Raw genomic sequence first — 57,671 nt, 5'->3', positions numbered from 1 at the left:
GAAGGCGGCATACTCGTAGCAAGAGTGACGGATAACGCCAGCCAGATGAAAGCTGTCTGCGGTATTTTAAAACAGGAGATCGAATCATTTTCGACCCGGGGCGCCTGAGTCCTTTTTTTTGCAGCAATTTTAGACCGATCGGTCTATTTTATATATTCATCATTAAATTGAAAACAATGAACACCACATCCAATACCATCCTTATCACCGGCGGCAGTGCCGGCATCGGGTTCGCACTTGCCCAATCATTACTGGCCGCAGGCAATACCGTGATCATTACCGGACGCGACTCCGGCAGGCTAAAAGCCGCAGCAGCCGCGTTGCCGGGGGTGCAAACCTTCCGGGGGGACGTTGCCATTCCCGAAGACGTTGACGCGCTGGTACAACATCTCCACAAAAACTACCCTACCCTCAATATCCTGATCAACAATGCCGGATACGCGCAGCTCAACAACCTGCTGGAAGACATGGATACTTTCGAAAAAGCCGGTAAGGAAATGCTGACCAACTACCTCTCCGTCATACGGCTCAACGAAAAGTTGCTGCCCCTGCTGCGTAAACAGCCACAGGCCGCGATCGTAAACGTTTCCTCCATTGTGGCCTTTGCGCCCGGTAGTCGCCTCGCTACCTACGCCGCCACCAAAGCGGCCCTGCACTCCTACTCCCTCTCCCTGCGCGTAGCCCTGAAACCCGCCGGCATCAAGGTATTTGAACTCATGCCGCCACTGGTAAACACGGAGTTCTCCGCGGAAATCGGCGGCCAAAACGGTATCCCTGCCGCGCAGGTAGCCAGCGAGTTCCTGGAAGCCCTGGCAGCGGACAACTACGAGATCCGCGTGGCCAATACTGAATCGCTCTACCAGCTGTATTTAAGCTCGCCGCAGCAGGCGCTGGAAGTCATGAACCCCGCAGCGGCGGATATATTGGTGCCCTAACGCATTAACTTGCCCGTAAAAGGATGCCCCTTCCGCCATTTGTGCGGAGGGGCATGCCTGTTATAACTGTCACGCGCCGCTGCGCTGCCTCAAAATTCCCCCTTGCAAATATGAAACGTATTCTGTACATTTATAAAGAACAGTGAAGCCCTGATCATGCGTTATTAGCCATACCAAAATCTGTCAAAACAAACCACGTCTTGTTTAACCACTAAATACGAGCAATGAAAAAAATCAATTGCAAATCAATGATTGCAGGAGCACTCCTTTGCGCCACTGTACTGTTTGGCGCCTGTAAGCGCAGTATTACGGAAGGGTTGCAGCCTTTGCCCGCCGGCAAAAGCGCCATGATCAACCTCACGCCCAGCGCCTACAAGGTAAACATCATCTACTTTGTGCCTACCGATGCCGATACCATCACCGGCTACCGGGAACGGCTAAACGGTATTCTGCTCCAGGGGCAGCAGTTTTACGGCAAATGGATGAGTTATTATGGCTATGGCGACCGCTCCTTCGGGCTTCCTATGGACTCCTCCGGCAAAGTAAAAATTACCGTGATCCGCGGCGCGCAGCCTAAGAGCGCCTACCCTTACGATGGCGGCGGCAACGTGGTGATCGGGGAACTCAACACCTGGTTTGCCAACAACCCCACCCAAAAACTCAGCGAACACACCCTCGTAATCATGCCGGCCAGCACCTATGCGGCAGATGGCGACCCGGGCGGCGTTCCGTTTTATGGACTGGGCCGCTGGTGCTTTGCGCTCGACTACGCAGAAATGGATACCAGCTACCTGGGGCAGAACACCACACTCGGCAACCGCGCTACCAAATGGATCGGTGGCCTGATGCACGAACTCGGCCACGGGCTCAACCTCCCGCACAACAAGGAAAAAGTTTCCGAAGCGGCGGATCCTGCCAAAGGCACGGCTTTAATGGGCAGCGGTAACTACACCTACGGCAAAAGCGCTACCTTCCTCACCGCCGCCAGCGCGGCCATCCTGAATAATTCCCAGGTGTTCAGGACCAGTACTGCCACCGGCATTTACGGCGGCGGCTCTACCACCGTTAACGTTATAAAAGCCAGCTACGCCAGCGGTAACATCTCCCTGAAAGTAAAATATACGGCTACCCAAACGGTGAACAACGTGGTAGTTTATAACGATCCGGAAGGAGGCAACGATTATGACGCCGTGGCATGGGTGGCCGCTCCTGCGGGCGACAGCATTACCCTCACGATGCCCATTGCAGACCTGCAAAAGAAAACAGGCAACTACGCCATGCGTATCCGCTTCCTGTATGCCAACGGCTCTTCCACGGAAGTTTCCTATCCTTACAGCTTCGTCAACAACGAACCAGTGCTGAACTTCAGCACCAAGGATGAACTGAGCAAAACCGGATGGAGCATCGCGTATGTGGACAGCCAGGAGAACGACGGGCAAGCCGTGAACCTGCTGGACAACAACCAGAGCACCGTATGGCATACCCAATGGAAATCCACCCAGCCTACGCACCCGCACACGGTGGTGGTAAACATGGGCGCGCAGCGCACCATCGCCGGCGTGTCGTTCCTGCAACGCTCCAACCTGAACGGCTCCCTGAAAGACATTACGCTGTACACCAGCACGGATAATGTAAACTGGACCACCGTGGGCAGCTATACGCTCGCCAACGTGAACACCAAACAATACATTACCTTCAGCAGTCCGCAAACCGTACAATACATCAAAGTAGTAACGGCCTCCAATTACCTGGGCACTTACTACGCCGTACTGGCGGAACTGGGCGCTTTCTAAAAAAATTGGCTGACTGATGATAAAAGGTTCACCGCTCCACCGCGGTGGACCTTTTTTTTACCCGCACCGCGCGCCGTGTTTATTGAACTAATCGCATCACAAAATTGTAATGCAAACTATGAAGCGCCCATTACTACCCCTCCTGCTGCTGCCCCTACTCGCGCACGGCCAGCAGCAAAAAGAGATCAACACCCAGTCCCAATCCTGGTTCAGCATCAACAGCACTTTCCGGTTCAATGATCACTGGGGCGCCGTGGGCGACCTGCACATCCGGCGCAATAACTTCCTGGCCGATAACAGCTTCTATTTCATCCGCGGCGGCGCCGGATACTGGCTAAACGACCAGCTCTCGTTCATCACCGGCTACGCGCATCTCTGGCTGGCCCCCACCACGCCGGGTTATAAAACCTTCGCGGACGAAAACCGCTGGTACGAGCAAATCGCCTACGCCAGCAAAATCGGGAAGGTATCCCTGCTGAACCGCTTCCGCAGCGAACAGCGCTGGCGGGAAACCTTGCAGAACGACCAGTCTACCGGCGATTACTACTTCTCCAACCGCTTCCGCTACCTGATCAGCGTAGGCATCCCCCTGAGTCAAAATAAGCGGGTACCGCAAATTTCGCTGGCCAACGAAGTGGCCGTGCAATTTGGCAAAGCCATCGTCAATAACACCTTCGACCAGTTCCGCGCTTTTGCAGGCATACGCCAGGAATTAGGCCAGGGATGGTCCTTTGATATGGGCTATATGTTTGTGAGCCAGCAGAAGGCCAGCGGCTACCAGTACGATTATAACCATACTTTCCGCTGGTTCATTTATTACAGCTGGAGCAATAAAAAAGGCAGCCGGCAGGAACTGCCTGCCTTGCAGTACGAAGATGAGTAACAGTTACTCCAACCCGAAAAAACGTTTAGCTTTGGCCGTTACCCCTGGCGTGGCTTCCAGGAAAGGGCGTTCCAGGTACTTGTAGGACAGCGTGCAAACCGTCACCAGTACCAGGCTGCAGCCGGCGGTCGCCATCCAGTGCCACAGCGGCGTTTGAACGCGGGCATGGGGCATCCCCAGCAGAAACATAAAAGCGAGGAACAAAATAAGGCCGTGCAGGATGTACAGGGAAAATGCAATCTGCCCCAGCAGGCAGGAAGGCCGCCAGGTTAGGATACCAAACAGGGTATTGCCACAGGCGATTGCCACGAAAATAAACGTCGTACAGACGTAGGTAAAAAAGGAATAAATATAGGGAGAATATAAGGCCGCAATGACCAGCGCCGCGATCATGAGCAGGGAAGTTATCCAGTGCGCCGCCAGCCGGCGTACCTGCGGATGCGCGGCGAAAAACGCAGGTATCATGCCCCCGGTAAATGCCAGCGCTTTGTTCCAGGCATTGGCCGGGTACCAGTAATAAATAATAGCGATAAACAAAGCGAGGAAGAACGCCGCCAGTACATAAATATAAAACGGCGAACGTACTCCCAGGAACAGCCCCAGGAACGGCAGCGCCGCATAATACAACCATTCAAACGCCAGGCTCCATACCACCCCTGCAATTATCAACCTGGTGCCGGTAATATGATTTACATCCGCCGCAATGGAAACCATCCACTGCCCCATGTGCAGCAGTAATGCGGGCAGGGGCTCCCGGATCCGCCAATGCGTCAGGATGCCCACTACCAACAGGAGCGCACACACGACGAGGGTGTACACCGGGTAGATGCGCAGTATCCGCGAAATATACAATCTCACCCAATCCACCTTACGCTCCTTCGCATGCACCAGCTTGGAAAAAAAGAGAAAAGCCGTGATCATAAAAAACAGGGAAATGCAGATAGCCCCGAGGTTCGCATGGATGAGGGAAGGCGGCGGGGAAGTCCATTTATTCGTCCGCAGGAAAAAATACCAGATGATAGCATGGTACAGGAATACGTACACCGCCAGGTATCCCCGCAGTCCATCGATGGATTTATACCGGCCCTCCTGGGGCTTTACCTGCAGCCAGCGGCTCACCACCGATATCCATAACAGGATCAGCAGCAGGATCAGTAACATCGGCAGTAAACTGACGGGGGACATAGGCATTTATATTCGCAAAGGCACTAATATCCACCGAAACACTGCGGCGGCACTGACAGGCTCCGCTGATAATTTCCTGATCAGAAAACGAAAAAATTTATTAATTTGATGAGTCCATTATTCCCCGATAACCTGTAATTCCATAACCCCCGCCACCCCCGGTAATGAATAAGTTTTATTTACTATCCGTCATAGGTGTAATCTTTTTTGTTGCGTTAATGCATGATTTACACAAGGATAATACCCTGGCAGCCTCTGGCTTTCAAACAAAAGATGATCATTATTTGTATAATAAGGAAAGCTTATTATCTTTATCAGACAGTCTGGAACTCTCCGACAGCACCGGCACTACACAGTATTTCAACCTGAAGGGCAAACGCTTCGTTGAAAAGAATGGCAAAAGCGAATACTATATTGTCTTTACCGAAAAAGATAATATTCAGGAAACAGTACGAAAAGGCTATTACCTCCTCAACCCCGGCATTGCATTACTGGACCACATCACGAGCGCCTACCATCTATCCGATTCCCTTGGTTTGGAACACTTCTTCGTGGTGGGCAAAGGATCCAAAATGTCAGATATTGAGCGTGGAATTATCGATGCCATTTTCCCGAACGTTATTCAACAGGCAAAGGCAACACTGGTAAAAAGAGGCGATCAGCTTGACTTTGCGGTGCATTCCCACCCGCTGGTACTCAATCCGATCAGCGGCGATGCGGACAGAATTGGCGGCCCGCTTCCTTCCGGGCCCGACCTGATGCCGCAAAACACCATGGGCGGCCGATTTGAAATGGTGCTGGGGCACGAGGTGATAGACCCGGTGGAATACCGGCAGCTGGATAAAGGCGTAGCCTTCAGCACGGCAGCCACCCGGCCGCAAAAATACAGGAAGGTAATAGGGTTGTACAACCAGGGCGAAGTGATAGGCACCATAGCCTATGATATGCTGGTGGAGCTGGTTTGCAGGTACCATAAAGTAAAACGATATAACGAGAATGCAGGTATGGCAGGCATGATGTAAGATTGTTGCCGCCATACGATATATACCCAAAAGCTACTAGATTGTCATGCTAAAACTCACTACCAGCGGAGTGCGACGTATTATTCCGGGCATGGTATTATGCCTGCTGACCGCCCTCCCATCTGTTGCGCAAACGGCCGACAAGCTGGAACCTTTCGAACCCAATCGCAATGCGGTTGATAGTTTTTACAATCATCTGTATCAGAAATTGCTGTACCGCTTTGCGGAACGGCCATTGGCACGGGTAGTGGTAATACCGCCGTTCAGCCCGGAATACGCCCTCTCCGTTGAGCGGGACGCCAAAGGCTACCAACTCAAATCCAATATCAAGGTAGCCTATTACGATGCGTTGCAGCAGAAACGCATTGTGCCGGACAAGCCGCTGTCCGTTTGCCGGCCTATCGATAAAGAACTCGCCACTAAAATAAAAGACCTTTTTGAAGCCGCGCTGACCACTACCGGCGCTCCTGCCGACCCCGGCCTCGACGGGGTGCGTTACTTCTTCTCCGCTTACAATGAAAAATATGGCATGCTGCGGGCACAGGCGCTCACCCCCGCTCCAGGCAGCCGCTCCGGCGCGCTCGTTAAAATATGCCATCAGCTGATCGCCTACGCCAAAGGGCAGTCCAACGGCGAAGATTCCCTGATCAGGAATATCAGTAACCTGACCAGGTATTACGAGTCGTTGAATGTGAAAATGACGACGGCTTTGAATTAAGGAGGATCGCTACCCCATTGTAACAATCACGAATGCCGCAACAGGTACAATAAAGTCAACAGGGAAAAATTACACGCCTTATTCCGCAAATGATCCAGCGTGCGGTACATCAGCCTGGACACTCCTGAAATATGCATGTTCATGACCTGGGCCACCTCGTCGTGCGTGAGGCCTTCGTAATAGCGGAGGAACAGGATCTCCCGCTGCCGGTGGGCCATAGCGCCCAGCAGGGTTTGGGCCCGGTGCAACAGGGCGGACATCCGTTCGCCCGAGAACAGCGGGTGTTCGTTTTTCAACTGCAACTCAAACGGCGCCTCCTCTTCAGGGGACTCGTCACCGGCATCCAGCCCATATTCCAGCTTACCCAGCAAAATACGGCGGAAAGAATGGTAGAGGTAGAGCTTCACGGCAGTGGCATGATGGATCCACTCCCGGTTTTGCCAGAGCCTGCGGAAGAGGTCCTGGATACTTTCTTCTATGCATACGTTATCGCGGGTGAACTTGTACCCGTAATTGGCCAGAGACTGGTAATATTGCCCGTACAGGGCTTCCAAACCGTTTACTTCACCGGATTTAAAGGAATTCCAGTATTCGCTTTCATGCATAACCTACAGTCATTTTGGAAGTCTGAAAATGATCCTTAGCATCAATAAGGCCATATATAACAGTTTTTCCCTACCGATTGTTCAGCTGTGCTTCCTTTTAACGGCTTGTTGGCCCCACCCTCCGCTGCCGGCGCAGGAAAATTTTTACCGCCTTCATCCTTTTGAAAAAATTGGTGTTATAAGGTGGAGAGGCCAGCGATATGATCAAATACTTCGGTTTACTGTTTTTTGTTTTAAGTACAATTGCGGCCGCCGGGCAGGCGGAGCAACCGGCTGACACCAGCGCCCCCCGCGGGATGTTTAACGGCATCATTCACTACCTGAAACACACCAACGAAGAAAAGCAGCATAAAAAATTCGATTGCAGCGTGATCGGCGGGCCTTACTATGCCCCGGAAACCAGCGGCGGAATCGTCGTTATGGCAGCGGGACTATACAAGACGGACCGTACGGACTCCCTCCTGCCGGCGTCCAGCGCCTCGGTATATGGCTCCGTATCCCTTACCGGGTTCTATGGCATCGGGATCAACAGCAATACCATCTTCCCCAAGGAAAAATTCCGCCTCCTGGCAAAAGCTTCCTTTAGCTCCATGCCGAATAAATACTGGGGCATAGGGTATGAAAACGGGCATCACAAGGACGACTATACGAAATACACGCTCGTCACAAAAAAATTGTCGGCGGACTTCAGCGCAAAAATTGCTGGCCGCCTCTTCGGCGGCGCATCCGTCATGCTCAACGATGGCAGCGCCCAAAAGATCGATACCGGCGCCGGCAAGCCCCTGATGCAGCCGGACCACATCTTTGCCTTCGGCCTGGGCCCCTTTATCAGCTTTGATTCCCGCGATTTTATTCCCAACGCGTCCAAAGGCATGTATGTGCGCGCGTGCTACCGGTTCTTCCCCAGCACTTTCGGGAACGATCATGTATTCGGAAAGCTGGAACTGCAGTTCGACTGGTATAAACGTTTGTGGGCTACCGGTTTGCTGGCAACGGACTTTTATACGGAAAGCAATTTCGGGGAAGTGCCGTGGTCCCTCCTGGCGGAAGCCGGCGGCAGCAACCGCCTGCGGGGTTACTTCGAAGGGCGCTACCGGGATAAGAAGTACGTCAGCGGCCAAGTGGAGCTGCGTCAGAAAATTGCCGGCCGCAGCGGCGCCGTAGTGTGGATCGGCGCAGGCAACGTGTGCCCGGCCTATAAGGAAATACAACTGGATCAAACGCTCATCAGCTACGGCATCGGCTACCGATGGGAGTTTAAAAACCGGGTGAATATCCGGCTGGACTTCGGCATGGGCGCGGATCAGTCGGGATTCTACTTTGGGATAAACGAAGTATTCTGAAGCCTGTACGATTACTCGCTGCAACCATTTTTCATAGCGCCGGCAAAAAAAATTTTGCTACTCGATAAATATTTGTATTATTGCCATAACCAAAATCTGAACGTAGTTTAACCTATTCAAACCCATTCAAGCAAATTTTCGGAGAGCGCATCAGGCTGAAGTTTCAGCTGGTTTGCACGTATTTATTTTACTGTATCTGTCGTAACCATTGGTAATGAAAATTATCATAGTTGACCTGGTTTGCCTATAGGTATTCAAAGTGCAGGATTTTTTTTCACTCAATACCATTTCAATCACTTAAACACACGCTTCACAACATGAAAAAGAACATGTTCTTCCTGCTGGCTGTACTGTTTGTAATTGCCATTGCATCCTGTAAAAAATCTGCTGACGCCCCGGCAACACCGCAATCTGTCATTGAAACCACTGACCCTGCCAAGAAAGTGTACAACTACATTATTGGCCTGGGATTCCCGGCCCACAGCATTGTTGACCAACCGGGCGAGTACATCGTAGAAGGCGATATCCGCTTCCCGAAGGATATGGTTATCCCGAATGTTTCTACAGAGCAATACTACACCGGCAGCCTCGTTTCCGCTACCAACGTGGCTAACATCCGTTTGTTTGTAGATGCCTCCATGACCTCCATGCTGTCCGAGATCAACAGCGCTATCAGTCAATGGAACTCCATCAGCGGCTGCAACATCCACTGGACGGTGGTTACCAGCGGCGCTTACGATGTGCTGATCACCAACTACAACCTCGGTAACGGCGTTTGCGGACAGGGTACTTTCCCCAGCGGCGGTAAAGCAGGTAACCTGATCCGCATCAACAAAAACTACATCGCCGGCAACAGCTTTGCCCAACGCGCGCGCACCATTTGCCATGAAATGGGCCACAACGTTTCATTCCGTCATACCAACTGGGCTTCTATCGGCGAGTCCACCGCGATCGACGTACCAGGCGTAGGCGGCCCTGACGCCAGCTCCCTCATGAACGGCGGCCAGTGCGGCAGCGGCGCTACTGTATTGTCCGATAAAGACAAACAGGCAGCTGCGGTTTTATATTAATAGTTTCCTGTCTTACATAAGAACGCACCCCGTAATGGGGTGCTTCTTTTTTTCCACCCCTGAAGGCATTCACTTTCCCCTCCAGCCTTTCCGCCCATCCCAAAAAGCTTGCATATTCACGCTCCTGGCCTTATATTGCCCACTTACTTTTTTTAGCGTGTAGTTGTTAATTATGGAAACAGGAACAATGGTTGCCAGGCCGGATGCGTTGCCAACAAAAAAACATTATGAAATTCTGGATGGCTTAAGAGGCGTTGCCGCTGTAATGGTGGTAATTTTTCATTTCATGGAGGTGGTGTTTACCGACCCGGCCACGAACTTCGTGGGGCATGGCTTCCTGGCGGTGGACTTCTTCTTTTGCCTGTCCGGCTTCGTGATGGCTTATGCATACGACGACCGTATGCCGCAAATGAGCCTGGGCCGCTTCTTCCTGCAACGGTTGATCCGCCTGCATCCGCTGGTGGCGCTGGGAGCGGTAATGGCCTTCCTCCTCTACCTGCTGGACCCAATCGTGCCTCCTTTCGCCGCTTATGGCGCCGGCAGCCTGGCCCTGATCCTGCTTACCTCCCTGCTGCTGATCCCCTACCCCGTGATGGAAGAAAGGTACTTCAACCTCTTTTCCCTCAATGCCCCTTCCTGGTCATTGTTCTGGGAGTATATCGCCAATATCGTATATGCGTTGGTGTTATGGCGCCTGCCCCGCCGCGCAATGATCCTCTTAACCATAGTGGCCGCATGTGGTATCAGTTATGTGGCCTATACTGCCGGCAACGTAGTGGGCGGTTGGAGCGGCGGCACTTTCTGGCACGGGTTCGCCAGGGTGGCTTATTCCTTCCCGGCGGGCATACTGATTTACCGCTACCGGCTGATCATCCCTAACCGCCTGGGCTTCCCGGGGCTTACCCTGCTGTTGCTCGCCGCGCTGATGATGCCTTATTTTCCGCAGAACTGGCTGGTGGAGCTGGGCATTGTGCTGGTTTATTTTCCCTTGTTGATAGCACTGGGCGCAGGCGCTGCGCTGACGCCGGCCTTAAAACCCGTTTGCAAATTTTCCGGGCAGCTGTCTTACCCGCTGTATATGACGCACTACGGCGCCATCTGGATTTTTGCCAACTACTTCAATAACTATAAGCCGGGAAAAACAGAACTTAGTATGGTGATTGTCTCCGGCGTGCTGATATTAATTGCGGTGGCGTATATGGCCATGCGTTGGTATGATGTGCCGGTACGGCGATATCTTAGTAAAAAATTGCTGAAGAAGAGCAACCGGTAGGGTTATAAGCTATTACACACTGCTGCAAATGCTATACTTCCTGTAATCCTTACCGGTTTTTAGGCACCACTGCCACCGTATGCCGGCATACGCAAATCAACTGCCCGTCCTCATCACTGATACGGATATCCCAAACCTGTGTGCGGCCGCCCAGGTGCAAAGGCCTGGCAGTAGCGTACACCCGGCCGCTGCGGGCGCTGCGGATATGATTGGCATTGATCTCCATACCAAAACAAATATATTCCTCCGGGTTAATCACCAGTGTGCCGGCAATACTGCCAACGGTTTCCGCCAGCGCCATGGAAGCCCCGCCGTGCAGGATGCCGTATTTCTGTACGGTACGGTGGTCCACCGGCATGGAAGCCGTGAGGTAATCAGGCCCTGCCTCCGTAAATTCCATTCCTAAATGCGCATTCAGGGTGCCGGCATTCTCTTCGTTCAAAGTGGCTATGGATACAGGTTTGTACCAGATGCTTTTAGTCGTCATTCGTTTGATTTGGTGTATGGGATAAATATAAAGTATCTTTTCGCAAAGTTGTAAATTGCTGCTATGTATTATTACAGGAATATGGACACGCCGGTGGGCAGGCTGCTGATAATAGCCACTGATCAGGGGTTGAGGGCTATTTTGTGGGAGAAAGAAGATGGCAGCAGGGTAAAATTGCCCGTATCCGGAAATAACGATCCACACCCCCTGCTGGATGATACCGTGCAGCAGCTAGGGGAATATTTCGCCGGTAAACGCCGTAGCTTCGAGCTGCCCTTACATTTGGAAGGCACGCCTTTTCAGCGGCAGGTATGGGAAGCATTGTTACAGATTCCCTATGGGGAAACGCGCACCTACCAGCAGCTGGCCATACAGCTGGGGAACCCTAAGGCGGTGCGCGCAGTAGGCGCTGCCAATGGTAAAAACCCGGTTTCCATCGTGGCGCCATGCCACCGTGTGATCGGCAGTTCCGGCAGCCTCACCGGCTTTGCAGGCGGCGTGGCAGTGAAGGAAAAACTACTCACGCTGGAAGGCGCGATTAAAAAAACAAATACGCTGTTTTGAAAGCAAAGCGCCCTTTACCCGCCGGGTAATCCCATACAATACATCGCAGCGCCTTACCCCCCAAACGTCCCGCAAGAGCGGCAGGCACTGCGATGCACGATTGCATTAAGGCGCTACCGGGCCTGAAGGAATCGGGCTTTTGTTAATCCCTACCTCAAAGCAGCCCAGGTCAGGACTCGCCCCGGTGTACGTATAACCCCTGTTCACGCCTTTATCTATCAGGTCGCTCCCGGTCGCCAGCCGTAAAAATGTGTTGGTCGGCAGCGTAAAATCAGAGTGGCGCCCCTGGGACATAAGGCTTTCCGTCGTGGAGCTGAAATCCGCCGCATTCACCGTGATGCCGGACAGCTGGAAATAGTTATTGCTGGCGGTAGAGGCGCCCAGGTTGAGGTTACTCACCTCGCTGCTGGTAGCGGCATATCCCAGGTTGTTATAGAGGTAGTGGCCCCATCCCGGCACGTCGGAAGAGAAGTCCGCACTGCGGTTCAGCATATTGTAATTCACGGCATTTTTATAGGCGGTATTATTTTCGAAGGTAAGCCCGCCCGGATGGTGATTGGCATAAAATCCCGCGGACTTATTACCTACCGCCATGCAGAAGCGCACAATATGCCGCGGCACTACCGGCGGCACGGCGCTGGCATCCGTCACCCCGAAGCCGCCGGCTTTGATCCCGTTGCCGTTGGCCAGGCTGGCAAAGCTGGTGCTGTAGCCGTTATAGAATGCCCAGCAGTTTTCGATGGTCACTGCTTCATAGGCATTGATCAGGTCGAAGCCGTCATCGCTGTTGAACCAGGCGCGGCAGCCGCGGAACACGTTGCCGGTATAGCCTACGCCCTGTTTGTAAGGGTGCGCGCCGAAGCCATCGGTATTTTCTCCTTTACCGGTTTCGGAAACGCTGTCCCAGTTGCGGTAGGCGTCGCAGTTGAGCACCAGGTTGTTGCCTCCTATGGTGAGGTAAAAACCGATCGCCATACCGTCGTGCATTTTCAGCGCCTCGTAGATGTTGTTGCTGCCTTCGTTGCGGAAGCATTCACTCTGCGTATGCGTGGTGATGGTCACCTGCACGCCTACTACTTCGATGCCTTTAATCGTGATGTAGGAACCCGTTACCAGGAAGGCCGTAATGCGTTTGCCGGCGGGCTTTACGTTGGCGTAGTTGAAAATGGGCGTTTCCCCCGGATAGGCCAGGTACTGGATGCGCGCGGAAGCCGTACCGCTTTTACTGAGCTTGGTCACGCTGGCATAGAGCGTACCGTTCTCGGCGATCTGGCTGGTACTCATGGTATAATTGCCGCCGCGGATATACACGATATCGCCGGGCACGGCGGCGGTTTGCGCCCGCTGTATGGTCAGGAATGGCGCAGCTTCCGTACCGGGGTTGGCATCATCGCCATTGGGCGCTACGAAATAATAGTGCAGTGCCGGCGCCAGGGTGACGGCTTCGGTACGGGCGCCGGGGGCAGCGGCGGTTTCGCCCGGCTCTTTCTGGCAACCCGACAGGCTATACGAAGTTAACAATACAGCGAGCGTAATGAGGCGGAACCCTCTTGGGGGAGCATTAAACATACGTGAAATTTAAACGGTGATTACCTACTCTTAAAGATTTTCGGTTTACTCTTCAGGACGTTTGCATTCCCCGGGGCCGGGCATACCAACAGCGCTTCGCCTTTTGCGGTGCGAATTGCAGGGGAATGCCTTTCCGGCTTACAGGGAAAGAGTTTGCATTTTGAGTAGTGAGATGGAGCGCCCTGGAAAAAGTATTAACAGATTTTGGTCATAACGTGATTGTAAAGAAAAATTACGGAGAAAAATTAATAAATGCAAGCAGGAATTTATTTATCCTGCATAAAATGAATGCAGCAGCAGCCACTGCATGGCCGCAAGCCCAAGGCGGCAAAAATTTGTATATTGAGTGCAACCTATTCCCTTTAAAGATGCACAAGCTCCTATTCCTTATCCCCTGGCTGTTCCTCGCCGATACCGGCGCCATAACCATTTCAGGGCAGTTTTACGAGAAGCGCCAGGCGGTCCATCCCTTTCCCAAGTGGTTAATTGAAATTACTGCGCGAAAGGACAACAAGGTCCTTGCGAAAGGCCAGGCGGATTCCACCGGTCACTTTTATATTACACTCAGCAAACGCATACCAACGGAAGTGGACCTTTTTACAGGCGGGCTGGGAGTTGGCCAACGGTACATCGGTACGGTCAACCTGAAAAAGGCAGCCGATACGGCAACCATCCGTATTTCCTTCCCTATCCGCATCAGCATGGGCGGCAGCGGGCGCGCCATCTGCCCCAAATGCAGGCTGGACGATGCCACGGTGCCGGTGCGTTACGGGGATGGCGGCGTGGTCCGGTCCGACTTTTTCGTCCACGAACCGGGGGACTTCAGCAAGTACGCGGACATTCCCTATTACGACATGCTCTCCTGCCTGGTGCCCATCAATGCACCGGAATGGGTATGCGCCAGGGACAAGATCTTTTTTTAATATATCCGTACACGTTATAAGATGCATTTCCCCCCCCACGACCGCCCTCAGGGGAACCTGCATTTCTTATACGTCAGCAGCCGCCCGTCCGCACCGCTGGGGATAAAACCCGCACGCAGCAACAACTTGCGGCAGGCGGCATTGTCCTCATAAGTCCGCGCTACCACCGCCCGCACCTCTCCGCACGCAAAAGCCCAGCGGAGCATCGCATGCAGCGCCTCGGACGCATAGCCCTGCCCGTGGAAGTTTTCGTCCAGCATAAACCCGATCTCCACCAGCCCATTCGGGTCCGGCGCGCCGGCAAAGCCGATGCCGCCAATGGAAATATTTGCCGCCGTCAGTACTATTTCCCAGTTGGTGTACCAGTGGTAACAGTCAGGATGGGCGGCCGTTTGCGGCAGCCAAAAGTATTCCATGGCATCGCGGATCTCTACCGCATACTCTTCCCGGATCTTCATTTCATTGGGGTATAATCCAAGCCGGGCCTCCATCTCCGGCCGGTTTTGGTCGCATAACTGCAATAGCTCATGGGTTAAAGGAAACAGCTTTAGCCGTTCCGTTTCAAGGAAAAACATAATGAATTGGTTGTAATAAAAAAGACAATAGATTAACAGCACCGCAGCAACTGCGGTGAAGACGGACGAGCGGAACTATCCGTTATAGAATTCCAGGCATTGGGAGCTGCCTGTGTGCGTGTGTGTGATGCAAAAAATAGATTTTGATCCGCAAAAATAGAAATTTTCGCAGGATTGTTATATGTCCTGACAAATTTTTTTGTGACGTCCCGGGGTTAACTGATCAGTTTCCTGCTTTTTAGGTAGGCCCAGAATGCAGGCGGGATAGGCGTTTTCACCATCTCCACGTTATCTTTTACCTTGGCGGCTTTACTCGTGCTCATGGCCACCGCTGCCACGCCGGGCACCTGCAGCCCAAACTGCACGCAGGCATGCGCCGGGCTGACGCTGTGTAGTTTACAGGCCGCAAAGAACTCGCTGCGCCACTGCAGCAGCTCCGCATGCGCGGCCTCGCTCCCGTCCACCGCCTTGTAGTTATAAAAATCCCCGCCGGTCAGGAATCCGCCGTTGAACACCGCGGAATTGATCACCGCGATGCCCCGGTCCTGCAGGGAACGGATATACGCCGCCAGCTCCGCCGGGTGGGAATGCAGGGTCATACTGTTGGCAATCATCACCCAGTCGAGCTGCACCTGGTCTGTAATTTCGCGGATCACCTCCCAGTTTTTTGCGCCTACGCCGATGGCCAGTACGCGGCCCGCGGCTTTGAGGTCCTGCAGGGCCTGGTAGGCGGCTTTAATATCTTCCAGCTTTTTTGCGCGCTCCTTTATCGTTTCGGCAGTGGCGAGGTATTCGTCCGGATCGTGTACGGATACCAGTTGGGCCTGATAGTTGCCCAGCAGCGCATTGCCCTGTTCAAAGCATTGCAGGATGCCATCGTAGCTGATGCGTTGCTCCGCGTCATGCCGGATGTCCTTCCAGACGCCGGGCTCAAAAGTGGGCTCGCTACCCTTCATGGGTACACGATACCAGCCCAGCTTGTTGCTGATCAGCACCTGCCCTGCCGGTACCTGCCAGTGGCTGAGCGCCGCCCCTAGGGCTTCCAGGGCCAGGCCCGCGCCATACTTCCCGGCCGTGTCAAAAACCGCGGGTTTGTCCGCATACCGCAGGCACTCCCCCACGATGGCATTCTTCTCCTCCTGCGATGGCGCCAGGTAGAGGTTCCCCAGGGCGCTGGTACCAAAAACGACTTTCGGAAGCTGCATGTAAATTGCTGATTTGTATAAGATAAGTATCAATAACCCGTCAAAAATAGGTTAGCCCGGGAGGCGGCCGCAATTACAATTAAGACTTTATTTTATACAAATCCGACCTGAATGCAGTAGATTTATGGGCATGGGAAAACGCCTCCTGAAACATTCATTTTCGTTGCTGCATGTGGATCATGTACACCTGGATACGCGGTGGAACTACAAACATGTGATCAGTCCGTACTACCGGATATATTACATTGACGAAGGCGAGGGCACGATTTCCGGGCCAGGCGCGCGGATAAAGCTAACGCCGGGCCACCTATACCTAATCCCCAGCTTCACCTTGTGCAACCTGCATTGCAGTAGTTACCTGAGTCAGTATTTCCTGCAGTTTTTTGAGGAGGCGCCGGATGGCCTGTCCCTCTTCTACAACAAGCGCACGCTGATGAAAAGGGTGGCTACTGCGGCGGATATTGCCAATTTCAAGCGCCTCCTGCAAATCAATCCCAACAGGGGCATCAACCGGTCGGACAATCCGCGGGTGTATGAAAAGGACGCTTTTTACCGGGAGTACCAGGAGCTGAACAACCTGCAAAGCGATGCCGTGTACCTGGAAACGCAGGGCATCATCCTGCAGCTGCTCTCCCGCTTTGTGGATCAGCAGGCGCAGGGCGGCGGCGCGGGGCATGTGATCCCTTCCAGGATCATGGATACGATCAGCTACATCCAGCTGCACCTGCGGGAGCCGCTCACCGTGGCCTTCCTGGCGGCCAGGGTGAATCATAACCAGGATTATTTTTCCCGGCAGTTCCTGCAGTTCACGGGCCTGCGGCCTTTACACTATATCCATGAAAAACGCATTGAGCGGGCGCAGTATTTAATTGCGACTACCGATGCCGGCTATACGGAGATTGCGGCAGAGGTAGGGTTTGACAACCTGCCGCATTTCTCGAAAGTATTCAGTAAGGTGACGGGGATGACGCCCAATAAGTACCGGCTGCAAAACAGGGCGTTGTAGGTCAGTCGTCCAGGCCTTTGCCCGCCAGGATATGATCCAGGTATTTCTCCACTCTTGCGGCGCGGGTTTTAGCCTGTTTGGCAGCGGCAAAATACAGCAGGTAGCCGCGTTGCCGGCCGGGGGTCAGGGCTTCAAAAGCTTTTTTGAGTCCGGGCCGGGTATCCAGCTCCTGCTGAAACTCCTCCGGCACAGGATATTCCGTTGCCTTCTTAAACTTCACTTCCAGCCCTGCTTTTTCAATTTCAATGGCCTCGTACACATAGGCTTTTATGACCGCTTTCAGCTTTACTATTTCCTTGAGGGAGGTAAAGCGCATCTGCCGGGCTGCCTGCACGTTTTCCGTCTGCTGGATCAGCACCCCTTCCGGATCAGCCATCAGGCTGCCTTTATGGAACAGGATCGCGCAGTAGTCTTTAAAACCATGTATCAGCACTACGTTCTTGCCGTGGTAAGCGTAGCAGGGCACGCCCCACTTCAGTTCCTCTTCGAGCGGACAATCGAGCATGATGCTGCGGAGCGTTTCAAATTCTTTCTGCCATTTATCGGCTCTGTCGATGAAGGCGTCTACCTTAGGATTCATAGTATTACGTTTATGCGTTAACGGTAGCCAGCTTACGGCTGGCCGGGCGGAAATACCAGGAGATAACAGTCAGCGCCAGCAGCAGCATAGGCGGCCAGATATCGCTGAAGCCGTGGCCTGATACGATATGCGAATATACGGCGCCGGACATACAGAAGAAAAATCCTGCGTACGCCCATTCCTTCACCAGCGGAAAGCGCGGCGCCAAAACGGCCACTACGCCGAGGAGCTTCCAGATGCCGATGAGGGTGAGCAGGTAGGCGGGGTATCCCATGGCCGTTACCATTTCCGTGTCTTTAGGAACGTGCATGAGTTGCACAATGCCGGTGGATACCATCCCGAGGGAGAGCCAAATGGTGGCGATCCAGTATATGATTTTATCTCTTTTGGACATGACGCTTATTTTAATTTTTCTACGATTTGTTGCAGGCGGTTATGGGCCATATTCATGCCTTTATCCATGCCTATTTTCAGAAACTGGTCGCGCTCTGCAGGAGAGCCGTACAGGATATGCACGGTGAGCTTACTGGTATCTTCCGTCAGCGGTTCAAACTGCAGGAATTCCAGCTGTACGCCGAAGCCCGTGTTTTCCATTTCGAACGTCCGGATAATTTTAGTATCCTTTTCAAATGCGTGAAAAGTGCCGTTGGCGCTGAATACCACCTTGCCTTCCTTGTCGGACGTTTGGTATTGCCAGTGCCCATGCCGCTTACCGCTGAAGCTCACCACTTTGGTGCCCATCCATTGTTCAATGATTTCCGGCTCGGCGTAGGCCCTGAACAGCAGGTCCACCGGCAGTTCAAATTCGCGGGTGATGGTTAATTCCTGTTTCCCGTCTTCGGCGCGTACCTGGGTTTTCCTTTCCATGTGCTATGATTTTTTGGTTTTGTATTGACGCATAATGTCTTCCAGCTTGTTGAACTTATCGTCCCAATGTTTGCGGAACGGTTCAATGAAATCGGCGATCTCTTTCATTTTTTCAGGATTTAAATGATAGTAAATTTCTCTGCCGTTCTGCTCCTGCCTTAATAATTCACATTCCGTGAGTATGGCCAGGTGCCGGGATACCGTGGGCCTGGCGGTGTCGAAATTGGCGGCGATGGCGCCGGCGGTCATGGCGTGGGCCGCCACCAGTACCAGTATGGCCCTCCGGGTAGGGTCAGCTATTGCCTGAAATACATCTCTTCGTAAATTCATTATGTAGCTATTTGACTACAAATATACATGTAGCCATTTAACTACGCAAATTTATTTTTTGATTTTTGGGAAAATGCGGGCTTTGCGGGGCTTAGGTCGGGAGGGGCGGCTGCATTAGCGCGCCTATATGGTAATACGGCATAGGGCGGCGTAGTTTTTTAATAATGGGGGGAAAAATAAAATGCCGCGGCGCTATATTTTTCCCCTCCTCACAAAAAAAACGTCCGAAGGAAAATTTATGGTATCAACACCGCTCTTCCTTTGATTTGACCCTTCCGGAGTTTATCGTACACTTCGAGCGCCTGATCCAAATGATACTTTTCGATGTTGATATGGATCTTTTGCTGCCGGGCAAGTCCTACGACCTCCATCAGCTCCGTCCGGCTGCCCCAGTAAGGGTTGGTCATGCTCACGCCAAAGGGCAGGCCCATCATGTTGTAGGAGAAATTGCCGCCGCCAAGGCCCACGATGGTAAGGTCCCCGTCGAGGGAAACGGTTTTGGCGCCCAGCTCAATGGTGGCGGTAGCGCCTACAAAATCCAGCACCACTTTCGCTTTTTTAATACCCGTGATCTTTTTGATCTGCTCCGCCGCGTCCGGGTCCCTGGAGTTGACGCCGTAGGCGGCGCCGAGCTCCTTCGCAAAATCGAGCCTGTCCTGCGTAACGTCGCAGGCGATAATGGCCGCCCCGGTGGTTTCCCGGAGGATTTGCACGGCTACGTGGCCTAGTCCGCCGATGCCGATCACAACTACAAATTCATCCGGCATGAGCTTATGCAGCGAGCGCTTGATGGCGGAATACGGCGTGAGCGCGGCATCCGTAAGGGGCGCGGCTACGATGGGGTCCAGGTCATAGATGGGCACCAGCAGCCGGGAGGATGGCACGAGCATATAATCCGCCATGCCGCCGTTTAAGCCGAGGCCGCCGCCAAAGGGCAGTTCCGACTGGTGGTCGCAATAGTTTTCCGCCGAATGCTGGCAGGGCTTACAGTGGCCGCAGCCCCAGGGGCCGTACACCAGCACGGCGTCGCCTTTCTTAAATCCTTTCACGCTGGGGCCGGTTTCCTCCACCCAGCCGGCGTTTTCGTGGCCGAGGGTGAACACGGCGCCCTGCACGGTACCTTCGTCAATGATGTGCAGGTCCGAATGGCAAACGCCGGCAGCGCCGATCTTCAGCAGCACTTCATCGCCTGTTGGGACGGGCTTTTCCATGTCGTTAACTACGCGCACATCTTTGTGTCCGAAAAATCTTACTGCTTTCATATGCATGGTTTTTATTCGTCAGGTATTCTTGTTATAGAAGGCGATAAACGCGTCCACGGCTTTTTTGAGGAAGTCGCGGGTACTTTCATTGGTCATATTCCCCGCTTCGTCAAAATCCTTGTTGATCGAGTGGAGATAGACTTCCGGCTGCGCCATGGCAGGCATATTGAGGAACACCAGGCTTTGGCGCAGGTGATGATTGGCCCCGAAGCCGGATAAATTCCCGGGGGAATTGCTAAAGATGGCCGCCGGCTTGCCCGTCCATGCGCTTTTGCCATATGGGCGCGAAGCCACGTCCAGCGCGTTCTTCAGCACGCCCGGCACGGAGCGGTTGTATTCCGGCGTAATGAATATCACCCCGTCCAGCGCGCGGATGGCATCCCTGAACGTAACGTAGGACGGCGGTACCTGCTGGTGATCATCAAAATCCTGGTTGTAAACGGGCAGGTCGTCCAACGGGATGATTTTAAACTCAAAGCCTTCCGGGGCCATGCCCTGCACTACCCGGGCGATTTTTTTGGAGAAGGACTCCTTGCGGAGGCTGCCGGCGATGATGCCAATTACTTTGCTCATATGTTAGCGTTAATTTTTATAGGTGAAAAAAGTGCGAAGACGAAGCTGCAATGGTAACAACCGGGGGGAAGAAAAGTTCGGGGAACTTACGGCGGCATCCATCGTTTTTACCGATCGGTTCCATCTAAAAAAAGATTCCTGCAAATGGATGGAACAACAGACCTTTGCAGCGAACCATAAACATTCCCATACAATGGCATATACATTCCGGCAGGCAGTTACGGCGGACATTCCCGCCATCTGGAACATACTGCAACAGGCCATCCGCCGAAGGAAAGCCGATGGCAGCAACCAGTGGCAGGACGGCTATCCCAACGAAGCGATTGTGCAGCAGGACGTGGCTAACGGTTACGGCTATGTGCTGACGGATGGCGAAGCGATCGCAGGTTATACGGCGGTGATGATCAACAATGAGCCGGCCTATGCGGACATCGAGGGCAAATGGCTCACGGAGGGCGACTTCGTCGTGTACCACCGCGTAGCCATCGATGAAAGTCAACTCGGGAAAGGCCTGGCGCAGCTGATGCTGAAAGAAATTGAACGCTTTGCCCAACAGCGCGGCATACGCAGCGTGCGCGCGGATACCAACTTCGACAACCCCGGCATGCTGAAAATTTTTGAGAAGCTGGGCTATACCTATTGCGGGGAAGTGTACTTCCGCGGCGCTGCCCGTAAAGCGTTTGAAAAGGTATTGCCGTAGGCGGCGATACCTGCTGTTTTTTTTAAGTTAACCCCACTCCTCCCTCTCTTTTTGAAATATCGTGAAATAGTAATTCTACCAGCTGTTTGGCAATTTTGTCCGGCAATGCAGCGGTATCCCCAAACGCCCGCTGGCAGGGCGCTTAACTTCCATTCACTATCCTGAACAAGGACCTTGATGGTCCCCACTAAAAACAAACGATATGAGACCTGTATTAATGAATCCAACTCCCGGTTATGCCATCCCGGACGCCATGACTACCAGGACCAAAATCATCATGGATGGCCTGAACGACTTCGGCATTCCCCTGCTGGCAGGAAACGGTACTACTACCGGCACTTATGCTACCGCGCAGGTATTAGACCTCATGGCGCAGCTGACGGTACAAAACAACGGCGCGGACAAGTGGAGCGGCCTGCCGCAGAAGACGGCGGACTTCATCAATGCGCTGATCGCGTATTTTTCCACGAACGACAACGTGAAATACGGCAATGCGCGCGGCGCGCTGATTGACAACTACGGCGAATACTGCAGCTATTGCGGTATGCCGGTGCAGGACAGTTCACTTGCCGTGGAGCATTGCCTGCCGAAGCAGGTATTCCCTTCCCAGATGCTGTATTACACGAACTTCTTTTTGTCGTGCCCTACCTGCAACTCTTATAAAGGCGCCAAACCCACCTGGAGCGAATCCTACAACTGGGCCAATATGTACAACGGCACGCCCACGAATTTAACCGATGTGATGAACGGCGGCATGCAAAGGCAGGTATGGCCGAACACCGGTACGATCACCTGGGCGGGGCTGCCTGTTGTTTATTTTAATGCAAGCGCGGGCTCCCGGCTGAGCGACAATTCTGCGCTGGATTTCAACAACCGGATGGTAGGTATCAACCGCAATATAGTGGTGGCAAAGATTGTGGGATTTGCGCAACCCATAGCCGTGGTGGCGCAGGTAGGCACCAACTCCGGCGGCAACTCGCCGGACAAGCCGAAGCTGCAGGCCATGGAGGATAACTTTATCGATATTGTGCAGCTGAACCAGTATGAGATGGATAATTATTCCGACCGCAGGGTGACCAACCGCACCGTTGCCTGGCTCAACTGCATCACTTCCCTCAGCAACCTGCAGCGGTTTACACCCGGCTCCGAGGGCTGGAACCTGATGCTGGGGCAGATCTTCCAGACGGCGAAGAATGCGGGTTTCTTTGAAATATGGTCCTGGATTTTCTACATGGTTTCAGGGCCTGCCGTGAACCCCAGCATCTATTTGTTATTCCGTAGCGTCAGCTGCGATCCGGGTCAGCCACTGTACTATTTTCCGGGTACCAATATTAATAACCTTCCAATCCTGTAACGATTATGCGACCAGTAAAAAAAATACAACCAGACTATCTGCATACGCTTGGCGCTACCAGTGCCGCAAAGCAAACAACGGACATACATCATGCCCTCATCGAATCGCTGGGCAACTATTGCTCCTATTGCGAAATGCCGCTGAGCGATTACCAGGTGGAGCATCTCCGCTACCTGGCCGCCTGGCCGGAGGTACTGACGTTGCAGGAGTGGGACGACCTGCTGCTGATCTGCAACGATTGCCGTAATCACATCCGCGTGCCGGCGCTCAATAAGGAAAGCGCCGCGGCTATGCTCTGGCCGGACAGGGATATTACTTTTTCCCTGGTCAACAGTCCATTCCTGTACGAACTCCGCAAGGTGCAGTACATCGTGGAAGAGGACGGGCAGGCGATTTCCTCCGAGCCCAGGGAGCTGGTGTTTGTGGTGGCCAATAAACAGGCGGGAGAAAAGGTGTACGAGAAAGCGGTGAATACGATCACGCACTTCCAGCTGAATATGCGGCTGGAATATTACAACGAAGCTGCCGGGGAGCTGCGGGTGCCGCTGCAGGAAGAGCGGGAAAGGGCTGACAACCGGATGTTCAAGCGCACGCGCGCCTGGCGGGAGGCGGAGGAAGCGCTGCAACGCCTCAAAGCGCTGGATAACCTGCAGGAGGAAAACAAGGCGGAACTGCGGGAAATGCTGATCAAACAGATTGCGATGACGGCGTGGTACAGCGGCAACTGGTCCGTTTGGATGACGGTGCTGTACCAGCAGAGCAGGGATGTGGAGCTGGTGAAAGCGGTGCTGGATAGTGGGGAGCATCCGTTTACGGGGTTGAATAATGAGGGGCAGGCGGTGTTTGGGAGATAAACGGGCCATCCACCAGGTAGGAGGCACTCAACGGAATTGACCTGTACGGCAAAATAGGCCAGGAAACTGTGGCTGCCCGGAGCCGTGCAGGCGTTTCCGCTATAGGGATATTTCCGGGCACCGGGCCGGTAGCAGCCTAAGGGATTCCCGGAAGGCCTATCAAACCGCGCCACGACGTAACCACGTTTAAGGCCGCGGAAGGCTGGATGCCAGGTCGTGCGCGGCTAAAAGATAAGGGGCTCCCTTATCTCCCCCCTTTATAATTTTTTTATGATAGAAATAGTATCGCTGCTCTGTCTTTTTACTCTTGTTGTAATCAAAATCCTTGTCGTAGATAGGGCGGTTGTATGCCAGCCGGATAATGTAGGCAAAAATGAGTTCGCCCTCGTGAAAGTAGTATTGTGTTATTTCTTTCCCGTTTTCCCAATATGTATTATCCGTGATCAGCCGGAGCGTATCTTTCGCATAGTAGGCGACAGACATGCCACCTTCCGTGCTTTGGCCTTCCGGGTGGGACACCTGTTTTTGCTTAAATACCTTCAGGTGGGTATTGATGTAATATACCTGGTACCGGATATCTGCTATCCGGGATTGCTGCATGGGAAACAGAAAGAGTAACAGGAACAAAGCCTTCATAAATGCCGGGTTTACCACCCTGAAGCTACACAAAATTTCCAGGTATCTCCCCCTTTTCCCCTCCCCTGGTATTTTCCTGAATTTATTTATATGTTTGTACCCGGACAAACCGCCTTTAAAAATCGATTTTGCCAGGGGTAACACCATACGGGGAGGATGCATTGCTTACAGCTATAGCGGAAAATGACACCGCTGCATACGCCTTTTTATACGATACCTACTACAGTACCCTGGTTTATTTTTCCCTCAGCATTATCCAGGACCAGCAGCAGGCGGAGGACATTGCCACCGAGTGCCTGCTGAAGCTATGGCAGGCGCCTGCCCGGTTTGAATCCACCGGGAGGCTCCGGGGCTACCTTTTTACGCTGGCCCGCAATGCCAGCCTCAATTACCTGAAACACCTGCGGGTACGGGAAAAGCACGGCCCCGGCCTGTCAGACCAGCTGGAGACCGACGTCAGTATTGAGTCGCTGATGGCGGAATCAGAATTAATGCGCCTCGTGTACGAGGAAATAGCGCGCCTCCCGGAAACGTACCGGCAGGTGGTGGAATTATTATACCTGCAGGACATGCCATCCGCCGATGCGGCCGCACAACTGGGCATCACCATGGAAAACTTCCGCCAACGCAAAGGAAGGGCTATTAAGGAGCTGAAAACAGCCCTCCTGAAAAAAGGAGTGAGCGACCGATTCCTGAGTATTTTATTTTTTTAAGAAATTTTTGTCACGCTTTGTAATAGTCAGTTGTTATACTGGAAATGAGGGGTCATGCCAACAGACGATTATTCATTTATGGACCATGCTTTTGACAGGATAGCGCAGCTGCTGCACCGGCAGCTGACAGGCGAAGCGCTGTCCGCCGCGGAGCTGCAGGAACTGGAAGCCTGGGGCAGGCAGTCCGCCGGCAACGCTGCCCTGCTGGAAAAAATCCACCACGAAGCGTCCATTCATGACATGCTGCAAACCTGGCACCGCATTGAGCGCAACCGGGAGCAGAACAGGGCCCGTTTCCTTGCGCAGCTGCAGGCGCCTGCCGGACAGGCGCCACGGCTAAGCTTCTTCCGGGGCAAAGTATTCCGCTACGCCGCCGCTGCCGCCCTGATCATCGGCATCGCTGCCATTACGTGGCAGCATACACGCACCCCTGCGCCGCCCGCCATATCCCTGCGGGAAAGCGCTCCCATAGCGCCTGGCCGGGAAGGAGCCATCCTCACCCTTGCCGATGGCTCGCAAATGGTGCTGGACAGCGCCGGCAACGGCGTCATCGCCCACCAGAACGGCGCCCGCGTAGTGCTGCAAAACGGGCAACTGGCCTATAACTCCACCGGCGGCGGGGCCGGCGCAGTAGCGTACAACACCGTGAGTACGCCGAAAGGCCGGCAATTCAAACTGATATTACCGGATGGCACCAAAGTATGGCTCAATGCCGCCAGCGCCATCAAATACCCGACTGCTTTCAGCGGGACTACACGCGCCATTACTGTAGAAGGCGAGGCCTACTTTGAAGTGGCCGCCAACGATAAAGCGCCATTCACCGTCACCGCAGGCGGCGCCACCATTGAAGTGCTGGGCACCAGCTTTAACGTAAACGCATATACCAACGAAAACAGCATCCGTACGACCCTCCTGAGCGGAGCGGTAAGGGTAAGCGCCTACCAACACAGCGCCACGCTCAAACCTGCGCAACAGGCCACCGTGAAGCCATCCGGCGCGGGGCTGACAGTAACCAGCCAGGTAGATACCGACCAGGTAATGGCCTGGAAAAACGGGTTATTCAATTTTGAAAATGCCAGCCTTGATGAAGTCATGCGTCAGCTGGAACGCTGGTACGACATAGAAGTCGTGTACCAGAAAGGTATCCCTCCTACCCGCTTTGGCGGAGAGATCAACAAACAGAACACTTTACAGGACGTATTGCAGATACTGGAAGGCTCCAATGTACACTTCCAGCTACAAGGGCGCAAATTGATAGTAATGCCATAGATACCAACTCATTCAACATGCTAACAATAAACGTAACAGTATCATGACCTGACGCTTTGCTCAGGGAACAGCAGCAAAAAGCCGAAAGCGCTTGCAACACTCTCGGCCGGCGGCTGGGCTGATCCCTTCAACAATTTCTTAGGACGAATTGCTTTTTTATCAACCCTAACCAACACGTAAGTTATGGATTTTACTGCTTTTCCCAAGCCGTACCTGGATGCTATGCCTGTTCAGGAACCTCCGGCGAAGGAGTTATCAACCAAAGCGCTGCCTGCCGGTGGCCTGAAAGTCAAGCCAGGCCTGAATACCAGGGCAGCCACAATTTTTCTTGCTATGAGATTGACATTTATTTTGCTTTTTGTCACGCTTATTCATGTACAGGCAGCGGTGGAAGCGCAGACCGTATCCGTGTCGGGCTACAACCTGCCCGTGAAGTCGCTCCTGCTGACCATCCGCCAGCAAACCGGCTATGTGGCCTTCTACAACCAGGACATGCTGGCCAATGCCAAAACCGTTTCCGTTAACGGGAGCTTCGAGCTGCCGGAGCTGCTCCGCATTATCTCCAGGGACCAGCCGTTCCGCATGGAGCTGAAGGCCAGCACAAAAACCATCGTCATCACACCGCGGCCGGCGCCTGTACCTGCGGCCGGTAACAACGCGGAAGCGGAGCAACAGCCCGCGCCGAAAGTGGCAGGCCATGTGGCGGACAGCGTGTGCAGCTGCGCGCTGCCAGGGGCCACCATCCGGGTGAAGGGCAAGCCTGCCACCGCCTCTACGGACGCGCAGGGCAACTTCCAGATCGAGGCCGCCCCCGGGGATGTGCTGCTCATCTCCTTCGTGGGCTACCGCCCCGTGCAATACACCGTCCGCAAGGAAAAGCAGGCATCCATCGTGATGGCGCCCACCGTTTCCTCCATCAACAACGTGGTGGTAACCGGTATCTTCAACAAAGCGAAGGAATCCTATACCGGCGCGGCTAAGACCATTACCGCCAAAGAGATTCAGCAGTTCCAGGGAAGGAACATCTTTGTTACGCTCGGGAATATCGATCCTTCCTTCTATGTGGTGCCGGATAACAACTTCGGGTCCGACCCGAACCACCTGCCCGATATCCAGCTGCGGGGCAACAGGAACCTGCCTAACATCGATCAGCTACAGGATAATACTTCCGCCCTCATCAACACCCCGCTCATTATCATGGACGGCTTTCCCATCACGCTGCAACGCATGATGGACCTCAACACCAACGAGATTGCCACCATCACGCTGCTGAAGGATGGCCCGGCAACGGCTATCTATGGCTCCCGCGGCTCCAACGGGGTGATCGTAATCACCACCAAAGAGCCCGTAGCAGGTAAGCTGCGCCTCACCTACCGGGGAGGGATCAACCTCAGCACGCCGGATCTCAGCTCCTACCACCTGCTCAACGCCCGCGATAAGCTGGAGCTGGAGCGGCTCTCCGGGTTCTATTACAATTCTACCAAAAGTCCGCAGCAAAACATCAACCTGCAAACCTATTACAACCAGGTGAAAGGGTTGGTGGAAAGCGGCGTGAACACCGACTGGATGGCACAGCCATTGCGGAACGGGGTGGATCAGCAGCATTCCCTGCGCCTGGAAGGTGGCGACGCCGCTTTCCGTTACGCCCTCATCGGCGATCTTCATAAAATACAGGGTGTCATGAAGGGCTCCGACAGGCAGACCATCAACGGCACCGTAGACCTCTCCTACCGCCTTAAAAAACTCAATTTCAGGAACAGCCTCACCGTGGGCAGCATCAAGGCGAACCAGTCGCCCTGGGGCTCCTTTGGCGATTACGTAAAGCTCAATCCATATTGGAGCCCGTACGACTCGGCCGGCCATATCGTGAAAACCTTTACCCCATTCAGTTACGATTACTGGGTGCAGAACAACGGCACCGGCGGAAAGCCTTACGCCAACCCGATGTACGACGCCACGCTGAATACGTTTGACCGCAGCCAGTACCTGAATATCATCAACAACTTCCAGGTGGACTGGTCGCCCATCGATCACTTCACCGTCCGGGGCGGCCTGGGCATCAACGCCACCAACGCCAACTCCGATGTGTTTAAACCGGCGGAGCACTCTGCCTTTGCGGGCTACAGCGATGCGGACATCCTGCGGAAAGGCAGCTATGACTATGGCAGCGGCAGGTCGTTCAGCTATACCGGTACGCTCAACCTCCAATACAGCAACCTCTTTAAGGGATTGCATTACCTGAGCATAGGCGCGCAACTGGAAGCCGCGGAAGATAAAAGCACCAACTATACTTTTTCGGCGGAAGGGTTTCCTGATGCCAGCATCGATTTCCTGGGCATGGCCCTGCAATACAAGAAAGACGGTAAGCCCGGCGGCACAGAGGCCACTACCCGCAGGGTGAGCGCCGTGGGCAACGTAAGCTACAGTTATGACGACCGCTACTTTGCCGACGCCAGCTACCGTGTGGACGGGGCTTCCCAATTTGGCACCAACAGCCGCTTTGCTCCTTTCTATTCCCTGGGCGCCGGATGGAACCTGCATCACATCAATTTCATCCACGATAACCTGCAGTTTGTGAACAGGCTGAAATTGCGCGGTTCCTACGGCGTTACCGGCAACCAGGCGTTTGCCGCGTATCAACCACTGGCTACCTATGGTTACATCATCAACGACCATTACAAAAACTGGCTGGGCGCTACCCAGAATTCGCTGGGTAATCCCAACCTGCAATGGCAGAAAAACCAGAAATACAATGGCGGCGTGGAAGCGGAATTTTTCCGGAGCCGCATCAACATCGTGGTGGACCTGTATAAGGAAAGAACGTCCAACCTGTTAAGCTCCCTGGAGCTGCCTTATTCCAACGGTTTCACCAGTTACATCGAGAACATCGGCCAGCTGGAGCAACAGGGCTGGCAGGCCAGCGCCACGCTGATGCTGATCCAGAACGATGCCCGCCGGCTGTACTGGTCCGTTACCGGCAATATTGCCCACAATACGGATCGCATCGTGCAGCTCTCCCAGGCCATGAAAGCGGCTAACGACAAGCTTGCCCTGCAAACCAGCGGCAGCACGCCGAATAAGATCATCCGGGAGGGCGCTTCACAAAACACGATTTACGCAGTACGTTCCCTGGGGATAGACCCCAGCACGGGCCGGGAGCTGTTCCTCACCCGCAACGGGGAGGTGACCTACTCCTGGAACGCGGCGGACCGTGTAGCCGTGGGCTTGAACCAGCCTACCTACCGGGGTAATTTCAGCACGCTGGTGCGTTACAAAGGCATCAGCATGAACGCCTCCTTCGGTTACCGCCTGGGCGGGCAGATATACAACCAAACGCTGGTAGACCGGGTGGAGAGCGCGGATAAATTCTTCAACGTGGATGCGCGGGTGTTTACCGACCGCTGGAAACAGCCGGGGGACAAGGCTTTCTTCAAAGGCATCAACGATTACTCCGTGATCTATCCTTCTTCCAGGTTTGTGCAGAATGAGTCGACGCTGACCTGCCAGAACATCAATATCAACTACAACGTGCTGGACCGCGCATGGCTGCAACGCATCGGCTTACAGGCCCTCACGCTGTCCGCCAACACCGGCGAGCTGTTTTACCTCTCTACGGTGAAGCAGGAGCGCGGACTGGATTATCCGTTTACCCGGCAGGTATCCTTTAACGTGTTTGCCACTTTCTAAACCAGACCGATCATGAAGCAACTAACTATCACGACTATACTTTTCGGCGCGCTGGCGTTCAGCAGCTGTAACAAATACCTGGACGTAACGCCGCAGGCGCAGACCACCAAGGACCAGATCTTCAGTACGGAGAAGGGTTTCCGGGACGCGCTCACCGGGGCTTACATACAGATGAAAAGCAATAACACCTACGGTAACAACCTGATGTGGGGCAACATTGAGTACATGGCCCGCAACTGGGATGTGCCGGGCAGCAATCCAACGCTGACCAACCTTTCGAACGCGACCTATACGGATGCGCAGGTCAGATCGTCCCTGGATAATACCTACGCGGACCTCTACAAGGTCATAGCCAGTGTGAATAGTATTTTGGAGCGCATTGACAGCCGCAAATCCCTGTTCACCGGGAACAATTATGCCCTCATCAAAGGCGAAGCGCTGGCGCTGCGCGCGTTCAACCATTTTGACGTGTTGCGGATGTTTGGCCCGATGCCGGATAATCCCGGTACTACGGTACTGCTGCCGTACGTAACGGAGGTTACGCATGAAATTATTACGCCTGTTAACTACCAGGAGTTCGCCAAAAACATCCTGGCAGACCTGGATGCCGCGGAGGCGCTGATGAAAGACAAGGACCCGATTACCATCTATTCCCTGGCGGAACTGAATCCTTCCTCCAGTTCCAGCGACCAGCCCGTGGTAGCGGATAACTTTTACATGTACCGGCAGATCAGGTTCAACTACTATGCCGTGCTGGCGCTGAAAGCCCGCGTGTATATGTACCTCTCCGCCGCGGACCCGGCCAGCAAGGCGAAGGCGGCGCAATATGCGCAGGCGGTAGTTGGCGCGACGGATCATAACGGCAAGCCTACGTTTAGGCTTGGCCGTGAGAGCGACCGGGTGGCGGGAGACTACCTGATGTCGCCGGAGCATATTGCCGCCCTGAGCGTGTACAACCTGGAAAGCATTGCCAGCAGCACTTTTGGGGAAAGCGGCGGGCTGGTGCGTAACGACTTTAACGTGCAGGATGGGTTTTATTACCTCAACAACCTGTTCCCGGTAGCGGAGCGTACGTCTGACGTAAGGTGGAAAGAGATGTGGGTGTATAAGACGAGCAACTCCGCGTACGTGATGTACCGCAAGTTCCTCCAAAGGGCGTCTTCACCCGTATTGCAGGCGCCGCTGCTGCGCCTGAGCGAAATGTACCTGATACTGACGGAATGCGCCGCCACCAAAGATGCGGCGGAAACCTGGTACCGCGCTTATTGCAGCGAGAAGGGCATCCCCTTCCCTTCCGGGTTCAATGCCTCCTCCTGGGAAACGGACCGGAAGAATAAAATGATCCGGGAGTACGTGCGCGAGTTCTACGGGGAAGGACAAACGTTTTTCACCTACAAGCGCTACAACGTGGCCACGCTGCCGGCCAGCTGGACCTACACTTACTACACCGGCAACACTGCCAGGTATGTGGTTCCTAAACCGGACCGGGAAATCAATTATAACAACAAGTAATTACAGCCATGAAAAATATTATCTGCTTTTGCGCTGTTGCCTTCGTAACCGCTGCCGGCTGCAAAAAAGTGCCATACCTGTCTTACAGCGATATCGCCAGGGTGCAGATGTCGGACACGGTTACACAAACCGCTACGTTTGTGTTTAAGGCTAAAAGTATAGTAAGGGATACGGTGTATATAGACGTAAATACCATTGGCGGCATAGCGCCGCACGACCGCCCGGTGAAGCTGATGCAGCTGCCGGAGGTAACGTACACGTATAAACGTGACCCGGTCACCAATGCCATTATTGACAGCGTGGCCACGGAGCTGCCTTACAAAGCCATGCCGGGGGTGCATTATGTGGACTTTAACGACAAAGCCCTACAAGCGTTGATGGTCGTAAAAGCCAACCAGGCTACCGCTAAAATTCCGGTTATTTTATTGAGGGATACCAGCCTTGCTACGAATACCTACCGCCTGCGGGTACAGCTGGTAGCCAACGAAGAATTCGGGTTGGGCGAGAAGGCGGCTATGGCCAAAACCCTGACGTTTTCCGACCACCTGGAGCGGTTCAAATCCTGGCAGGTGGATAATGGCCTGGCGCCGGCCTATATCTGGTTTAACAAATACAGCGTAGGTAAGCACCAGTTCATGATTGATGTATTGAAGCAAAATATCGACGAGGAGTGGTTCCAGGCGGCCAGCACCAGCGGAGCGCTGCGGCAGTTTGCCACCGTTCTCAGGGAGGCGCTGGCGGCGTTTAACAGCGACCCTGCCAATATTGCCAGCGGCAAAGCGCCGGTGCGCGAAACTGCTTCGCCTACCAGCCCTGCCATTACATTCCCTTAATCCATCAACCAACGATCACATGAAACGCATTAATGTACTCCTTATAGGACTGGCCGGCATACTGGCTTTCGGCTGTATGAAAGATAAAAGTACCGGCCCTGCGCAGCCACTGCCAGCCTTTGACGTGACGGGCGTGCCGGATACCATCAACCTGTACACCCACCGCGATACGCTGCAGCTGGCCCCGGTTGTGGCCGCAGCCGATTCTTACGAATATTACTGGACCAATATCAGCGCGAACTTTTTATCGCTCTACGGCAATAAAAACAAAACAGATACCCTGGCTTTTACCAAAAACATCAACCTGCCGGTAATGCTGGACCCGGGCCGTTACTACCTCGTGTTTAACGTGAAGGATAAACGCAGCGGCGTGGTAAAGCTGAAGACCATCATCTTCAACGTATCTACCCGCAACGAGAACGGCTGGTACCTGGTGAAGGACAACAACGGGAAAACGGATATCGACTTCATAGATAAAACCGGCAGGATCGACAACTGGATTGCCTTTTACAACAACGGCCGCAGCCTGGACGGCAACGCCGTGAAAGGCCTCTACTCCGGGGACCTGCATACCACGCTCACCTCCTCCGACCTCTTCGGCGGCCTGGTGGTACTGTCCGAAAACGATGCCGCCATCTACCGGGTGAGCAATGGCGCGCAGGTGTATGGATTTGACAGCATGTTCTTCTCCAAGCCTGCCAACCGTAAGCCACAGAACGTCTTCCAGCCGATGGCTTCCGGCAACCTGATGCTGATCAACGACAACCGGGCCTATTGCATGACCAAGGGCGCGCTGTTTACCAACCTGCCGCAGACCTACACCGTATCCTCACTGGCGGTGGTAGGCGCTATGGACCTGGGCTGGGACCTTAAAACAAAATCCATGTTTTGCTACAACGGGCCTGCATTTTCAGCGCTGGGCAAGAATGGCAACGACCTGAAGAACATGAATGCGGACCTCGTCTGGCTGGGTGGCTACCCCGGCATCCGCAGCGTGGCGTTTACCCTGTTTAAAATGCCTGACCAGCGCGGCATGCTGTATAAGCTGAACACCCTGTATGGCTTCCTCCTCGGCAACGATTCGCTGATCATGAAGCGGGATACGCTGCCGGCTACGCATGGACTGATGAAAGCCGATAAGATTGCCGGGAACTATGATGCCGATTACATTTACTATGCGATTGGCAACCAGGTTTACCTGACAGACATTACAACCACCACGGAGCGTTTGCAGGTGACACTGCCGGCCGGCGAAACAGTGACGGACATACAGCATATCAAGTACCCGGTACCAGCCCAGAACGTGGCGTACACCGTGGATTACCTGGCTATTGCTTCGTATAAGGATGGCCGTTATAAGGTATGGCTGCATAAGATCAGTTCCATCGGTACGATCCAGCCGCTGGCACAGCCGAACTTTGAAGGGGATGGCCGTGTGAATACGATCATCTATATGGAAAAAGGTTCGGGCAGCCGCGTTTTCTAATTGGAATTATTTTGAGAACCCCTCCTGTTGCCGGTGTAGTAGCACCGGTACAGGGGAGTTCTTGCGTCAAATTTTAAACCACTCACATGAAAAATACCATCCTTTTAGCGCTGGCCTGCTGTTGCGGCAGCATGGCAAGCGCCCGGCAGGCAATAACGGACACGGCTATACTCTCCGCTCAAAAGCAGGAGCTGGCAGCCTTCCTCGCGGATGCAGATCAGCGGCTGGCCACCTGCCAGCAAAACTATTACGATGCGCAAAAAGCCAAAGCGCATTACGATACCATCGGCCTGGGCGAATGGCGGTACCAGATGAAGAAATTGAAACAGGAACGTAAAGCCCGTGAAATCGCTTTCATCCAACAACATCCGGACTATATGGCCAGCCTGGATGCCCTGAAAGACGTGGTGGGTTACCTGCCGGAAGATATTGCGCGGTACAAATCGCTGTACAACGGGTTGAAGAAAAACGTGCGGCAGAGCGAAGCCGGCGTACGCCTGGGAAAAGTGATCGATCAGTTTATGACCGTGCGGGTAGGCGCAGTGGCGCCGGCATTTGCCGCGCCGGATACCAGCGGGCATATGGTGCAGCTGAGCGACTACCGCGGTAAGTACGTACTGGTGGACTTCTGGGCCAGCTGGTGCGGCCCTTGCCGGGAAGAGAATCCCGTGGTGGTAAAAGCTTACCAACAGTTTAAAGATAAAAATTTCGATATACTCTCTGTATCGCTGGACCAGCCGGGCAAACGGGCGGACTGGATGAAAGCCATTGAAAAGGACGGATTGACCTGGGGACACGTATCCGAACTGAAATTCTGGGATAGCGAGGTGGCGAAGAAGTATATGGTTAAATCCATTCCGCAGAATTTCCTGATTGATCCGAAGGGAAAGATTATTGCAAAGGACCTGCGCGGAGAGGCGCTGATCATGCAATTGGAGCGGCTGCTGCGATAGCGGCAACGGGCGCCCACACACCAACCACAATACCTACTTAAACAAAACTCATGCTTAGATTCAACATCGCCTTTGCTACCGCGCTCACTTTGGGCGTGGGCGCGCAGGCACAACAAAAAACAACTGCCCCTGCGGACAGCAGCGCAAAAAAAACGGATAGTCTGCCAGGGGGCATCAAGCCTTACGACCAGGTCATCACCAGCAAGGCTAAAACCTATACCGGTATGTTTAACGTGCATTTCCTGAATGGACGTTATTACTTCGAGATTCCGGACTCCATGCTCACCCGCGCCATCCTCGTGGTCAACCGCATCGGCCAGGCGGCTACCAATCCGCGCCCGAACATGACGGGTTATGCCGGCGATCAGATCGCGGAAAACGTGATCCATTTCGACAAAGGGCAGGACGATAAAATACTCCTGAAAGTAATGCGCTTCCAGGAACGCTCTACCGATACAACAGAGAACGGGATGTTCCGCGCAGTGCTGAAATCCAACCTGGAGCCTATTGCAGCGGTATTCCCCGTGAAAGCCTATAATAAAGCGGCCCGCTCCACTGTGATCGATGTAACGGATATCCTGAACAATGAAAATGAGATCTTTCATTTCGGGCCGCAGGTAAAAACCGCGCTGAAGATCGGCGCCATACAACCGGACAAATCCTTTATCACCAGTCTGAAAGCCTTTCCGATGAACATAGAGATCCGTACGTTGCGCAGCTACCTGCCGGTAGCGGCGCAAGGCGGGTCCACCATCCCGGATACCTATGAGCTGAACAGCTCCATGGTACTACTGCCCAAAGAGCCCATGCAGGCCCGCTATGCGGATGCGCGCGTTGGCTTCTTCGCCAGGGGCTACGTGGATTTTGATGCCGATCCGCAAGGCGTGAAAGCCCGTTACCTTATCACCCGCTGGCGACTGGAACCCAAACCCGGGGACGTGGAAAAATACAAACGCGGGGAGCTGGTAGAACCCAGGCAACCTATTGTGTATTACATTGACCCGGCCACGCCGAAGAAGTGGGTACCTTACCTCATTGCCGGCGTAAACGACTGGCAGCGGGCATTTGAGCAGGCGGGTTTTAAAAATGCCATCAAAGCGCTGCCTGCACCGGAAAACGACTCTACCTGGAGCATCGACGATGCGCGGCATAACGTAATTGTCTATAAGCCCTCTACTGTAGCCAATGCCAGCGGTCCGCACGTACACGACCCCCGCAGCGGCGAAATCATCGAGTCCCATATCAACTGGTACCACAACATTATGGCGCTGGTGCACAGCTGGTACATGGTGCAGGCAGGTCCGCTCGATCCCCGCGCCCGCAAAATGGAGTTTGATGATGAGCTGATGGGGCAACTGATCCGCTTTGTATCCAGCCACGAAGTAGGGCACACCCTGGGGTTGGCACATAACTTCGGCTCCAGCTCCACCGTGCCGGTGGAAAAGCTGCGGGATAAAGCCTGGGTGGAGGCCAATGGCCACACCCCTTCCATCATGGACTATGCCCGCTTCAACTGGGTAGCGCAACCGGAGGACGGGATCAGCGAGAAAGGCATCTTCCCGCGTATAGGCGAGTACGATAGATGGGCGATTCAATACGGTTACCGCTGGTACCCGCAGTTTAAATCACCCAACGAAGAGATGCCTTTCCTGAATAAGCTGATCATTGATAGCCTGCGGGCCAATCCACGCCTGTTCTTTGGCAGCGAAAACGCCTTCTCCGACCCCCGGAGCCAGAGCGAGGACCTCGGTGATAACAATGTAGTGGCGGCTAAATACGGGATCAAAAACCTGCAGCGCGTGTTGCCGCAGCTGCGTACCTGGACCCGCGTACCCAACGAAGGTTACGACAACCTGAAAACCATGTACGAAACGGTGTTGCGCCAGTACATCCTCTTTGGCGCGCAGGTGATGAAGAGCATTGGCGGTAATTTCCAGACCTTCAAAAGCGTGGAACAGCCAGGCGTACAGTTAGCGCCCGTGCCTTACCAGCAACAGAAGGAAGCGATGAAATTCCTGAACGACTACCTCTTTACAACGCCCAAATGGCTCATCAATGATACGCTGACCGCCCTTACCGGCACGGATGGCAGCAATTTCATCTCCGTAGGGCAGTACAATGTACTCATGCGCCTGATGGGCTCCGGTACCCTCCTGGGCCTCACCCGCGATGAGGCGCTGAACAGCGGTATGAAGACCTATACAGCCTCGGAAATGCTGGACGACCTGCGCAAGGGCATCTGGTCGGAATTATACAATAATAAGCCTATTGATGTGTATCGCCGCAACCTGCAGAAGCTGTACATAGATCAGGCGAAGAAAGCCTTTAAGCAGGTGAATGAAATTGTGGCCCGTAACAATGGCAACGGTACCATCTTCTACCTCAATCCTGACCCAACGGGCAACGATGCGTCCACGCTGGTACGGGCGCAGCTGGCAATGCTCCGCAGCGATATCCGCAGGGCCATACCAATGCAGGCCGGTATTTCAAAATATCACCTGCAGGATATGGAAAGCAGGATCACGTGGATATTGGAAGGAAAGGAGTTCGACAGTAAATAAGTTCTTTTGGTATAACCCATTCTCATAAGCAAAATCGAAGAAGCGGTTGCAGGTTTTTACCTGCAACCTTTTTTATTTGCTTACTTGATGGCTACGTTTTGTTTGAAGGCTGCCAGGTTCACGGATTGACCGTTGACGGTGACGTTGCTGGAAGTCAGCCCCTGCACATTGCCGAGCTTCAGGCCCGGGTCCGAGAGTTGCAGGCTGGCGTCGGTAACGGAAATATCGCTGATAGCAGCTTTGGCGTGGCCAAAGAGTTCGCCCCAGGATTGGGCATTGCCATGGATGTTTTTGATGCGCACATTCCGCACCACTGAGCTGGGTGGCTCCTGCCCCATCAGGTCGAAATACTGGCTCCAGGGGGATACTTTGAAGATAATGCCGCCATTTTCCAGGGTGATGTTTTCCAGGAGGATGTTTTCATAATGCTGCGGGGTATCCGGGCGCAGCTTCAGGCGCAGTACGGTAGGGCCGCGGGTGATGCAGTTTTTCACCACCACATCTTTTACGATGGTAGCTTCGCTGCCGCAGGTAACGATGCCGCCGCCTTTTTCCACGATGCAATCGGTAATGGTTACACGCTCCACGGGCGGACTACTCTCGTCCTTAGCGGCAAAGGGGCCTTTGGTACCTTTGAGGGCGATGCAGTCGTCCCCGACGGAGAAGAAGCAACCGGCGATCAGTACATCCCGGGAGCTGTCCACATCAATACCATCGGAGCTGGGCGCGTGGTTATCCGGTTTGGATACGGCCGGCGCAATAAAGCTGCAATTCTTTACCACTACGTTGCCGCATTTGTAGATATGCAGGTTCCAGAAGCCGGAGTTGAGGAAGTGAATGCCGCTGATCTGCACGTCTTTTGCATTTTGGACAAGCATGAGCCGGGGGCGTTCCACATCCAGGTTCTTTGTTTTATTATCCTTCGCACGGGCATCCCAGAATTGCTTCCAGAAGGGAGCGCCGCTGCCGTCCAGTGTACCCGTGCCCGTTATACGCAGGTGGTCCGTCCCATCGGCATTGATCAGGGCGGCGCGCCACATTTCGAAATGCCCTTCGATGCGGGTATTTATTTTCGGATAGTCGTTAATGTCAGTAGAGCCTTTGAGCACCGCGCCTTCCCTGAGTTCCAGGTTCACGCCTTTTTTCAGGAAGAGGGAACCGCTGCGGAAAATGCCTTTGGGTATGACTACCACCCCGCCGCCGGCGGCAGCGCATTTATCAATAGCGGATTGGATGGCTTTGGTATTGAGCGTACTGCTGTCGCCCCTGGCGCCATAGTCCGTAACCAGGTATCGCTTTACTTTCTGCGTTTCGGACGCCGCGTGATGATGCGGCGGTATCCCGGTTTTGCTGAAGCCAAAGCCGGCAGCCAAAGCGGAGCAGGTAACAAGTACTATCAGTTGTTTCATGGTGCAAACGTGTGAATTATATAATTGCTGCGCCCTCATTCCAGCGCAACCAACAATATACAATACAACCATGGGATGATTATCCTGTACCGTCCTGCAATGGGTTTACCCGTAGCGCAGCAGCTTCCGCACCTGGTAGAAGAAGCGTTCCAGCAGCCGCAGGTCCGCCGTGACCACTTCCGCACTGCCCTTCAGTTCCTTATCAAAGGGTAACGTGCGCTGGTAGGACGTTTGGAGGCCATGGGGCAGCACGATGGTCGCAAAGTAATTCCCGTCTTTATCCGGCGCATTGGTGATATTTTTCACCCTGCCTTCCACCAGTCCAAACTCCTGGTAAGGGTAGTTATCCAGCTTCAGCAGCACCTTCTGGCCTTCCTTCACCTTGCCGGAGTTGACGGCGGGGAGCTTCAGCCGGCCGATGGGTTGGGCGTTTTCTACCGGCATAACGGAGAGCAGCACATCTCCCGCTTTCACGTATTGATTGGCAGCGAGCAGTTGCTGGAAGCTGACCACACCGGCGCCGGCAGCGCGCAGCAGGTAATTTTGCTCCCAGGCGTTGAGGGATTTGCGCAACTGCTCAAAGAGCTGCGTACTTTGGGAGGAGAGGCTGACCTGGTCTTTCTGCGCGTTGATAGCGGCGCCGCTCCTCGTCTTCTCAATGCTGACGATGCCTTCCTGCAATTGGGAGATGGCGAGGTTGATATTTTCCAGGTTCTGCTCCGCCTGCAGGAATTTGAGTTTTTCCTGGTTGAATTCCGAGGCAGACACTACTCTTTCCCGGAAGAGTTCCGAGTAACGCTCGTATTCCCGTTTGGATACTTCGTATTTCGTCTCTTCCAGCTTTTTTTGCAGGAGCAGGCTGCGGATGCGGCTGCGGGATTCGGACAGTCCCTTTTCCGCGGCCGCGTATTCTGGGGAATAGGGCTGCAGGCGGGCGTACAGCCGTTCGTCGATCAGCGCTTTTGCAAACGCGTTATAATCTCCCTGGATATCCCCTAATTTAAAATTCCGCACCAGGTCCACCGGGAACTGCGCTACTCCCCCGGCGTCCAGGGAATCCACGATCCGGCGCAGGCGCATCACATCCCGGTAGTCCGCAGTGGATTCCAGCACCAGGAGCAGCTGCCCTGCCTGTACCTGCTGATGGTCTTCCACAAAAATTTGCGCGATCCGGGTATTGGTCCTGGCTTCCAGTTTCTCCGGGGGGGTTTGGGAAGATATGATGGCCGTGGCGGGTACAAACTCCGGGTATTTGATCAGGTAGCTCATCACCAGGGTAAGCAACAGTATCGCGAAAATCACCGTGTTCCCGCAACGTACCATCCAGCCGGGCGGCTGCGTAAGGATATCCTGCACTCCTTCGGAATGCAATTGTATGGTGTCCAGTATTTCTTTTTTAGTTTCCAAGTTCCAGCTGATTTTTTACAAGTCGGTAATATTCCCTGCGGAGGGCCACCAGTTCCTCATGGCTGCCTTCTTCCACTACTTTGCCTTTATCCAGCACGATGATCTTGTCTGCATTTTTCACAGTAGAAAGCCGGTGCGCGATGATGACTGCGGTTTTCCCTTTCAGGAATGCTTCCAGGTTGCCCATGATGGCCTTTTCCGTATTGGCGTCCAGGGCGCTGGTAGCTTCGTCAAAAAACAGGTATTCCGGCGCTTTGTACACGGCGCGGGCAATGAAGAGCCGCTGCCGTTGTCCGCCGCTGATGCCGATGCCTTCGTTGCCTATTCTGGAGTTATAACTGAGGGGCAGGCTTTCCACGAAGTCCTTTATGCAGGCCACTTCCACGGCCTGGCGCAGTTGCCTGCGGTCAATATCATCCCGGCCTACGGCGATGTTGCGCGCAATGGTATCGTTGAATACATAGCCGTCCTGCATGACCACGCCGCATTGCTCCCGCCAGTAGCGCGCGGAAACATGCTGGAGTTGCACATTCCCGATTTTAATCTCTCCTTCGCCCGGTTCGTAGAATTTCATGAGCAGCTTGAGCAGCGTGGTTTTGCCGCTGCCGCTGGCTCCAACAATGGCGGTGGTTTTGCGATGCGGGATGCGGAGGCTGAGGTTTTCGAATACCGGGGCGCCAGCGCCGGTGTAACGGAAGGTGACGTTGTCCAGCGCGATGTCCTGCTCCGGCAAATCGGCCGGGATCTGCGTCTCCGGCCGTTCTTCGTCCTCCTTATTATGAATTTCACCCAGCCTTTCCAGGGAAATTTTTGCGTCCTGCAGTTGCTTTACGAAGTCCATCAGCTGGATCAGCGGGCCGTTCAGCTGCCCGATGATGTATTGTACGGATAGCATCATACCCAGGGTAATATTCCCGTCCAGCACCAGCTTAGCGGCCAGGAAGCTGACGAAGATATCCTTCACCTGGTTGATGAAATTGGAACCTACGGTTTGCCATTGTTCGAGGGACAATGCTTTTATCTGTATCTTAAAGAGCTTCACCTGCATGAACTCCCAGCCCCAGCGCATTTGTTTTTCCGCGTTATGCATTTTGATTTCCTGCATGCCGTTCACCAGTTCAATCACCTTGCTTTGCTCCTGCGACACCTGGGAAAACCGTTTGTAGTCCAGCTCTTTCCGCTTCTTAAGAAAGAAGGCGATCCAGGCTACGGACAGGCCTGCCCCGAGGAGGTAGATGAGGAAAAGGCGATAATCGTAGAGCAGCAGCACCACGCTGAATATCACGAGGTTCACCAGGGAGAATAAGGTGTTGAGGGAAGAGTTGGTGAGCAGTTGTTCAATGCGCTGATGATCGCTGATGCGCTGCATGATGTCGCCTGTCATGCGGGTATCGAAATAGCTGATCGGGAGCTTCATCAATTTGATGAAGAAATCGGAGACGATGGTAATATTGATGCGGCTGGACAGGTGCAACAGGATCCAGCTGCGCGTCAGCTCAATTCCCATTCTCCCCAAAAAAAGCATTACCTGCGCCAGCAGGACAAGGTAAATAAAGTTGATATCGTGGTTTTGAATCCCGATATCTACAATGCTTTGCGTCAGGAAAGGGAAGATCAGGGACAGCAGGCTGCCTGCAAGCAGGCCAAGGCTCAGCTGTACCATTAGTTTTTTATAGCGGGAGAAGTAAGAGAAGAGGAAGGAAAAATTTTTCCGGTTACGGGGGGCAGAGGAATCGGCCTCATAAAACGCAGGGGTAGGTTCCAGCAACAGGGCAATCCCTTCTTCATCAGTTTCCTTTTTGCCACGGCCCATCCAGCCATCAATAAATTCCTGTTTGGAATATTTAATCAACCCGTAGGCAGGATCAGATACGTACACGGTGGTATTACCGCCGGATTTTTTAATATCGTACACTACGACAAAATGTTGCTGGCCCCAGTGACAGATGCAGGGCAGCGGCGCTTCTTCCATGAGGGTGGTGAAGTCAATTTTAACCGCCAGCGTTTTAAATCCCAGTCCCTCTGCGGCGGCAGAGAGCCCCAGGAGTGAGCTGCCTTCCCGCGTGGTTTCCGCCAGGGAGCGGATCGCTTCCAGGTCCGTCAGCCGGCCGTAGTGGCGACTGATGATCCTGATGCAGGTCGGGCCGCAGTCCTTCCTGTCCGGTTGCATATAAAAAGGGAATGCTTTCAGCTTCATATCATTTGATTAATTCATTTAACCCATACCAGGCGATGGCTTGCTGTTTCAGCAGGTTGGCCGACCAGTTTTCCCAGCTGCCGGTATAAGGATCGTAGCCGCATTTGAGGGGCTTTGCATAGAGATCGTTGGGATCTTCGCGGTAGGCGCGGCAGTCCGTACACACGTGCCTGAACTCACAATCCCTGCAGCCGCGGATATCGTCCTTGCGGATATTTGAATATTTATGAAAGTCTTTATTGTCCAGCACTTCCTGCAGGCTCACCGTTGATACGTGCCCGTAGGATTCCGGCAGCGAAGGGCAATTTTTCACACGCCCCTGCAAATCGATGCTGAGCTTGCGGTTGAGGCAGGTGTTATAGTGCTGGCTTTCGGTAAACAGTTCCATGTTGGCCATAAAATAATTGGTGCGTATTTCGCCGCAGGCCAGGCAGGAGCGGATATTGCCCTGGTAGAAGATAACGGGCACGGTGCCGTCAAATATTTTTTCCAGCTTATCTACCGGGGACGCATGTACGAGAATGGATTTCACGCGGGGGTATTGTTTCACCAGTTTGTCGAGCGTGGCGAGTTCCAGCGTGAGGCCGAACGGCAGAATAAGTTTGATATGCTTGACGGTGGCGCCGTTGAAGCGTTCCAGCAGCTGTGCCAGTTGCGCCGGCTGGATGGCCTCGTAGCAGCGGATTTCAACACCCTGTACCTGTCCGCCGAACAGTTCATTAAAGAAGGCGTTGTTATAATCCAGTTGTTCATTGTATTCAATGATCACGTTGGTGATATCGCCGAAGCGGTCCCAGCTGAGGTCCAGCGGGGTCAGTTCCGGCAGGTGGCGGCTATCGGTGAAACCCAGCTCTTTGCTGAGCAGGAAATCGATATAGCCGGTGATGGCTTCGCGGTTATCTTCGCCGTAGTGGGCCATGCATTCGTCGATGGAGTGTTGTTGCAGGAAGGTGATCACTTCTGCCGTATCGTTGGGGATATGATAATACCGGCGCAGCTGCAGGTCGCACAGGAGCGACATACTGGCGCCTTTCACGAGCTGGCAGTTTGCGTATAGATTAAAATATTCCATGGTCAGAATTTGGAGATGGCTTTATAAAAATGATGGAGTTCGAAACCGGTTGAGTTAAGCTGTTTGGCTTGTTCGAACTTGAGGATGTAGCCGCCTTTCTGCGGCTGCTGCTGCTCGAGGAAGTAGAGCGGCAGGGGCAGCATCTTTTTTTCGGTTAGGTTGCTGGTGAATTTCTTTTTCATGCGGTTCTGTTTCTCGCAAAGGGGCATAAGGAGCAAAGGGCGCAAAGGATTGTGTTATGCTTTTTTTAAGAGCAAAGTCCTTCTTGCGTACTTTTTTCCCTTATAACCCTTTGCGTACTTTATTTCTTATACCCCTTTGTGTTCTTTTTTTCTTATACCCCTTTGCATACTTTATTTCTTATACCCCTATGCGTCTTTTTTTCTTATCCCCCTTTGCGTTCTTTGCTCCTTACGCCCCTTTGCGAGCAACCCTCCGCCCTTTGCGAGCAACCCTCCGCCCCCAGCAACAATGCCAACTTTTTCTCCAGGTAGTAGTTGCACGGATAGGATACCATGCCAAACTGCCCTTCCGGGTTAACTTCCAGGAAATGGTAATTACCGCCGTGGTCCACCATCAGGTCGATAGAGCCGGTGCGGAAGTGCAGCAATTTCATGAGCCGGTCCAGCCGGGCTTCCAGGGCGGCAGGCAATTTATAGGGTACGGTCCTGTTGGGCCGTTCGCTGTCGTAGTTGCGGAAATCATCGGCTGTTCTTTCATTGCCCTGGGAGAAGATGGCCATGGAATAGCATTCCCCGTCGAGGTAGAACGTACGGATTTCGAATTTCTTTTCCACTTTTTCCTGTACCAGCGAAGGGAAGAAGGTTTCCGGCACGAGGTGCAGGTTAGCGGCATTAATAGTTTTCGTGAGCATTTTATACTGGCCGCCTTCGGCGTCTTCCAGGAAAATGCACTCGCTGATTGGTTTTACGATGATGTTTTGATAAGTATCCAGGAGTGCTGCGATCCTTTGTTTGGAGGAAACTACATCGGTGAAAGGCGTGGAAATACCGCACTGGCGGGCAAGCGCAAGGACTTGAAGTTTATTGAGGTGGTCTTCCGTAAGCGGATCGTTCAGCCACTTTTTACGGTCGATCAGGTAGAACAAGTATGAATGAAGGCCGTTGAATTCGTCGATAAGGAAGCGTTTGAGCGTGTACTCCGTGTCGAAGTCCGCCTGCTTGAGCCGGTATTGCGCTGGCAGGCTGTTGATCTTGCGCCGGTACCATACAGCCGAAATATCTTCATCTGCCGGCAGATCGTTTAGCCGTTGCAGGTAGCACAAATCTTCCCCGTTTAACCGCAGGAATGGGATCCGCAGGTGGGATAACCACTGGCACACGTGATCGGTGGAGCCTTCCAGGTGCGACTGGCTTAAGATGAGGATTTGAGCAGACATGGTTTTTTATTTTTTGGAAAGAACTGCCGGCAGGGCCGGCAGTTCAAAATAGTGGTCATAGTTACTATGACGGAAGGAGGTTATTATTACTTGTCACGTTTGTGGTCGCAGATATATACATCTGGTCCGGAATAGTGAGTAGGAGTATGAACGGTTGTGCCTGCTGCTTCACCGAGGTCGGCTGACAATTCATTGGAGAGCTGCATGAGGCCACCTTTAATAGCGTCCAGGGATTCAACTTTTTTTGCATCCAGTTTTTTCAGGCTTTTCTGATTTTTCATAGTTTTTAATTTTTAAAATGGTTTTAAAATTTTTGTTTCCGGCGGGTTATTATTTAGGGTCTTTCTTTACGTCTGTTACCCAGTGCTGACCATTCCAGGAAGGAGCGTTTTCCGTGGTTCTTGATTGGTCGTCAAGCGAGAACTCAGGTTGCAGCGCCATTAAACCGCCTTTTACTTCTTCGGGGGCAGTTACCTTTTTGGTAACCAGTTTTTCTAACTTTTTCATGAGATAAAATTTGATTAACGACCTAAAATTAGGAGTCAGGACTAAGTGCGGAGATGGGTAATATATATTTGGAAGGTTGCGGTTTATATTCGCAGGAGTTGGGGAAATATTTGCGGTGGATAGCGGGGTGTAAAGTGCGGTACTGTCAAAGCGTATGAAATACTTGTACATGGCTCCCCTGGCCAATTGGGAAGCAAAAAAGAAAAACCTTCCCGGTCAGAATTATCTGACTGCCCGGGAAGGGTAAATAAGCAATAAGCGTGGTTATTTAATATCCAACTTGTCAAGCACACTGAACACGATCCTGTCGCAGCGTACCAGGTGGAATGGAAATACAACGTCGTTTGCGTAAAACTTGGAAATGTGTTCCCTTAGCATCAGCTTGGCCCTGATCTGGCGAACCTTTACGTTGACCCTGGAAATATCGAGGGCTTTAGAAGTTTCGGCCACATTGAGCTGGTCAATTTCCCGGAGTACGAATACTGCGCGGTATTTTTCAGGGATGCTGAGGAGGGCTTTTTCAAGGACGTGACCCAGTTCTTTATTGAGTACTGCATCCACCGGCGTTTCTTTGGCTTTTGGCAGGTCGGTATGCTGTTCAATCACTGAAAGGTCTTCACTGGCCGTCTTTTTCATCCGTTTCAGGTGCTGGTGGCACTCGTTGATCAGGATTCTTTTGAGCCAGGTGCCAAAGGCGGCGTCCTGCCGGAACTGGTCCAGGTGCTGGTAAGCATTGATATAGGTGAGCTGCATTACGTCCTCCACATCCATATCGTTGTTCAGAAAGGACATTCCGAGCCGGAACAGGCTTGGATTGTGGCGGCGCATGAGTTGCTCATACAATCGCTTTTCGCCGGCCAGTACCCTGGCAATAAGTTCATTGTCCGTCAGCGTGTCAATTGGTTGAATAATCGTCATTCAATAGGGTATTAGAAATTAAAGGTGAAAATAAGTTACAAAAAAAGCCAACATTTTTGTAACCTTTTTTAAAAACCGTCCTCTAATCATTATATACAGGTACCGAAACCACCTAAAAGCACAATCTAACCCAATGATGACCGTAGAGCAATTTAAAAAATCAGGAGTCCCCTTACCTGCCTTGACGCACCAACGCGTACAGGAGCTGAAACAAACCCCTAAGGGTCAGCATATTATGGAACAGCCGTTCCATGCCTTCCCGGCCATGCTGCAATCCCTTACTACCGGCCTGCAGGACAAACTCGTTTCTTATGAATGGGGTCAGTTTTCTCAGACTGGTAAGACGGACGGACTCGCCCTGGAAGGATTAAAAGAGGACTACCAATTCCTGGAATTCGTGCAGTTCATCATGTTCGTGAAGTACACGGAAGAGAACCGGAAGAAAAAGCAGGGCCCGGGGCAACCCACCACGATAGCAGGCTAATCACATCCAATATATTGAAATACCCCCCACGAGGGTGCATTTGTTCTTGATAGATGCACTGACATTAAAGGCGGCCATAACGGTCGCCTTTAATTGTTTAGATTGGATCGGGATGAATGTGCCTGTTCCGTTTACCTTACAGGCAGGGCGTTGGGCAGGATGGTACAGGACGATTTTCCCGCCTGCTTATTGTAATTTCCTCTGACTGACGATAGCTTACCATTTAAATTCCATGTACGTTATGCATTCACTTACCAGCTGTATTTTCTGTCAAATGATGCAGGACCGGCGATAGCCTGCTTCCGGCATCCCCTCCTCAAAACAATTTCGGCTACGGGCAATAGCTAATTCCACACCCATCGGAGGCGCCGCACCACCGGCATATTGAAGTACGTAAACGGAGCAGCGCCGCTGGTCCGTCGGATACGCCTGTGCTTTTTCTCACCAAACCAAATATTACCCATAACCAAAATCAACGATTCCACATGAAAAAAACTTTACCACTATTTTCAGCAGCCCGGCGGCTGCTACCGCTGGCATTGCTGCTGCTGACGGCCGCCATGGCGCATGCGCAGCAATGGAAAATACTCGGCAACGAGCAGGCCATCGCATCGCAGGCATCGGCTTATACGCATATCGCCCTTGTCAGTGGGGATAGCGCAGATGTGCCTTACGTCGTATTCACTGAAGGCGGCCTCGCGAAAGTAAAAAAGCTGCAGGCGGACGGCTCCTGGGCACAAGTAGGCGGCAACGTCACCAACGCCAGCACTACCTATACACGGCTATACGCAGATCAAACAGGGCAGCTCTACGTTACTTACGTGGATGCCGCCGCCGGCAACCGGCTGGCCGTAAAAACGTATAACGCGGCTACCGGCAGCTGGGAGCCGCTGGGAGGCAACAGCGCCAACCTCTATGTATCCGCCGGCTCAGTCACGAATAATGTATCGCAATACAGTTCCACGCCCCGCAGTACCCTGGCGTTTGACTCCAATCATACGCCCTACATCGCCTTTGGCGATAACGGGAACCTCACCCCATTCGTGAAGCTGTTTGACGGCAACGCCTGGGTAACCGTTGGCGGCGGCGCGGTAAACGCGGCCGCAAAAGCCGTGGCCCTGAGCCTCGTGCTGGACGAAAATGATATGCCCTGGCTGGCATACTGTAACCTCACGAGCAACACTGCCACCACCGGCAGTATGGCCCTCTATAATTTCAACGGCAACAGCTGGACGGCCATCAGCTCCACCATCACCGGCATCCGGCATACCAGCATGGCGGTACAATCAACCGATAACCTGGCTATTGCTTACTTCAACACCGGCAACTCTAACCGGGCTACGGTGATTACCTATAACCGGACCACCGGCGCCTGGGGTACGGCCACTTCCCTCTCCGGCCGCGACGCGCCGGCCATCAGCATGCTGCGGGACCGCTCCGGCAACCTCTATTGCTCCTTTATTGATGCGGTAAGCAGCAGCTCCGTTTCCGCGGCGCGCGTGTTTAAACAATATGCGGGCGCCACTGTGTGGCGGGAGCTGAAAGACCCTGCTGTGGCTACCGGCATCGACCAGCCCGTGGGCAACCTCTCCATCGCCATCGGCAGCGATACCGCCCGCCCCGCTATCGTGTACACGAAAACCAACAGCAACAGTGTATCCACGCCCGTAGTGCGGGGGTACATCCCGCCGCCGGACCCCATCCTGCTGAATACAACCCCGTTGAGCGGCATTACGCCTACCACCGCGGTGGGCGGCGGCCATATTACGGATGACGGGGGCTCCGCGATTACCGAACGCGGACTGGTATATGGACTGGACATCAATCCTACCACTGCCGGCAACAAAGTAGCGGCAGCCACGGCGGATACCGGCGCTTTCACCGTTACCCTCTCCCAACTTACGCCGGCTACCGCTTATTATGTGCGCGCCTACGCCATTAACGCCGGCGGTACCAGCTATGGCAACAATGTGCGCTTGAGCACGCGCGCCACGCCGGGCCCGGTGGTAACGGCTCCCAAACAAATGGAATACCTCACCCGCGCAGTGGTGGCGGTGCGCCGCAATGCCAGCACGGTGTACATCGGGTGGCGGCTCCTCGGCACCGATCCGAAGGAAATTTCGTTTAACCTTTACCGTGATAGCGTGAAAGTGAACAGCACCCCGATCAGCGCTTCTACTAATTACGTGGACAGTGTAACCACGGATCACCATTATACCGTGCGCCCCGTGCTCAACGGCATCGAAGGCGCGCCTACGGAAACCGTGCCGGTATGGGCGACCAACCAATTGCAGATACCTTTACAGATACCGCCGGGCGGTACTACGCCTGACGGCGCCGCCTATACGTACACCGCCAACGATTGCTCCGTGGGCGATGTAGACGGGGATGGCGTATATGAAATATTCCTGAAATGGGACCCGACGAAACTCAATCACAACTCCGGCGGTTATTCCGGCGATCAGATCATCGACTGCTATAAGCTGGACGGCACGCTGCTCTGGCGCATTAACCTCGGCAAAAATATCAATGCAGGCCCGCACTTCACGCAGTTCATGGTGTACGACCTGGATGGCGATGGCAAGGCGGAAATGGCCTGCAAAACGGCGGATGGAACGAAAGACGGTACCGGCACCGTCATTGGCGACCCGGTAGTGGACTACCGCAACAGCAGCGGCTGGGTGGACCAGGGGCCGGAGTACCTCACCGTGTTCAATGGCCTCACCGGCAAGGCCATGGCCACCGTTAACTACGAACCGCCGAGAGGCAGCTATTCCGACTGGGGCGATAACTACGGCAACCGTGCGGAACGATATGTAAACGCCATCGCTTACCTGGACGGCACGCGCCCCAGCCTGATCATGGGCCGTGGCTACTATAACAAACTGGTACGCGCTGCTTACGACTGGCGCGATGGCCAGCTCACGCTCCGCTGGAAGTTTGACAGCAAGGACCCTAACGACCCGGCCAACAATGCTTACAGCGGCATGGGCAACCACCAGATGACCATCGGCGATGTGGATGGTGATGGGAAGGACGAGGTGATCAACGGCGCCTGCGCAATTGACGACGATGGCTCCAGGCTATGGAGCAACCGCAATGGCCATGGCGACGCGCTGCATATGACGGATATGGACCCGGACCGCCCGGGCCTGGAAATATGGCAATGCCAGGAAAGTCAGACCGACTACGCGCCGTACGGTTTGCGCCTCAACGATGCGGCCACCGGCGAAACCCTCTTCGGCGTGCCTACCACGGGCGACGTGGGCCGCGCGCTGGCGGCGGATATCGACTCCGCGTACAAAGGTTACGAGATATGGGGCTCCTCCGGCAGCGGCGTTTACAGCCAGAAGGGAGAGCTGATTTCCACCAACCGCCCTTCGTATAACCATGCCGTTTGGTGGGATGGGGACCTGGCCAGGGAGCTGCTGGACGGCAATGTGCTGGACAAATGGCGCCCGTCGCCGGTGAACGCCATGAGCCGCCTGTTCACGATTTACCAGGCCGCCCCGGTGACCGGCAACAACGATACGAAGAAGAATCCCTGCCTGACGGCGGACCTGCTGGGCGACTGGCGGGAGGAAATCCTGCTGCGCCGGTCCGACAATACGGCGCTCGTATTGTTCACCACCAACATCCCTACCGGGCATCGCATCCATACCCTGATGCATGATCCGCAATACCGCACGGCAGTGGCCTGGCAAAACTCGGGCTACAACCAGCCGCCTTATCCCTCTTTTTATTTGGGGTATGATATGGAAGATCCACCGCTGCCTAACATCGCCGTTACGGACATGGTGGCCCCGGCTATCCATGCAATATTCCAGGAGAACGCTGACTCTACTAACGCCACCAGCGTTAGTTACCGGGTGGTATTTACGGAACCCGTTACCGGCGTCACACCGGCTTCTTTTGCAGTCATCAGCGACAGCACGATCAGTGGCGAGGTGACGGAGGCGATTGCATTGTCGCCTTCCGTATATCGAATTACGATTGGCAGCCTCCTGGGCGAAGGCCATGTTCGCCTGAAGGTAAAGGAGACGCCTGGCATTAGCGATGTCACTGGCAATATCCTGCAGACTGCGGAGGATAACGTTATCGCCTATACGCGTATCCGGGAGCCCCAGGCAATTAAATTTTCTCCCCTACCTATAAAAGCATATGGCAGTGGCGACTTCGACCCTGGCGCTACCGCTACTTCAGGGCTGGCAATAATTTATACCAGCAACGACAGCAGCGTGGCAAGCATCTCAGACGGCAAGGTGCGGATCAACGGGCTGGGAAGCGCGGCCATTACCGCATCGCAACCGGGCGATAACATGTACCGCGCTGCGGTGGCGCAAACGCAGGTAGTAACGGTGAAGGATATGGTAAATCCGAGCCAGCCCGCTGCGCTCACGGCGTTCAAAGCTACCGCGCACCAGGTGAAGCTGGTATGGCTGCCCGCTTCGGACGACATCGGCGTAACCGGGTATTATGTGTACAGGGATGGCGTGGCGCTCAATACTACGCCGCTGGGCAGCACTTCGTTTGTGACGGAAGCGCCAACGGGCAACAACGTATATACGTTTACGGTAGTTGCAGCGGATGCCGCCGGCAACCTGTCCGCAGCAAGCGCGCCTGCCAGCTATACCAACAGTAATGGCGGCCATATGGCGGATGATATGCTGACCATCTTCCCGAATCCGACGAACGGCAACTTCAAGGTGCGCCTGAGCAGTGCGGATAACGGGCCGGTGACCATCACCATCCGGAATCAGAACGGCATGGTGCTGCAATACCTCGATGGCAACAAACAGGGAGCGGTGTACCAGCAGCAAATACAACTGAAAAATGCCGGCAGCGGTATGTACCTCGTTACCGTGACGCTGGGCTTGCAAGCGAAAACATCGATCTTAATAGTTCAATAAAACGTGGGTTTAAAATCAACAAAAGGCGGCTTTCCAGCCGCCTTTTTCATGGGCGTTAAGGTAGTTTGGCGGCTAATTTTTCGGGGAGAAATTTAAGTACCTGGTGTATCAGTTTCCACTTAAAGCCCGGCACTATCCTAAATCCTGTGCCGGCATTTACAATGGCATCTGCAATGAAGGCAGGTTCCATCAGCAGCGACTCCGGCAGCGGCAGGCCTGCCGTCATTTTGCTTCGGATGTAGCCCGCTACAATCACATTCACGGTTACTTTCCGCTGAAAGAGGTATTGCCGCAGGCCGGCCAGGTATTGGGTAAAGGCGGCTTTCGTGCTGCCATATACGAAATTGCTCTTGCGGCCGCGCACGCCGGACAGCGAGGACAGGCCGATGATCCTTTCCAGGCGGTCGTTCGTTGGGTCCGTTACAATGAGATTGATGATGGAAACTGCGCCGGCATAGTGTACCTGCATCATGCGGTAGCTGCCTTCCCAGTCAACCAGCGCCTGATCGTTTGTGACCTGGAAGCCCGCAGCATAAAGAACAATATGTGGTTTTGCAGGCAGCGAGTCATAAAACCCGCGATGCTCCCCGAAGGCCGTAGCGTCGAAATAAGTGATGGTTAACCGGTCCGTATTTACGTTTTTGGCGGCCATAAAGGCGGCAATTTCGGCCGTGCTGCGGCTCGCGGCAATCACATGGCAGCCAAGCCGGAGGTAACGTAAAATCGCCTCTTTAGCTACATCTGAATTAGCCCCGAGAACGAGTATAGTTTTGGAGGTTTGTTGTGGCATAGGGGAAGAATGAGCAGCCAATTTACAACAATCCCGGAAAACAGTACAGGCGGACCTTCGTTCAGCCGTTAAAAAAAATCGCCGGACGGAAGCAGCGCTTCACATCCGGCGATGTTTATACGTTCCTGTTATTAGAAGAAGTACCTTGCTCCGAGCTGGATCTGGTAAGGATCCCCACCCGGGTTGGCTACGCCGCTGGTATTGATGGCGTAGGTGTACTGCCTGGTCGTTTTATCGAATGCAGTACCGCGGTACAGGGCGGTGTTGCCGAAGTTGTGGCTGGCGCCCCATTTCTTATTGAGCAGGTTCGCGAAGTTGAACACGTCCACTGACAGCTCAAAGCCGCTCTTATGCGTAATCTTGAAGGATTTGGCCAGGCGCAGGTCCACGGTGCCGTAGAAGCGGTTGATACCACCGTTTCTTTCCGCGATTTTACCTTCTGACTTCTCCACGTATTTGCGGAAGCTGGCATCGCCGGAGCTGAGGAGCTTCAGCAGGCCATCCCTTACGGCAGCAGGCGTGGTAGGGCTGTTTGGATCAAACACATAGGCGAGGTCGTTGGTGCCGCTTACAAAATCCTGGTTGCTGTTTACGCCGGATAGGAGGCTGTAGCGGGTACCGCCGAGGCCGGAGAAGCGAACGCCGAATACAAATCCAGCGAAGGTCGGGGATGTACCGTAGAACACTACCTTATGGCGGAACTGCGCATCCGAGTAAGACATCTTGCTCAGGTTGCGCGGGTCATCCGCTACCGGCAGGCCGAGCGTAGCGCTGTTGGCCACGTTACCGTTATAGGAAGTATTGTCTTTAGAATCATTCCAGGTATAGCTGGCGGTGATGTTACCATCTTTATAGTAGCGATAGTTCACATCATATACGAAAGTATAGGTGTTGTTTTTACCGAGGCTGGTCAGTTCCAGTACGCGGCCGAAAGCCGTGCTCTTCCTGCCATCCAGGTAGTTGCCGCTACCGCCGCTGGTGTTCATTTTATCCAGCGGGATATATACGCCCCTGTTAGCCTCTGCCGGCAGGGTAAAGAAAGGTGTTTCCACCATGTTCTTGTCTATATAGAAGTAGTTGTTGCGGCCGTAGGTCAGGTACGCGGAGATACCCATTCTGAGGCGGCTGGTGATGTATTTGGTATAGTTGATGTTTGCTTTGTACACGATCGGGATTTTAGCATCCGGACCGGTGTAGTTGATGAGCGGCAGCTGGTATTGGGTGAATGCCGGCACCGTGCCCAGGTCCTTCCGGAATGCGGAGAAATCAGGCGCAGGAATACTTACAGAGCTTGAGTTGAGGTTGACGGTTCCGAAATGTCTGCCATCGAAAGTCAGGTTGTTGATCAGCATGTAGTTGTTGATATCGGAGCTGAAAATACCTGCGCCCACTTTGATGTAGTCCGTATGTTTTTCCTGCACATCCCAGGTGAGTTGCAGGCGTGGCTGCGGCACAAAGGATTTGATGCTGTTGTTGGTACTTAAGCCCAGCGCGTCGTAGAGTTGTTGGTTGAAAGGCGCTTTGGGATAAGTGGCCATATCGAAACGCAGGCCGGCGGTGAGGCTAACGCCTTTGCCGAGCGTGGTTTGCAGCTGGCCGTAGATACCGCCGTTGAAGATGGAGGACACTACGCTTGGATCGGACACCAGCGGCACTTCGCGGTAGAAGGCGTATGGCGTATTGTTACGGAAGGCGTCCAGGCCCCTGTACACATAGCGGCCGTTTACCTCGCTACCGTAGAGGGATTTAGCGTGGGTGTACATCAGGTCGATACCGAAGGTATAGTTCACTTTTTCGGTGTTGTAGTAGAGGTTATCCGTGAGCTGGAAAACGTTGTTGGTAAAGCCTTCCTGGCCGAAGCGGTGACCACCGATCTGAATGTTGGTGGATTTGGTGGAACCGTCGGACAATACAGAGGTGACGTTTTCAACGATGGCTCTTGGCAGCGCGCCCGGCAGTTCATCGTTCTGACGGCTGGCCTGCCAGGTGTAGAGGTGCTGGGCTTTTAACTCGTTGGTCAATTTGGTGCTGATGTTGGAGCGGAGGGTCAGCAGGAGGCTGTTGTCCCTGTTGAAGTCGTTACCGGTAGATTCGTACAGGTTAATAGACGTATTATCGATCAGCCCCAGTTTGTTGACATCATTCGTATAGTTGTCCCTGATAGTCAGGAGGTTCTTTTCGTTGATCTGCCAGTCGAGGCGCAGGAAGCCTGCATCGGACATGCGCTGTTTATTAAACGAACCGAATTGCGCGTGGCTGGAAACGCCGTATTTCGTTCTGGCGATGTCCACGAAGGTATCCAGTACGTTGCGGGTGATGTTATAGATCAGCTGATCGGCAGGGGACTGCACGTCGGCAATCACCAGGGAGCGGTTATCGGTTTGGTGATCCCATGCGAGGAAATAGTGCAGTTTATCCTTGATGATCGGGCCGCCGATGGATCCGCCGAACTGGTAGGTGGAGTAGTTATTATTTCTTTTGTTACCGCGGATATCGTACGGGCTGGACAGCCAGTTAGCGCGGCCATAGCCGAATACGGAGCCGGAAACGGTGTTGGTACCTGATTTGGTAACGGCGCTAACGGTACCGCCGCCGGAGCGGCCGAGGGTAACGTCGTATTGGTTGGTTACCACTTTAAACTCGCGCACTGCTTCGATGGAGATGGAGTAAGGCGCGCCGCTGCGGGAGGTGGTAGGACCCGCGGAGGTAGGGTTTTTAGCCGTCATACCATCGATGGTGTAGTTGGTACCGGAGCCAAGCTGGCCGCCGATGCTGTTACCGTTGCCGGTCAGCGGGGACAGTGCAGCGAGGTTGGAGAAGTTCCTTCCGTTTACCGGCAGGCGGCTGATGTCAGTAGGCGTAATGGTGGTGGCAGCGCCGGCGTTCACGATCGCCTTCTTGTTGGAAGTGGAGGTGATGGTCACGGCTTCCAGGTTGGAGATGGAGGATTCCAGGTCGAAGTTCACCTGGAGGGCATCACCCTGGTTCAGGTTATAGTCCTGTTTTTTCTGGGAGCCAAAACCCATAGCCGATACCGTTATGGTATAGGGGCCGCCGAGCGGCAGTTGTTTGAAGGTATAAAGCCCTTTGCTATTGGACTGGGTTCTGTTGGTGAAGCCAGTTGATTCGTTTCTTACAGTGATGGACGCACCAGGAATCGCTGTACCATCCTTTGCTTTGATTTGGCCGTTTAAGTCGGCCAGGGTGGATTGTGCGAATAGATTGGTTGACGTCAGGATGCTTAAAGCAAGACAGATGAGACGGATGATTCTCTTCATTGACAATACAAGTTTAAACTTTGAGGCGGTAAAATTAGAAGGGGCATGTGTTGGGAATATTACGGGGAGGTTAACAAAATATTAACTATTCTTGTCAAGAGGGGTGCTGGATTAGATGGAGGGTTTATTTATGCGTTATATTTGGGGAGTTAGGCGGTAAATATGACACAAGCTGGTAAAATCGTATAAATAGTATTCCTATGTCCTTCAATTATGCAGCAGTATTCCCTGCTGAAAGATTAGCAATAGTAAGTGCAGCCTTTGATAAGGCATTCGGTAAAGGCTTGGTCAGTGAGGCGACCCTGCTGACGGGCGGGCTCTCCAGCGCTGCTGTATATAAGGTGATCGCTGATAACCGGGCTTATGTAATGAAGCTCGATGCCCCGGGAAATCATAGTACTACGGCTTCGTATGAACGCTTGCGCCTTGCGGCCGGCGCGGGCATTGCGCCGGCGCTGCGCTATTGCAGTCCGGAAGAGGGTATTACCATCAGTGAATTCATTGCAAGCAAACCTATCAGGAGTACCTTCACGGGAGATGTACTGGCAGAAAAGCTGGCAACCGCGATAAAGCAAACTCACGCCATCCCCTACACGACGCCCGGCGAGGATATGAAGCATGCGGTGGATAATATAGTGGCCGGCTTCCGGAGCAGCCAGATAGTAACCGGGCCGGTACCGGAGGAATGCCTGGCGGGGTATGAAAAGATAAAAGCCGTGTATCCGTGGCATGATACAGACAAGGTTTTCAGCCATAATGATTTGAACCCTACTAATATTTTGTGCGACGGCGCCGGCATATGGATTATTGACTGGGATACGGCGTTTTTAAATGACCGGTATGTGGATTTGGCGAGCGTGGCGAATTTCTTCATACATAGCCCGGAGCAGGAAGCGGTGTTTTTAAAGACTTACTTCGGGGAGGTGAGCGCCTACCAGGCGGCGAGGTTTTTTATTATGCGGCAGGTAAGCCGGATGATTTATTCCCTGATGATGCTGCAGCTGGCGGCGAAGAACAAGCCGGCGGATGTGGAAGTGGATGCAGAGGTAGCAGGCGTGTATTTGAAGGATGTGGGGCCGATGCTTGGTTCAGGGAGGTTGTCGCTGGCGGGGTATGAAGGGCAGTTGATGTATGGGAAGGCGTTGATGAATGAGGTGGTTGGGGAGATGCGGAGAGAGCGGTTTGAGGAGGCATTGGGGAGGATGGGTTGATAGGGAGTGTTAGCATTCAATATGGTCCCCTCTTTGGGTGATGGGTAGTGTTGGAGGATTTGATGTTAAGCTTTTCGGTGGGTGTGTGTTGAATAGGTTTGGGGGTAGGTGGAAGTTCTGCAGGCATCGTCGTAATTTCCCCAGCCCGTTAGTTCTTGCTATTTAAAATACTTATAACCAAAAGATATCTGATCATGAAATTCAAGCTGATTTTATCGTTTTTAGTTTTAAACACCTGTTTTGTCGCATTTAGCCAGCAAAAGCATGCTGAAAAATCACACCATCACAACATGACCGTTACTGAAAAAGGCCTGATTAAGGTATCCGTTATGTATCCTTATGCCGAAGGTAAGCACTTCGATATGGCGTACTATGAATCTAAGCACATGCCCATGGTGGCTGGTTACTTAGGATCAAACCTGGTTAAATATACCATTGAGAAGGGGGTTGCCAGTGGTATTCCTGATCAGCCTTTACCATTTATGGCGATCGGAACATTTTATGTAAAAAGCCTGGATGAATATAAGGCGGCTATTGCTCCAAACAGGGATGCGATCAGGGTGGATATTCCGAAGTACACGGATATAGTGCCTGTTATTTTGGTGAGTGAGGTGGTAAGATGAAGCCGATACGATTTGGTCAAAAAATACTTTAAGCATCTCGAAAAAAAGATACAGTAGGGAGTGTAAAATAAACTGTGTCAAGATTTAATTTACAATCGTAATTTCAGCCGCTCACCAAAAATAATTGATAATTGTGACAC

The 57,671-nt window shown here is 53.4% G+C and carries 51 protein-coding genes (1 of these 51 running past the window's edge); 27 read left to right on the top strand and 24 right to left on the bottom strand.

The window, feature by feature from the left end:
- The 4 genes from BOC67_RS23795 to BOC67_RS23780 form a co-directional block, all read left to right on the top strand.
- Window positions 1-108, top strand: partial view of a TetR/AcrR family transcriptional regulator gene (locus tag BOC67_RS23795; protein ID WP_291914496.1) — the end only. It extends 492 nt beyond the left edge of the window; only the last 108 of its 600 coding nucleotides appear in the window; its start codon lies beyond the left edge, outside the window; it ends in the stop codon at window positions 106-108.
- Window positions 109-176: 68 nt separating this feature from the next.
- Window positions 177-935 (top strand): SDR family oxidoreductase, encoded by a 759-nt coding sequence (locus BOC67_RS23790; protein ID WP_291914494.1) that lies wholly within the window; start codon window positions 177-179, stop codon window positions 933-935.
- Between the two features lie 248 nt (window positions 936-1,183).
- Window positions 1,184-2,728, top strand: coding sequence for a discoidin domain-containing protein (locus BOC67_RS23785; RefSeq protein ID WP_291914492.1), 1,545 nt, complete (start codon window positions 1,184-1,186; stop codon window positions 2,726-2,728).
- 118 nt (window positions 2,729-2,846) lie between these two features.
- A complete protein-coding gene (locus BOC67_RS23780) occupies window positions 2,847-3,611 on the top strand; it encodes a DUF2490 domain-containing protein (protein ID WP_291914490.1) in 765 nt (254 codons plus the stop codon).
- A 3-nt stretch (window positions 3,612-3,614) separates the two neighbouring features.
- On the opposite strand, the gene BOC67_RS23775 is transcribed toward BOC67_RS23780, so the two are convergent.
- The gene (locus tag BOC67_RS23775; RefSeq protein WP_291914488.1) at window positions 3,615-4,796 is read right to left on the bottom strand and encodes an acyltransferase; all 1,182 of its coding nucleotides are present in this window, start codon (window positions 4,794-4,796) and stop codon (window positions 3,615-3,617) included.
- Window positions 4,797-5,014: 218 nt separating this feature from the next.
- Between BOC67_RS23775 and BOC67_RS23770 the strand changes: the two genes are divergently transcribed.
- Window positions 5,015-5,818, top strand: a complete 804-nt coding sequence (locus tag BOC67_RS23770; protein WP_291914485.1) for a hypothetical protein — start codon at window positions 5,015-5,017, stop codon at window positions 5,816-5,818.
- 70 nt (window positions 5,819-5,888) lie between these two features.
- Entirely contained in the window at window positions 5,889-6,536 is a 648-nt protein-coding gene (locus tag BOC67_RS23765; RefSeq protein WP_291914482.1) for a hypothetical protein, read from the top strand.
- Between the two features lie 26 nt (window positions 6,537-6,562).
- On the opposite strand, the gene BOC67_RS23760 is transcribed toward BOC67_RS23765, so the two are convergent.
- Window positions 6,563-7,141: a sigma-70 family RNA polymerase sigma factor gene (locus tag BOC67_RS23760; protein ID WP_291914480.1), complete on the bottom strand. Its 579-nt coding sequence runs from the start codon at window positions 7,139-7,141 to the stop codon at window positions 6,563-6,565.
- Window positions 7,142-7,341: 200 nt separating this feature from the next.
- Here BOC67_RS23760 and BOC67_RS23755 point away from each other — a divergent pair, with 200 nt between their 5' ends.
- From BOC67_RS23755 to BOC67_RS23745, 3 genes are all read left to right on the top strand, one after another.
- Window positions 7,342-8,484 carry a BamA/TamA family outer membrane protein gene (locus BOC67_RS23755; RefSeq protein ID WP_291914477.1) on the top strand — a complete coding sequence of 381 codons (1,143 nt, stop codon included), beginning with the start codon at window positions 7,342-7,344 and terminating at the stop codon, window positions 8,482-8,484.
- A gap of 317 nt (window positions 8,485-8,801) precedes the next feature.
- The gene (locus BOC67_RS23750) at window positions 8,802-9,554 is read left to right on the top strand and encodes a M57 family metalloprotease (RefSeq protein WP_291914474.1); all 753 of its coding nucleotides are present in this window, start codon (window positions 8,802-8,804) and stop codon (window positions 9,552-9,554) included.
- A 172-nt stretch (window positions 9,555-9,726) separates the two neighbouring features.
- Entirely contained in the window at window positions 9,727-10,827 is a 1,101-nt protein-coding gene (locus tag BOC67_RS23745; protein WP_291914471.1) for an acyltransferase, read from the top strand.
- Window positions 10,828-10,876: 49 nt separating this feature from the next.
- On the opposite strand, the gene BOC67_RS23740 is transcribed toward BOC67_RS23745, so the two are convergent.
- A complete protein-coding gene (locus tag BOC67_RS23740) occupies window positions 10,877-11,314 on the bottom strand; it encodes a hotdog fold thioesterase (protein WP_291914467.1) in 438 nt (145 codons plus the stop codon).
- A 63-nt stretch (window positions 11,315-11,377) separates the two neighbouring features.
- On the opposite strand from BOC67_RS23740, the gene BOC67_RS23735 reads away from it, so the two are divergent.
- Window positions 11,378-11,878 carry a methylated-DNA--[protein]-cysteine S-methyltransferase gene (locus tag BOC67_RS23735; protein WP_291914464.1) on the top strand — a complete coding sequence of 167 codons (501 nt, stop codon included), beginning with the start codon at window positions 11,378-11,380 and terminating at the stop codon, window positions 11,876-11,878.
- Between the two features lie 105 nt (window positions 11,879-11,983).
- Here the strand turns inward: BOC67_RS23735 and BOC67_RS23730 are convergent, their stop codons facing one another.
- Window positions 11,984-13,447: a right-handed parallel beta-helix repeat-containing protein gene (locus BOC67_RS23730; protein WP_291914461.1), complete on the bottom strand. Its 1,464-nt coding sequence runs from the start codon at window positions 13,445-13,447 to the stop codon at window positions 11,984-11,986.
- Window positions 13,448-13,815: 368 nt separating this feature from the next.
- Here BOC67_RS23730 and BOC67_RS23725 point away from each other — a divergent pair, with 368 nt between their 5' ends.
- Window positions 13,816-14,370, top strand: coding sequence for a hypothetical protein (locus BOC67_RS23725; RefSeq protein WP_291914459.1), 555 nt, complete (start codon window positions 13,816-13,818; stop codon window positions 14,368-14,370).
- Window positions 14,371-14,417: 47 nt separating this feature from the next.
- Here BOC67_RS23725 and BOC67_RS23720 read toward each other — a convergent pair whose 3' ends face one another.
- The gene (locus BOC67_RS23720) at window positions 14,418-14,945 is read right to left on the bottom strand and encodes a GNAT family N-acetyltransferase (RefSeq protein ID WP_291914456.1); all 528 of its coding nucleotides are present in this window, start codon (window positions 14,943-14,945) and stop codon (window positions 14,418-14,420) included.
- 215 nt (window positions 14,946-15,160) lie between these two features.
- Window positions 15,161-16,150, bottom strand: a complete 990-nt coding sequence (locus tag BOC67_RS23715; protein WP_291914454.1) for an aldo/keto reductase — start codon at window positions 16,148-16,150, stop codon at window positions 15,161-15,163.
- Window positions 16,151-16,280: 130 nt separating this feature from the next.
- Between BOC67_RS23715 and BOC67_RS23710 the strand changes: the two genes are divergently transcribed.
- On the top strand, window positions 16,281-17,156 hold the full coding sequence (locus tag BOC67_RS23710; protein ID WP_291914451.1) for an AraC family transcriptional regulator: 876 nt from the start codon (window positions 16,281-16,283) through the stop codon (window positions 17,154-17,156).
- A gap of 1 nt (window position 17,157) precedes the next feature.
- On the opposite strand, the gene BOC67_RS23705 is transcribed toward BOC67_RS23710, so the two are convergent.
- The 6 genes from BOC67_RS23705 to BOC67_RS23680 form a co-directional block, all read right to left on the bottom strand.
- Complete coding sequence (locus tag BOC67_RS23705) at window positions 17,158-17,736, bottom strand: YdeI family protein (RefSeq protein WP_291914446.1); 579 nt, start codon at window positions 17,734-17,736, stop codon at window positions 17,158-17,160.
- 10 nt (window positions 17,737-17,746) lie between these two features.
- Window positions 17,747-18,130, bottom strand: a complete 384-nt coding sequence (locus BOC67_RS23700; protein ID WP_291914444.1) for a DoxX family protein — start codon at window positions 18,128-18,130, stop codon at window positions 17,747-17,749.
- 5 nt (window positions 18,131-18,135) lie between these two features.
- Window positions 18,136-18,603 (bottom strand): SRPBCC domain-containing protein, encoded by a 468-nt coding sequence (locus tag BOC67_RS23695; protein WP_291914440.1) that lies wholly within the window; start codon window positions 18,601-18,603, stop codon window positions 18,136-18,138.
- 3 nt (window positions 18,604-18,606) lie between these two features.
- Window positions 18,607-18,933, bottom strand: coding sequence for a helix-turn-helix transcriptional regulator (locus BOC67_RS23690; protein ID WP_291914436.1), 327 nt, complete (start codon window positions 18,931-18,933; stop codon window positions 18,607-18,609).
- Between the two features lie 236 nt (window positions 18,934-19,169).
- Entirely contained in the window at window positions 19,170-20,195 is a 1,026-nt protein-coding gene (locus BOC67_RS23685; RefSeq protein WP_291914433.1) for an NAD(P)-dependent alcohol dehydrogenase, read from the bottom strand.
- Between the two features lie 18 nt (window positions 20,196-20,213).
- Window positions 20,214-20,768, bottom strand: a complete 555-nt coding sequence (locus BOC67_RS23680) for an NADPH-dependent FMN reductase (RefSeq protein WP_291914431.1) — start codon at window positions 20,766-20,768, stop codon at window positions 20,214-20,216.
- Between the two features lie 193 nt (window positions 20,769-20,961).
- On the opposite strand from BOC67_RS23680, the gene BOC67_RS23675 reads away from it, so the two are divergent.
- From BOC67_RS23675 to BOC67_RS23665, 3 genes are all read left to right on the top strand, one after another.
- On the top strand, window positions 20,962-21,468 hold the full coding sequence (locus BOC67_RS23675; protein WP_291914429.1) for a GNAT family N-acetyltransferase: 507 nt from the start codon (window positions 20,962-20,964) through the stop codon (window positions 21,466-21,468).
- A 202-nt stretch (window positions 21,469-21,670) separates the two neighbouring features.
- The gene (locus tag BOC67_RS23670) at window positions 21,671-22,822 is read left to right on the top strand and encodes a hypothetical protein (RefSeq protein WP_291914426.1); all 1,152 of its coding nucleotides are present in this window, start codon (window positions 21,671-21,673) and stop codon (window positions 22,820-22,822) included.
- A gap of 5 nt (window positions 22,823-22,827) precedes the next feature.
- A complete protein-coding gene (locus BOC67_RS23665; protein WP_291914423.1) occupies window positions 22,828-23,676 on the top strand; it encodes a hypothetical protein in 849 nt (282 codons plus the stop codon).
- Window positions 23,677-23,862: 186 nt separating this feature from the next.
- On the opposite strand, the gene BOC67_RS23660 is transcribed toward BOC67_RS23665, so the two are convergent.
- The gene (locus BOC67_RS23660; protein ID WP_291914420.1) at window positions 23,863-24,312 is read right to left on the bottom strand and encodes a hypothetical protein; all 450 of its coding nucleotides are present in this window, start codon (window positions 24,310-24,312) and stop codon (window positions 23,863-23,865) included.
- 128 nt (window positions 24,313-24,440) lie between these two features.
- Between BOC67_RS23660 and BOC67_RS23655 the strand changes: the two genes are divergently transcribed.
- From BOC67_RS23655 to BOC67_RS23620, 8 genes are all read left to right on the top strand, one after another.
- Window positions 24,441-25,025, top strand: coding sequence for a sigma-70 family RNA polymerase sigma factor (locus BOC67_RS23655; RefSeq protein WP_291914417.1), 585 nt, complete (start codon window positions 24,441-24,443; stop codon window positions 25,023-25,025).
- Window positions 25,026-25,079: 54 nt separating this feature from the next.
- Window positions 25,080-26,294, top strand: a complete 1,215-nt coding sequence (locus BOC67_RS23650; RefSeq protein WP_291914414.1) for a FecR family protein — start codon at window positions 25,080-25,082, stop codon at window positions 26,292-26,294.
- A 333-nt stretch (window positions 26,295-26,627) separates the two neighbouring features.
- Complete coding sequence (locus tag BOC67_RS23645; protein ID WP_291914412.1) at window positions 26,628-29,981, top strand: SusC/RagA family TonB-linked outer membrane protein; 3,354 nt, start codon at window positions 26,628-26,630, stop codon at window positions 29,979-29,981.
- Window positions 29,982-29,993: 12 nt separating this feature from the next.
- Window positions 29,994-31,493 (top strand): RagB/SusD family nutrient uptake outer membrane protein, encoded by a 1,500-nt coding sequence (locus tag BOC67_RS23640; protein ID WP_291914409.1) that lies wholly within the window; start codon window positions 29,994-29,996, stop codon window positions 31,491-31,493.
- Window positions 31,494-31,501: 8 nt separating this feature from the next.
- Entirely contained in the window at window positions 31,502-32,326 is an 825-nt protein-coding gene (locus BOC67_RS23635; protein WP_291914407.1) for a DUF4843 domain-containing protein, read from the top strand.
- Window positions 32,327-32,345: 19 nt separating this feature from the next.
- Window positions 32,346-33,812 (top strand): PKD-like family lipoprotein, encoded by a 1,467-nt coding sequence (locus BOC67_RS23630; protein WP_291914405.1) that lies wholly within the window; start codon window positions 32,346-32,348, stop codon window positions 33,810-33,812.
- A gap of 86 nt (window positions 33,813-33,898) precedes the next feature.
- Window positions 33,899-34,765: a peroxiredoxin gene (locus BOC67_RS23625; RefSeq protein WP_291914403.1), complete on the top strand. Its 867-nt coding sequence runs from the start codon at window positions 33,899-33,901 to the stop codon at window positions 34,763-34,765.
- 50 nt (window positions 34,766-34,815) lie between these two features.
- Window positions 34,816-37,326, top strand: a complete 2,511-nt coding sequence (locus BOC67_RS23620; protein ID WP_291914400.1) for a zinc-dependent metalloprotease — start codon at window positions 34,816-34,818, stop codon at window positions 37,324-37,326.
- Between the two features lie 80 nt (window positions 37,327-37,406).
- On the opposite strand, the gene BOC67_RS23615 is transcribed toward BOC67_RS23620, so the two are convergent.
- The 9 genes from BOC67_RS23615 to BOC67_RS23575 all read right to left on the bottom strand — a co-directional run bounded on the left by BOC67_RS23615 (window position 37,407) and on the right by BOC67_RS23575 (window position 46,235).
- Entirely contained in the window at window positions 37,407-38,735 is a 1,329-nt protein-coding gene (locus BOC67_RS23615; protein WP_291914397.1) for a glycosyl hydrolase family 28 protein, read from the bottom strand.
- Window positions 38,736-38,840: 105 nt separating this feature from the next.
- Window positions 38,841-40,142 (bottom strand): HlyD family efflux transporter periplasmic adaptor subunit, encoded by a 1,302-nt coding sequence (locus tag BOC67_RS23610; RefSeq protein WP_291914395.1) that lies wholly within the window; start codon window positions 40,140-40,142, stop codon window positions 38,841-38,843.
- Entirely contained in the window at window positions 40,132-42,339 is a 2,208-nt protein-coding gene (locus tag BOC67_RS23605) for a peptidase domain-containing ABC transporter (protein WP_291914391.1), read from the bottom strand. The genes BOC67_RS23610 and BOC67_RS23605 overlap by 11 nt, the downstream gene beginning before the upstream one ends.
- Window position 42,340: 1 nt before the next feature.
- A complete protein-coding gene (gene gwsS, locus BOC67_RS23600) occupies window positions 42,341-43,411 on the bottom strand; it encodes a grasp-with-spasm system SPASM domain peptide maturase (protein WP_291914386.1) in 1,071 nt (356 codons plus the stop codon).
- A 2-nt stretch (window positions 43,412-43,413) separates the two neighbouring features.
- Window positions 43,414-43,593 (bottom strand): hypothetical protein, encoded by a 180-nt coding sequence (locus BOC67_RS23595; RefSeq protein ID WP_291914383.1) that lies wholly within the window; start codon window positions 43,591-43,593, stop codon window positions 43,414-43,416.
- A gap of 203 nt (window positions 43,594-43,796) precedes the next feature.
- Window positions 43,797-44,810: a grasp-with-spasm system ATP-grasp peptide maturase gene (gene gwsG / locus BOC67_RS23590; protein ID WP_291914380.1), complete on the bottom strand. Its 1,014-nt coding sequence runs from the start codon at window positions 44,808-44,810 to the stop codon at window positions 43,797-43,799.
- An 86-nt stretch (window positions 44,811-44,896) separates the two neighbouring features.
- Window positions 44,897-45,091 carry a hypothetical protein gene (locus BOC67_RS23585; RefSeq protein ID WP_291914376.1) on the bottom strand — a complete coding sequence of 65 codons (195 nt, stop codon included), beginning with the start codon at window positions 45,089-45,091 and terminating at the stop codon, window positions 44,897-44,899.
- A gap of 49 nt (window positions 45,092-45,140) precedes the next feature.
- Window positions 45,141-45,317, bottom strand: a complete 177-nt coding sequence (locus tag BOC67_RS23580; protein WP_291914373.1) for a hypothetical protein — start codon at window positions 45,315-45,317, stop codon at window positions 45,141-45,143.
- A 264-nt stretch (window positions 45,318-45,581) separates the two neighbouring features.
- Window positions 45,582-46,235 carry a sigma-70 family RNA polymerase sigma factor gene (locus tag BOC67_RS23575; RefSeq protein ID WP_291914369.1) on the bottom strand — a complete coding sequence of 218 codons (654 nt, stop codon included), beginning with the start codon at window positions 46,233-46,235 and terminating at the stop codon, window positions 45,582-45,584.
- Between the two features lie 133 nt (window positions 46,236-46,368).
- Between BOC67_RS23575 and BOC67_RS23570 the strand changes: the two genes are divergently transcribed.
- The gene (locus BOC67_RS23570; protein ID WP_291914366.1) at window positions 46,369-46,719 is read left to right on the top strand and encodes a hypothetical protein; all 351 of its coding nucleotides are present in this window, start codon (window positions 46,369-46,371) and stop codon (window positions 46,717-46,719) included.
- Between the two features lie 485 nt (window positions 46,720-47,204).
- Window positions 47,205-51,629: a T9SS type A sorting domain-containing protein gene (locus BOC67_RS23565; protein WP_291914362.1), complete on the top strand. Its 4,425-nt coding sequence runs from the start codon at window positions 47,205-47,207 to the stop codon at window positions 51,627-51,629.
- A 55-nt stretch (window positions 51,630-51,684) separates the two neighbouring features.
- Here BOC67_RS23565 and BOC67_RS23560 read toward each other — a convergent pair whose 3' ends face one another.
- Together BOC67_RS23560 and BOC67_RS23555 are read right to left on the bottom strand one after the other, a co-directional pair.
- Window positions 51,685-52,419, bottom strand: a complete 735-nt coding sequence (locus tag BOC67_RS23560; RefSeq protein WP_291914360.1) for an SDR family NAD(P)-dependent oxidoreductase — start codon at window positions 52,417-52,419, stop codon at window positions 51,685-51,687.
- A gap of 131 nt (window positions 52,420-52,550) precedes the next feature.
- Window positions 52,551-55,697 carry a TonB-dependent receptor gene (locus BOC67_RS23555; protein WP_291914358.1) on the bottom strand — a complete coding sequence of 1,049 codons (3,147 nt, stop codon included), beginning with the start codon at window positions 55,695-55,697 and terminating at the stop codon, window positions 52,551-52,553.
- A 200-nt stretch (window positions 55,698-55,897) separates the two neighbouring features.
- Between BOC67_RS23555 and BOC67_RS23550 the strand changes: the two genes are divergently transcribed.
- Both BOC67_RS23550 and BOC67_RS23545 read left to right on the top strand, forming a co-directional pair.
- Window positions 55,898-56,908 (top strand): phosphotransferase, encoded by a 1,011-nt coding sequence (locus BOC67_RS23550; protein WP_291914356.1) that lies wholly within the window; start codon window positions 55,898-55,900, stop codon window positions 56,906-56,908.
- A gap of 194 nt (window positions 56,909-57,102) precedes the next feature.
- A complete protein-coding gene (locus BOC67_RS23545; protein ID WP_291914354.1) occupies window positions 57,103-57,531 on the top strand; it encodes an EthD family reductase in 429 nt (142 codons plus the stop codon).
- Window positions 57,532-57,671 lie beyond the last annotated feature (140 nt).

The sequence above is a fragment of the Chitinophaga sp. CB10 genome, assembly GCA_001870995.2.
Taxonomy (GTDB): Bacteria; Bacteroidota; Bacteroidia; order Chitinophagales; family Chitinophagaceae; genus Chitinophaga.
The sequence above is the reverse complement of the archived record's forward strand: the minus strand, read 5'-3'. Positions and strand labels throughout refer to the sequence as shown.

Coding starts and splice junctions, on each gene's coding strand:
- BOC67_RS23790 (WP_291914494.1), top strand. CDS start 177: ATGAACACCACATCCAATACCATCCTTATCACCGGCGGCAGTGCCGGC.
- BOC67_RS23785 (WP_291914492.1), top strand. CDS start 1,184: ATGATTGCAGGAGCACTCCTTTGCGCCACTGTACTGTTTGGCGCCTGT.
- BOC67_RS23780 (WP_291914490.1), top strand. CDS start 2,847: ATGAAGCGCCCATTACTACCCCTCCTGCTGCTGCCCCTACTCGCGCAC.
- BOC67_RS23775 (WP_291914488.1), bottom strand. CDS start 4,796: ATGTCCCCCGTCAGTTTACTGCCGATGTTACTGATCCTGCTGCTGATC.
- BOC67_RS23770 (WP_291914485.1), top strand. CDS start 5,015: ATGCATGATTTACACAAGGATAATACCCTGGCAGCCTCTGGCTTTCAA.
- BOC67_RS23760 (WP_291914480.1), bottom strand. CDS start 7,141: ATGCATGAAAGCGAATACTGGAATTCCTTTAAATCCGGTGAAGTAAAC.
- BOC67_RS23755 (WP_291914477.1), top strand. CDS start 7,342: ATGATCAAATACTTCGGTTTACTGTTTTTTGTTTTAAGTACAATTGCG.
- BOC67_RS23750 (WP_291914474.1), top strand. CDS start 8,802: ATGAAAAAGAACATGTTCTTCCTGCTGGCTGTACTGTTTGTAATTGCC.
- BOC67_RS23745 (WP_291914471.1), top strand. CDS start 9,727: ATGGAAACAGGAACAATGGTTGCCAGGCCGGATGCGTTGCCAACAAAA.
- BOC67_RS23740 (WP_291914467.1), bottom strand. CDS start 11,314: ATGACGACTAAAAGCATCTGGTACAAACCTGTATCCATAGCCACTTTG.
- BOC67_RS23735 (WP_291914464.1), top strand. CDS start 11,378: ATGTATTATTACAGGAATATGGACACGCCGGTGGGCAGGCTGCTGATA.
- BOC67_RS23730 (WP_291914461.1), bottom strand. CDS start 13,447: ATGTTTAATGCTCCCCCAAGAGGGTTCCGCCTCATTACGCTCGCTGTA.
- BOC67_RS23725 (WP_291914459.1), top strand. CDS start 13,816: ATGCACAAGCTCCTATTCCTTATCCCCTGGCTGTTCCTCGCCGATACC.
- BOC67_RS23720 (WP_291914456.1), bottom strand. CDS start 14,945: ATGTTTTTCCTTGAAACGGAACGGCTAAAGCTGTTTCCTTTAACCCAT.
- BOC67_RS23715 (WP_291914454.1), bottom strand. CDS start 16,150: ATGCAGCTTCCGAAAGTCGTTTTTGGTACCAGCGCCCTGGGGAACCTC.
- BOC67_RS23710 (WP_291914451.1), top strand. CDS start 16,281: ATGGGAAAACGCCTCCTGAAACATTCATTTTCGTTGCTGCATGTGGAT.
- BOC67_RS23705 (WP_291914446.1), bottom strand. CDS start 17,736: ATGAATCCTAAGGTAGACGCCTTCATCGACAGAGCCGATAAATGGCAG.
- BOC67_RS23700 (WP_291914444.1), bottom strand. CDS start 18,130: ATGTCCAAAAGAGATAAAATCATATACTGGATCGCCACCATTTGGCTC.
- BOC67_RS23695 (WP_291914440.1), bottom strand. CDS start 18,603: ATGGAAAGGAAAACCCAGGTACGCGCCGAAGACGGGAAACAGGAATTA.
- BOC67_RS23690 (WP_291914436.1), bottom strand. CDS start 18,933: ATGAATTTACGAAGAGATGTATTTCAGGCAATAGCTGACCCTACCCGG.
- BOC67_RS23685 (WP_291914433.1), bottom strand. CDS start 20,195: ATGAAAGCAGTAAGATTTTTCGGACACAAAGATGTGCGCGTAGTTAAC.
- BOC67_RS23680 (WP_291914431.1), bottom strand. CDS start 20,768: ATGAGCAAAGTAATTGGCATCATCGCCGGCAGCCTCCGCAAGGAGTCC.
- BOC67_RS23675 (WP_291914429.1), top strand. CDS start 20,962: ATGGCATATACATTCCGGCAGGCAGTTACGGCGGACATTCCCGCCATC.
- BOC67_RS23670 (WP_291914426.1), top strand. CDS start 21,671: ATGAGACCTGTATTAATGAATCCAACTCCCGGTTATGCCATCCCGGAC.
- BOC67_RS23665 (WP_291914423.1), top strand. CDS start 22,828: ATGCGACCAGTAAAAAAAATACAACCAGACTATCTGCATACGCTTGGC.
- BOC67_RS23660 (WP_291914420.1), bottom strand. CDS start 24,312: ATGAAGGCTTTGTTCCTGTTACTCTTTCTGTTTCCCATGCAGCAATCC.
- BOC67_RS23650 (WP_291914414.1), top strand. CDS start 25,080: ATGCCAACAGACGATTATTCATTTATGGACCATGCTTTTGACAGGATA.
- BOC67_RS23645 (WP_291914412.1), top strand. CDS start 26,628: ATGAGATTGACATTTATTTTGCTTTTTGTCACGCTTATTCATGTACAG.
- BOC67_RS23640 (WP_291914409.1), top strand. CDS start 29,994: ATGAAGCAACTAACTATCACGACTATACTTTTCGGCGCGCTGGCGTTC.
- BOC67_RS23635 (WP_291914407.1), top strand. CDS start 31,502: ATGAAAAATATTATCTGCTTTTGCGCTGTTGCCTTCGTAACCGCTGCC.
- BOC67_RS23630 (WP_291914405.1), top strand. CDS start 32,346: ATGAAACGCATTAATGTACTCCTTATAGGACTGGCCGGCATACTGGCT.
- BOC67_RS23625 (WP_291914403.1), top strand. CDS start 33,899: ATGAAAAATACCATCCTTTTAGCGCTGGCCTGCTGTTGCGGCAGCATG.
- BOC67_RS23620 (WP_291914400.1), top strand. CDS start 34,816: ATGCTTAGATTCAACATCGCCTTTGCTACCGCGCTCACTTTGGGCGTG.
- BOC67_RS23615 (WP_291914397.1), bottom strand. CDS start 38,735: ATGAAACAACTGATAGTACTTGTTACCTGCTCCGCTTTGGCTGCCGGC.
- BOC67_RS23605 (WP_291914391.1), bottom strand. CDS start 42,339: ATGAAGCTGAAAGCATTCCCTTTTTATATGCAACCGGACAGGAAGGAC.
- gwsS (WP_291914386.1), bottom strand. CDS start 43,411: ATGGAATATTTTAATCTATACGCAAACTGCCAGCTCGTGAAAGGCGCC.
- BOC67_RS23595 (WP_291914383.1), bottom strand. CDS start 43,593: ATGAAAAAGAAATTCACCAGCAACCTAACCGAAAAAAAGATGCTGCCC.
- gwsG (WP_291914380.1), bottom strand. CDS start 44,810: ATGTCTGCTCAAATCCTCATCTTAAGCCAGTCGCACCTGGAAGGCTCC.
- BOC67_RS23585 (WP_291914376.1), bottom strand. CDS start 45,091: ATGAAAAATCAGAAAAGCCTGAAAAAACTGGATGCAAAAAAAGTTGAA.
- BOC67_RS23580 (WP_291914373.1), bottom strand. CDS start 45,317: ATGAAAAAGTTAGAAAAACTGGTTACCAAAAAGGTAACTGCCCCCGAA.
- BOC67_RS23575 (WP_291914369.1), bottom strand. CDS start 46,235: ATGACGATTATTCAACCAATTGACACGCTGACGGACAATGAACTTATT.
- BOC67_RS23570 (WP_291914366.1), top strand. CDS start 46,369: ATGATGACCGTAGAGCAATTTAAAAAATCAGGAGTCCCCTTACCTGCC.
- BOC67_RS23565 (WP_291914362.1), top strand. CDS start 47,205: ATGAAAAAAACTTTACCACTATTTTCAGCAGCCCGGCGGCTGCTACCG.
- BOC67_RS23560 (WP_291914360.1), bottom strand. CDS start 52,419: ATGCCACAACAAACCTCCAAAACTATACTCGTTCTCGGGGCTAATTCA.
- BOC67_RS23555 (WP_291914358.1), bottom strand. CDS start 55,697: ATGAAGAGAATCATCCGTCTCATCTGTCTTGCTTTAAGCATCCTGACG.
- BOC67_RS23550 (WP_291914356.1), top strand. CDS start 55,898: ATGTCCTTCAATTATGCAGCAGTATTCCCTGCTGAAAGATTAGCAATA.
- BOC67_RS23545 (WP_291914354.1), top strand. CDS start 57,103: ATGAAATTCAAGCTGATTTTATCGTTTTTAGTTTTAAACACCTGTTTT.